Annotated in this window: 56 protein-coding genes and 1 pseudogene (2 of these 57 cut by a window edge); 21 read left to right on the plus strand and 36 right to left on the minus strand. The window is 63.2% G+C overall.

What is annotated here, in order from left to right:
• Both NL532_RS31535 and NL532_RS31540 read left to right on the plus strand, forming a co-directional pair.
• Positions 1 to 180 carry the 3' portion of a TadE/TadG family type IV pilus assembly protein gene (locus tag NL532_RS31535; RefSeq protein WP_050587454.1) on the plus strand. The gene continues 438 nt to the left of window position 1, outside the view, so the window shows 180 of its 618 coding nt (coding positions 439-618); its start codon lies beyond the left edge, outside the window; it ends in the stop codon at positions 178 to 180.
• A gap of 30 nt (positions 181 to 210) precedes the next feature.
• Positions 211 to 846: a TadE/TadG family type IV pilus assembly protein gene (locus NL532_RS31540; protein WP_023688725.1), complete on the plus strand. Its 636-nt coding sequence runs from the start codon at positions 211 to 213 to the stop codon at positions 844 to 846.
• A 28-nt stretch (positions 847 to 874) separates the two neighbouring features.
• On the opposite strand, the gene NL532_RS31545 is transcribed toward NL532_RS31540, so the two are convergent.
• Entirely contained in the window at positions 875 to 1828 is a 954-nt protein-coding gene (locus NL532_RS31545) for a phosphate/phosphite/phosphonate ABC transporter substrate-binding protein (RefSeq protein WP_023669581.1), read from the minus strand.
• Positions 1829 to 2003: 175 nt separating this feature from the next.
• Here NL532_RS31545 and NL532_RS31550 point away from each other — a divergent pair, with 175 nt between their 5' ends.
• The 4 genes from NL532_RS31550 (at position 2004) to rpsT (ending at position 5365) form a co-directional block, all read left to right on the plus strand.
• On the plus strand, positions 2004 to 3242 hold the full coding sequence (locus NL532_RS31550; protein ID WP_023828444.1) for a phosphopentomutase: 1239 nt from the start codon (positions 2004 to 2006) through the stop codon (positions 3240 to 3242).
• Positions 3235 to 4125 carry a bifunctional DNA-formamidopyrimidine glycosylase/DNA-(apurinic or apyrimidinic site) lyase gene (mutM, locus tag NL532_RS31555; RefSeq protein WP_023681993.1) on the plus strand — a complete coding sequence of 297 codons (891 nt, stop codon included), beginning with the start codon at positions 3235 to 3237 and terminating at the stop codon, positions 4123 to 4125. The genes NL532_RS31550 and mutM overlap by 8 nt, the downstream gene beginning before the upstream one ends.
• Before the next feature lie 40 nt (positions 4126 to 4165).
• Positions 4166 to 4939: an enoyl-CoA hydratase gene (locus tag NL532_RS31560; RefSeq protein ID WP_023681994.1), complete on the plus strand. Its 774-nt coding sequence runs from the start codon at positions 4166 to 4168 to the stop codon at positions 4937 to 4939.
• Between the two features lie 159 nt (positions 4940 to 5098).
• Positions 5099 to 5365, plus strand: a complete 267-nt coding sequence (rpsT, locus tag NL532_RS31565) for a 30S ribosomal protein S20 (protein WP_023681995.1) — start codon at positions 5099 to 5101, stop codon at positions 5363 to 5365.
• A gap of 26 nt (positions 5366 to 5391) precedes the next feature.
• Here the strand turns inward: rpsT and NL532_RS31570 are convergent, their stop codons facing one another.
• Positions 5392 to 5607: a hypothetical protein gene (locus NL532_RS31570; protein WP_155923752.1), complete on the minus strand. Its 216-nt coding sequence runs from the start codon at positions 5605 to 5607 to the stop codon at positions 5392 to 5394.
• 605 nt (positions 5608 to 6212) lie between these two features.
• On the opposite strand from NL532_RS31570, the gene dnaA reads away from it, so the two are divergent.
• From dnaA to NL532_RS31605, 7 genes are all read left to right on the plus strand, one after another.
• Positions 6213 to 7757, plus strand: coding sequence for a chromosomal replication initiator protein DnaA (dnaA, locus tag NL532_RS31575; protein ID WP_031195619.1), 1545 nt, complete (start codon positions 6213 to 6215; stop codon positions 7755 to 7757).
• Positions 7758 to 8034: 277 nt separating this feature from the next.
• Positions 8035 to 9153, plus strand: a complete 1119-nt coding sequence (dnaN, locus tag NL532_RS31580) for a DNA polymerase III subunit beta (RefSeq protein WP_023669575.1) — start codon at positions 8035 to 8037, stop codon at positions 9151 to 9153.
• A 58-nt stretch (positions 9154 to 9211) separates the two neighbouring features.
• Positions 9212 to 10357, plus strand: coding sequence for a DNA replication/repair protein RecF (recF, locus tag NL532_RS31585; RefSeq protein WP_023669574.1), 1146 nt, complete (start codon positions 9212 to 9214; stop codon positions 10355 to 10357).
• A 31-nt stretch (positions 10358 to 10388) separates the two neighbouring features.
• Complete coding sequence (locus tag NL532_RS31590; protein ID WP_023828445.1) at positions 10389 to 11144, plus strand: molybdopterin-synthase adenylyltransferase MoeB; 756 nt, start codon at positions 10389 to 10391, stop codon at positions 11142 to 11144.
• Positions 11145 to 11225: 81 nt separating this feature from the next.
• Complete coding sequence (locus tag NL532_RS31595) at positions 11226 to 11636, plus strand: GNAT family N-acetyltransferase (RefSeq protein ID WP_023828446.1); 411 nt, start codon at positions 11226 to 11228, stop codon at positions 11634 to 11636.
• Positions 11633 to 12886, plus strand: a complete 1254-nt coding sequence (locus NL532_RS31600; protein ID WP_023828447.1) for an aconitase X — start codon at positions 11633 to 11635, stop codon at positions 12884 to 12886. The genes NL532_RS31595 and NL532_RS31600 overlap by 4 nt, the downstream gene beginning before the upstream one ends.
• Positions 12883 to 13296 carry an aconitase X swivel domain-containing protein gene (locus tag NL532_RS31605; RefSeq protein ID WP_023828448.1) on the plus strand — a complete coding sequence of 138 codons (414 nt, stop codon included), beginning with the start codon at positions 12883 to 12885 and terminating at the stop codon, positions 13294 to 13296. Before NL532_RS31600 ends, NL532_RS31605 begins: the two co-directional genes overlap by 4 nt.
• Before the next feature lie 12 nt (positions 13297 to 13308).
• Here NL532_RS31605 and NL532_RS31610 read toward each other — a convergent pair whose 3' ends face one another.
• Entirely contained in the window at positions 13309 to 14310 is a 1002-nt protein-coding gene (locus NL532_RS31610; RefSeq protein ID WP_023738187.1) for a 2-hydroxyacid dehydrogenase, read from the minus strand.
• A gap of 157 nt (positions 14311 to 14467) precedes the next feature.
• Here NL532_RS31610 and NL532_RS31615 point away from each other — a divergent pair, with 157 nt between their 5' ends.
• Positions 14468 to 15025, plus strand: a complete 558-nt coding sequence (locus NL532_RS31615; RefSeq protein ID WP_023703477.1) for an SH3 domain-containing protein — start codon at positions 14468 to 14470, stop codon at positions 15023 to 15025.
• Positions 15026 to 15038: 13 nt separating this feature from the next.
• Here NL532_RS31615 and NL532_RS31620 read toward each other — a convergent pair whose 3' ends face one another.
• Entirely contained in the window at positions 15039 to 15398 is a 360-nt protein-coding gene (locus NL532_RS31620; protein WP_023669568.1) for a DUF4260 domain-containing protein, read from the minus strand.
• 10 nt (positions 15399 to 15408) lie between these two features.
• Entirely contained in the window at positions 15409 to 15840 is a 432-nt protein-coding gene (irrA, locus tag NL532_RS31625) for an iron response transcriptional regulator IrrA (RefSeq protein ID WP_023688734.1), read from the minus strand.
• Between the two features lie 344 nt (positions 15841 to 16184).
• On the opposite strand from irrA, the gene fabA reads away from it, so the two are divergent.
• The 4 genes from fabA (at position 16185) to NL532_RS31645 (ending at position 20627) form a co-directional block, all read left to right on the plus strand.
• Positions 16185 to 16700 carry a 3-hydroxyacyl-[acyl-carrier-protein] dehydratase FabA gene (fabA, locus tag NL532_RS31630; protein ID WP_023745272.1) on the plus strand — a complete coding sequence of 172 codons (516 nt, stop codon included), beginning with the start codon at positions 16185 to 16187 and terminating at the stop codon, positions 16698 to 16700.
• A 123-nt stretch (positions 16701 to 16823) separates the two neighbouring features.
• On the plus strand, positions 16824 to 18044 hold the full coding sequence (fabB, locus tag NL532_RS31635) for a beta-ketoacyl-ACP synthase I (RefSeq protein ID WP_023696728.1): 1221 nt from the start codon (positions 16824 to 16826) through the stop codon (positions 18042 to 18044).
• 33 nt (positions 18045 to 18077) lie between these two features.
• Positions 18078 to 18890 carry an enoyl-ACP reductase FabI gene (gene fabI, locus NL532_RS31640; RefSeq protein ID WP_023669564.1) on the plus strand — a complete coding sequence of 271 codons (813 nt, stop codon included), beginning with the start codon at positions 18078 to 18080 and terminating at the stop codon, positions 18888 to 18890.
• Positions 18891 to 19073: 183 nt separating this feature from the next.
• Positions 19074 to 20627: a putative bifunctional diguanylate cyclase/phosphodiesterase gene (locus NL532_RS31645; protein WP_023688736.1), complete on the plus strand. Its 1554-nt coding sequence runs from the start codon at positions 19074 to 19076 to the stop codon at positions 20625 to 20627.
• A gap of 16 nt (positions 20628 to 20643) precedes the next feature.
• Here the strand turns inward: NL532_RS31645 and NL532_RS31650 are convergent, their stop codons facing one another.
• The 10 genes from NL532_RS31650 to rimP form a co-directional block, all read right to left on the minus strand.
• Positions 20644 to 21657, minus strand: coding sequence for a class I SAM-dependent methyltransferase (locus tag NL532_RS31650; RefSeq protein WP_023828449.1), 1014 nt, complete (start codon positions 21655 to 21657; stop codon positions 20644 to 20646).
• Positions 21658 to 21742: 85 nt separating this feature from the next.
• Positions 21743 to 23890, minus strand: a complete 2148-nt coding sequence (gene pnp / locus NL532_RS31655; protein ID WP_023682005.1) for a polyribonucleotide nucleotidyltransferase — start codon at positions 23888 to 23890, stop codon at positions 21743 to 21745.
• A gap of 278 nt (positions 23891 to 24168) precedes the next feature.
• Positions 24169 to 24543, minus strand: a complete 375-nt coding sequence (gene rpsO, locus NL532_RS31660) for a 30S ribosomal protein S15 (protein ID WP_280790898.1) — start codon at positions 24541 to 24543, stop codon at positions 24169 to 24171.
• A gap of 95 nt (positions 24544 to 24638) precedes the next feature.
• A complete protein-coding gene (gene corA / locus NL532_RS31665; protein WP_023738181.1) occupies positions 24639 to 25733 on the minus strand; it encodes a magnesium/cobalt transporter CorA in 1095 nt (364 codons plus the stop codon).
• Between the two features lie 44 nt (positions 25734 to 25777).
• On the minus strand, positions 25778 to 26749 hold the full coding sequence (gene truB, locus NL532_RS31670) for a tRNA pseudouridine(55) synthase TruB (protein WP_023821531.1): 972 nt from the start codon (positions 26747 to 26749) through the stop codon (positions 25778 to 25780).
• The gene (rbfA, locus tag NL532_RS31675; RefSeq protein WP_023669558.1) at positions 26749 to 27168 is read right to left on the minus strand and encodes a 30S ribosome-binding factor RbfA; all 420 of its coding nucleotides are present in this window, start codon (positions 27166 to 27168) and stop codon (positions 26749 to 26751) included. The genes truB and rbfA overlap by 1 nt, the downstream gene beginning before the upstream one ends.
• Positions 27169 to 27329: 161 nt before the next feature.
• Complete coding sequence (gene infB, locus NL532_RS31680) at positions 27330 to 29894, minus strand: translation initiation factor IF-2 (protein ID WP_023669557.1); 2565 nt, start codon at positions 29892 to 29894, stop codon at positions 27330 to 27332.
• Positions 29891 to 30541 (minus strand): RNA-binding protein, encoded by a 651-nt coding sequence (locus NL532_RS31685; RefSeq protein WP_023726862.1) that lies wholly within the window; start codon positions 30539 to 30541, stop codon positions 29891 to 29893. The genes infB and NL532_RS31685 overlap by 4 nt, the downstream gene beginning before the upstream one ends.
• 38 nt (positions 30542 to 30579) lie before the next feature.
• The gene (nusA, locus tag NL532_RS31690; RefSeq protein WP_023669555.1) at positions 30580 to 32175 is read right to left on the minus strand and encodes a transcription termination factor NusA; all 1596 of its coding nucleotides are present in this window, start codon (positions 32173 to 32175) and stop codon (positions 30580 to 30582) included.
• 47 nt (positions 32176 to 32222) lie between these two features.
• The gene (gene rimP / locus NL532_RS31695) at positions 32223 to 32867 is read right to left on the minus strand and encodes a ribosome maturation factor RimP (RefSeq protein WP_023828450.1); all 645 of its coding nucleotides are present in this window, start codon (positions 32865 to 32867) and stop codon (positions 32223 to 32225) included.
• 335 nt (positions 32868 to 33202) lie between these two features.
• Here rimP and NL532_RS31700 point away from each other — a divergent pair, with 335 nt between their 5' ends.
• The gene (locus NL532_RS31700) at positions 33203 to 33367 is read left to right on the plus strand and encodes a hypothetical protein (protein WP_023669553.1); all 165 of its coding nucleotides are present in this window, start codon (positions 33203 to 33205) and stop codon (positions 33365 to 33367) included.
• A 42-nt stretch (positions 33368 to 33409) separates the two neighbouring features.
• On the opposite strand, the gene trmB is transcribed toward NL532_RS31700, so the two are convergent.
• From trmB to NL532_RS31790, 18 genes are all read right to left on the minus strand, one after another.
• On the minus strand, positions 33410 to 34111 hold the full coding sequence (gene trmB, locus NL532_RS31705) for a tRNA (guanine(46)-N(7))-methyltransferase TrmB (protein WP_023823757.1): 702 nt from the start codon (positions 34109 to 34111) through the stop codon (positions 33410 to 33412).
• A 139-nt stretch (positions 34112 to 34250) separates the two neighbouring features.
• Complete coding sequence (gene metK / locus NL532_RS31710) at positions 34251 to 35516, minus strand: methionine adenosyltransferase (RefSeq protein WP_023669551.1); 1266 nt, start codon at positions 35514 to 35516, stop codon at positions 34251 to 34253.
• A 221-nt stretch (positions 35517 to 35737) separates the two neighbouring features.
• Positions 35738 to 36157, minus strand: a complete 420-nt coding sequence (locus NL532_RS31715; RefSeq protein WP_023669550.1) for a helix-turn-helix domain-containing protein — start codon at positions 36155 to 36157, stop codon at positions 35738 to 35740.
• Between the two features lie 137 nt (positions 36158 to 36294).
• Positions 36295 to 37887, minus strand: a complete 1593-nt coding sequence (gene lnt / locus NL532_RS31720; RefSeq protein ID WP_023746680.1) for an apolipoprotein N-acyltransferase — start codon at positions 37885 to 37887, stop codon at positions 36295 to 36297.
• 77 nt (positions 37888 to 37964) lie between these two features.
• On the minus strand, positions 37965 to 38435 hold the full coding sequence (locus tag NL532_RS31725) for a VOC family protein (RefSeq protein ID WP_023746679.1): 471 nt from the start codon (positions 38433 to 38435) through the stop codon (positions 37965 to 37967).
• A 20-nt stretch (positions 38436 to 38455) separates the two neighbouring features.
• The gene (locus NL532_RS31730) at positions 38456 to 39550 is read right to left on the minus strand and encodes a hemolysin family protein (protein WP_023682011.1); all 1095 of its coding nucleotides are present in this window, start codon (positions 39548 to 39550) and stop codon (positions 38456 to 38458) included.
• Between the two features lie 28 nt (positions 39551 to 39578).
• Positions 39579 to 40085 carry an rRNA maturation RNase YbeY gene (gene ybeY, locus NL532_RS31735; protein WP_023828451.1) on the minus strand — a complete coding sequence of 169 codons (507 nt, stop codon included), beginning with the start codon at positions 40083 to 40085 and terminating at the stop codon, positions 39579 to 39581.
• Between the two features lie 17 nt (positions 40086 to 40102).
• A complete protein-coding gene (locus tag NL532_RS31740; protein ID WP_027049340.1) occupies positions 40103 to 41095 on the minus strand; it encodes a PhoH family protein in 993 nt (330 codons plus the stop codon).
• Between the two features lie 83 nt (positions 41096 to 41178).
• Positions 41179 to 42588 carry a tRNA (N6-isopentenyl adenosine(37)-C2)-methylthiotransferase MiaB gene (gene miaB / locus NL532_RS31745; protein WP_023688746.1) on the minus strand — a complete coding sequence of 470 codons (1410 nt, stop codon included), beginning with the start codon at positions 42586 to 42588 and terminating at the stop codon, positions 41179 to 41181.
• Positions 42589 to 42641: 53 nt separating this feature from the next.
• Positions 42642 to 43442 (minus strand): lyso-ornithine lipid O-acyltransferase, encoded by an 801-nt coding sequence (gene olsA / locus NL532_RS31750; protein ID WP_023696735.1) that lies wholly within the window; start codon positions 43440 to 43442, stop codon positions 42642 to 42644.
• 28 nt (positions 43443 to 43470) lie between these two features.
• A complete protein-coding gene (rimI, locus tag NL532_RS31755; RefSeq protein ID WP_023669542.1) occupies positions 43471 to 43965 on the minus strand; it encodes a ribosomal protein S18-alanine N-acetyltransferase in 495 nt (164 codons plus the stop codon).
• On the minus strand, positions 43965 to 44642 hold the full coding sequence (gene tsaB / locus NL532_RS31760; protein WP_023669541.1) for a tRNA (adenosine(37)-N6)-threonylcarbamoyltransferase complex dimerization subunit type 1 TsaB: 678 nt from the start codon (positions 44640 to 44642) through the stop codon (positions 43965 to 43967). The genes rimI and tsaB overlap by 1 nt, the downstream gene beginning before the upstream one ends.
• Positions 44643 to 44749: 107 nt before the next feature.
• The gene (locus NL532_RS31765) at positions 44750 to 45856 is read right to left on the minus strand and encodes a DUF1513 domain-containing protein (protein ID WP_023688748.1); all 1107 of its coding nucleotides are present in this window, start codon (positions 45854 to 45856) and stop codon (positions 44750 to 44752) included.
• A 2-nt stretch (positions 45857 to 45858) separates the two neighbouring features.
• Entirely contained in the window at positions 45859 to 46938 is a 1080-nt protein-coding gene (locus NL532_RS31770; protein ID WP_023730920.1) for an imelysin family protein, read from the minus strand.
• Positions 46938 to 48527, minus strand: coding sequence for a di-heme oxidoreductase family protein (locus tag NL532_RS31775; RefSeq protein ID WP_023755166.1), 1590 nt, complete (start codon positions 48525 to 48527; stop codon positions 46938 to 46940). Before NL532_RS31775 ends, NL532_RS31770 begins: the two co-directional genes overlap by 1 nt.
• A 12-nt stretch (positions 48528 to 48539) precedes the next feature.
• The gene (bfr, locus tag NL532_RS31780) at positions 48540 to 49025 is read right to left on the minus strand and encodes a bacterioferritin (protein ID WP_023669537.1); all 486 of its coding nucleotides are present in this window, start codon (positions 49023 to 49025) and stop codon (positions 48540 to 48542) included.
• Entirely contained in the window at positions 48991 to 49302 is a 312-nt protein-coding gene (locus tag NL532_RS31785; protein WP_023669536.1) for a (2Fe-2S)-binding protein, read from the minus strand. The genes bfr and NL532_RS31785 overlap by 35 nt, the downstream gene beginning before the upstream one ends.
• 59 nt (positions 49303 to 49361) lie before the next feature.
• Positions 49362 to 50654 carry an imelysin family protein gene (locus NL532_RS31790; RefSeq protein WP_023755167.1) on the minus strand — a complete coding sequence of 431 codons (1293 nt, stop codon included), beginning with the start codon at positions 50652 to 50654 and terminating at the stop codon, positions 49362 to 49364.
• A gap of 492 nt (positions 50655 to 51146) precedes the next feature.
• On the opposite strand from NL532_RS31790, the gene NL532_RS31795 reads away from it, so the two are divergent.
• The gene (locus NL532_RS31795) at positions 51147 to 52400 is read left to right on the plus strand and encodes an NAD(P)/FAD-dependent oxidoreductase (RefSeq protein WP_286487864.1); all 1254 of its coding nucleotides are present in this window, start codon (positions 51147 to 51149) and stop codon (positions 52398 to 52400) included.
• A 118-nt stretch (positions 52401 to 52518) separates the two neighbouring features.
• Here the strand turns inward: NL532_RS31795 and NL532_RS31800 are convergent, their stop codons facing one another.
• Positions 52519 to 53796 carry a 4-aminobutyrate--2-oxoglutarate transaminase gene (locus tag NL532_RS31800; protein ID WP_023755169.1) on the minus strand — a complete coding sequence of 426 codons (1278 nt, stop codon included), beginning with the start codon at positions 53794 to 53796 and terminating at the stop codon, positions 52519 to 52521.
• 210 nt (positions 53797 to 54006) lie between these two features.
• Here NL532_RS31800 and NL532_RS31805 point away from each other — a divergent pair.
• Positions 54007 to 54773: pseudogene (locus tag NL532_RS31805) on the plus strand (efflux RND transporter permease subunit); the annotation flags it as partial.
• Between the two features lie 10 nt (positions 54774 to 54783).
• Here the strand turns inward: NL532_RS31805 and NL532_RS31810 are convergent.
• Complete coding sequence (locus NL532_RS31810; RefSeq protein WP_023828453.1) at positions 54784 to 55122, minus strand: DUF2185 domain-containing protein; 339 nt, start codon at positions 55120 to 55122, stop codon at positions 54784 to 54786.
• A 14-nt stretch (positions 55123 to 55136) separates the two neighbouring features.
• Positions 55137 to 55595, minus strand: partial view of an ABC transporter ATP-binding protein gene (locus tag NL532_RS31815; protein WP_023688757.1) — the 3' portion only. It continues 291 nt past the right edge of the window; 459 of the gene's 750 nt are visible here — the last part of the coding sequence; its start codon lies beyond the right edge, outside the window; the stop codon is at positions 55137 to 55139.

Below are 55595 nucleotides of genomic sequence, written 5' to 3' on the forward strand. Positions count from 1 at the left end.
AAGGACCCGGCTTTCGGGACCCCTACAATAGGTCCGGCAGAATCAAAGAACATGCTGCGGGTCTTTTACCCTTGGCCGGTCATGACCGATTTCATGGCTCAATACATGTCGAATATGGATGGCGGCAAGACTCTGCATTACGCGACGACAACGTGGCAAAACGAGCCATTCGACAACTGAAATTGCACGTGTAAGCAAAAGGAAAAGTGCATGTTTCGTGCGGGGGCACATCCGGGGATGTCGGTTAGCTGGAAGAGAGCGGAGCGGTTTTTTTCCGATCGGCGCGGCATAGCGGCCGTCGAGTTTGCCCTCATCGTGCCTGTCTTGCTGATCATGTATTTCATTACGATGGAGGCCTCGCAAGCCATCGAGGCCAGCAAGAAGGTCAGCCGCATCAGCTCCATGGTTGCCGACCTCGTCACGCAGCAAACGTCGGTGGTCAACGCAGATCTCACCGACATCATGAAGATCGGCAACTCCAGCCTTCAGCCTTACAACCGCTCGGTCGCCAATATCTCCATTACGGCAATCGACATCAGAACCGACCCGAACAATCCGATACCGCAAGCAAAGGTGGCGTGGTCCTGGAGCGTGCTGGATGGGAAGACTGGCCGCGACTCCAACCCGACAACTTCCACCACCGTTCCGGCGACGCTCAATGTTGCGGGGACTTTCCTCATTCGTGTCAAAACCACTCTAGCATACCAACCGATCATCTCCTGGTCGGAAGGCTCCGAAAAGCCGCTCGGATTTATCTCGGCCTTCAACGAAGGCAAGATAACGATGAGCGAAACCTACTATCTCAGGCCGCGCCGGACCACGTCGATCCCCTGCAGCGATTGCTGAAGCAGCTCTGGCCCATCCGACCCCGGCTTTATTGCGCGCCGCTGTCGGTGCTGCCCGACACCAGGCGCACGATGGAATCGGCCATCGCATAGTCACTCGCAGCGGCGAGCGTGAACCCTCCCGAATGTTTCGATTCCACGAAATCGTAGACTTCCGGCGACTGCGATCTGAGATTGGTGAGGAAGACGGTCAGTCGGCGTTTGGCTTCGGGGTCGAGATCGCTGCGGACGGCGTGAGGGCCGTATCTGAGCACGCCGGAGGTCCAGATGATCTGGAGCGCGGCTTCTGGAATGCCCGCCGCCTCCAGTCGCGCCGCCGTGCCGTCCGGATCAGCCGGCTGATCGCCAGCAATCGCCGTCCGGTTTTCCGCCGTGGCCCGCTCCCAGCCGAACAAGGCATCGGCCTGGCCATCGACCAGCATCGCTTCTGCGGCGGCAGCCGAGCCGGCATGAGCGAGGAATGGCGCATCCTGGCTGATCTTGATGCCGTCGGCCGCCAGCCCGGCGAGCGGTAGAAGCGAACCGCCGACATTGTCGGAAGGCGCCATGGCGATGCGGTGCGTTTCCAGGGCCGCGAGATCGGAAAGCCTGCCGTCGCGCGTCAAAAGCACGGAGCGGATGCCCGTGGCACCGTCGGCATCGACCGGCGCCACAAGAGGTTCGACGCAGCCGCAGCGCTCCGAGGCGGTGGCGTAGGCGGTCGCCGAATAGACCGCGTACTGAATCCGGCCATTGGCCTGTGCCTCTATCAGCGCCGCATAGTCATGCGCGACGACGAATTCCACCTTCATGCCGAGCGCCCTGCCGTAGGCGTCAGTCAGCATGGCCAGACCCGGAACCGTGTTGCCGGCGCCCGGCTCGGCAACGATGCCGATCCGAAACGTGCCGATCTGGTCGCGCCAGTCGGCGTGCGCGGCGAGCTGCGAGGCCAGCAGCGCTACAGTGGTCGCCAGTGCACTCCAACCCAGGTCAGCCCGTCTCATCGATCCATGCCCCGCACGCCGTTCCTTGAAGCGCATCGCATGTCTCAAGGATGCGTACAGCGCGCCTGCCCGACTTCGCGACCATCGCGTCAGGCCGTTGCCGCCTGGTTTACGATTTGCCAATGCCGCGACGGGACCTTATGTCTGGTCAACCAGACTGGCAATGACGGCACCGATGGCACGCGCTTTCCTCTTCGTTCTCGATTCTTTCGGCATTGGCGGCGCCGCCGATGCCGAACCCTATGGCGACGCCGGCTCGAACACATTCGGACATATCGCGCTGGCCTGCGCGGAAGCCCGCGCCGATCGCGAGGGCCTGCGCGAGGGACCGCTGAAGGTGCCCACCATGGTTTCGCTCGGTCTCGGCCGCGCAGCAGAAACCGCAACCGGCTTCCAATTCGACAGCAAAGCCGCTGTTTCAGCCTCCGCTTTCCACGGCGCCGCGCAGGAGATTTCGAGCGGCAAGGATACGCCGTCGGGTCACTGGGAAATCGCCGGGCTGCCCGTGCGGTTCGACTGGGGCTATTTCCCCGATAAGGTGCCCACCTTCCCTGCCGAACTGACCGAAGCGATGATCCGCGAGGGTAAGGTGCCGGGCATTCTCGGCAACTGCCATGCGCCCGGCACGGAGATCATCGAGCGCTTCGGCGAGGAGCATATCCGCACTGGCCAGCCGATCTGCTACACCTCGGTCGATTCCGTCCTGCAGATAGCAGCGCACGAAGTTCATTTCGGCCTGGAGCGGCTCTACGAGTTCTGCAAGACGGTACGCCGGCTGGTCGATCCGCTGAAGATCGGACGGGTGATCGCACGGCCTTTCCTGGGCGAAACATCGGCCACCTTCGAGCGCACCTACAACCGCCATGACTACGCCGTGCCGCCGCCTGAGCCGACGCTGCTCGACCGCTTGACCGGGCGCGGCAGCCGGGTGATCGCGGTCGGCAAGATCGGCGACATCTTCGCCCATCGCGGTATCTCGGAAGTACGCAAGGCGCCCGGCAACATGGCAATGTTCGACAAGGCGCTGGGTGCGATGGACGATGCCGGCGACGGCGACCTGGTGTTCGCCAATTTCGTCGACTTCGACACCGAGTTCGGCCATCGCCGCGACGTCGCCGGCTATGCTGCAGCGCTCGAAGCCTTCGACCGCCGGCTGCCCGAGGCACTGGCAAAGCTGAAGCCGGGCGATCTGCTCATCCTCACCGCCGACCATGGCAACGATCCGACATGGCGAGGCACCGACCACACGCGCGAACGCGTCCCGGTCATCGGCACCGCACCGGGTCTCACGGGCGGCGACATCGGGCTCAGGACCACCTTCGCCGATATCGGCGAGACGGTCGCCGAACACCTCAAGCTGGCGCGCGGCCGCCACGGCGCTTCCTTCCATGCGGCGATAGGCGGCCATGCCTGAACTGCCCGAGGTCGAAACCGTCCGGCGCGGCCTGCAGCCGGTTCTGGAAAGCGCGCGGATCGTACGCGTCGAGGCGCGCCGGCCCGATCTCAGATTTCCGTTTCCGGCGAAATTTGCGCAGCGGCTGACCGGCAAGACGGTCATCGCGCTTGGCCGCCGCGCCAAATATCTCACCATACACCTGGACGATGGCCCGGTGATGATCTGCCATCTCGGCATGTCGGGCTCGTTCCGCATCGAGACCGCCGATGAGAAAGAGACGCCCGGCACGTTCCATCAAGAGCGCTCGAGGAATGCCAAGCACGACCATGTGGTGTTCCATGTCGTGTCGCCTGTCGGCGTCCAGTCTCGCGTGGTCTTCAACGACCCGCGTCGGTTCGGCTTCATGCTGTTTGCGGAAGGCCTGGCCGAGGCGCATCCGATGCTCGCGGGACTGGGCGTCGAGCCGACCGGCAATGCGCTGGAAGGCGCCCTGCTCGCCTCTCTGCTGAAGGGCCGCAGATCGCCGTTGAAGGCGGCGCTGCTCGACCAGAAGCTGATTGCCGGGCTCGGCAATATCTATGTGTCGGAAGCGCTGTGGCGCGCCGGCCTTTCGCCATTGCGCGAGGCAGGCACCATCGCCGGGACCAGCAAGAAGGCCAAGGAACAGAGCGAACGACTGGCCGAGGCAATCCGTTCGGTGATCGCCGATGCGATCGCCGCCGGCGGGTCTTCGCTGCGCGACTATGTGCACACAGACGGGTCGCTGGGCTATTTCCAGCATTCCTTCGCGGTCTACGATCGCGAAGGCGAGCCCTGTCCGACGCCCGGCTGTCGCGGCCACATCGAGCGCATCGTGCAAAGCGGCCGCTCGACCTTTTATTGCCGGACCTGCCAGCGGTAAGCTAGACGGTCCTTCAGTGCCGCAACCAGGAGGCCAGCCCATGAGCTATGAAACCATCATCGTCGAGACGCGCGGCAAGGTCGGCCTGATCACGTTGAACCGGCCTAAGGCGCTCAACGCGCTGAACGCGCAGGTGCTGGCGGATTTGCTGACGGCGGCAAAGGGGTTCGACGCCGATCCCGGCATCGGCGCCATGGTCATCACCGGTTCCGAGAAGGCTTTTGCGGCGGGCGCCGACATCAAGGAAATGCAGGCCGTCACCTACGCGGAGGCCTATGTGCAGGATTTCTTCGTCGGCTGGGAAGAGTTTACCCGTGCGCGCAAGCCGATGATCGCCGCTGTCGCGGGCTATGCGCTGGGCGGCGGCTGCGAACTGGCGATGATGTGCGATTTCATCATTGCCGCCGACACGGCCAAGTTCGGCCAACCCGAAATCACGCTTGGCGTCATTCCCGGCATGGGCGGCTCGCAACGGCTGACCCGCTTTGTCGGCAAGTCGAAGGCCATGGACATGTGCCTGACCGGTCGGATGATGGATGCCGCCGAAGCCGAGCGCAGCGGCCTGGCCTCGCGCGTCGTGCCGGCCGGCGAGTTGATCGAGGAGGCGATGAAGGCCGCGGCCAGGATATCAGAGTTTTCACTGCCATCGGTGATGATGGCCAAGGAGGCAGTCAACCGCGCCTACGAGACGACGCTGGCGGAGGGACTGCGCTTCGAACGCCGGCTGTTCCACTCGCTGTTTGCGCTCGACGACCAGAAGGAAGGGATGGCAGCCTTTGCCGAGAAGCGGAAGCCGAATTTCACCAATCGCTAGAGTGGCGGCGGCGAGGACCAAAAAGAAGCCAAAGCGGCGTTGACGCGCCGGAAAAGCTGAACTATAAGCCGCTCCAACCGAGGCGGCCGTTGGCTGCCCGTTTGTTTTTTGCGCCCTGCGGCATCCCGCATGCGCCCACCAGATCAGAAGAGAGGCATCATGGCCAATACCTCCTCGGCCAAAAAGGCAACGCGCAAGATCGCCCGCCGCGCAGCGATCAACAAGAACCGCCGCTCGCGCGTGCGTACATATGTCCGCCAGGTCGAAGAGGCACTGGCTGCCGGCGACAAGGCAGCCGCGCTGGAAGCCTTCAAGACCGCAGAGCCGGAATTGATGCGCGCCGCGACCAAGGGCGTGATCCATAAGAATACGGCATCGCGCAAGGTGTCGCGTCTGGCTCACCGCCTCAAGGTGCTGTCGGCCTGATTGACCGTTCCTGAACTGTCGTTCTTTCAAACCCGGCCAATCGTGCCGGGTTTTTTCGTTTGCCGGCAAGCACTTAAAAAGAACGGCCGCAAAGCACGCCCGAGCCGCATTCCAGAGTCTGGAATGCTTTGCCGGCACATACACTCCCACTGATATTCCAATCCGCCGAAACGGCCCACGCCAATAAATTTGGCTGTCACAAATTGCTGATATTTTTCAACGACTTGCTGGAAGTGATCCACAGCTTGTTCACATCGCCTGTGGGCGATAGGCAGCAAGTTGGTGTCAAGCGAATTATTTCAGAAAATTTCAAACCGCACAGCCATTTTCATATTCGCGGCAAAAGGGTTTGAATCCCAATGGCTTTGTCAAAATATGCGCTTCCAGCACGGAGCCCGAACCGTTGTTCACTAACCAGATTCCTTAAAAATCCGTTAGAGGTGGCCTTGCCCTATCCACAGCGATTTCGGTAATGTCGGTCTATCGAAAGGGACGGGCCATTAGCCCTTAACCCAGCCTGAATCGGCCAGCTAACAGTGGCAGAATTCATGACGTGGATCAATTCCGCGAACGGGTATGGCTTGCCTTTTCGATACGATAGGGGACTGGCGTAATTGTACATGGCAGCTTGATGGCGCACCGGCGTTTTCGCCGGGTAGCACCGCTTTGCCCGAACATGTCAGACGGACTGGCTTTAAGCAGCCGGGACCCATCCCATTCTGACGAGGCAACGTCATCCGCCGGCGGCGGCGGTGGTGTTGTAGCGAAGATACGGTCGCCGGAAACATGGGTGCAGGAGGCGCACTCCCGGCGGAAAAAAGGTACAAAGGAAAAGGGACGCACAATCATGCAGAGCGGCATCGAGCGGGAGCTTACGGGCGACCTGCCATTTCCCGGAACATTGGTCGGAGCGCACGATATGGCGGCTTCCAGCGACGCGGAACAGAAGTTCGACCGGGTCAAGGCCCAGTTGAAGGCGCGCCTGGGAACCGAGGTCTATTCGAGCTGGTTCGGCCGTATGAAGGTGGCTGAGGCTTCCCGGGGCATTGTACGCATCTCGGTGCCCACGGCCTTCCTGCGCTCGTGGATCAATGGCCATTATCTCGATCTCATCGCCGATCTGTGGAAGCACGAGGATCCCGAAATCCTCAAGATCGAGATGGTCGTGCGCACCGCGACCCGTCCTGCCCGCAATGGCGTCGAACCCGAGGCCGTGCCGGCGCGCAAGATGACCAAGCATACGCAGACCGCATTGGCGGCCGGCACGGTCGGCCCCGGCAGGGTGGAGCGGGCGCCCGCCCCTCGTCCCGGCACGCCGATCGAGAGCGAATTCCGGCACAATGTGCTGGGGTCGCCGCTCGACCCGCGCTACACGTTCGGCTCCTTCATCGAAGGCCCGTCGAACCGGGTGGCTTTCGCCGCAGCCAAAGCCGTGGCGGAATCGCAGTCGAGCGCGGTGCGCTTCAACCCGCTGTTCCTTCATGCGACCGTCGGGCTCGGCAAGACGCACCTTTTGCAGGCGATTGCGGCCGAATCCCTGAAACAGAACCCGAAATCGCGCGTCGTCTATCTGACGGCCGAATATTTCATGTGGCGCTTCGCCACCGCGATCCGCGACAACAATGCGCTGACGCTGAAGGAACAGCTGCGCGACATCGACCTCTTGATCATCGACGACATGCAGTTCCTGCAGGGCAAGTCGATCCAGCACGAATTCTGCCATCTCATCAACATGCTGCTCGACAGCGCCAAGCAAGTGGTGGTTGCCGCTGACAGGCCGCCGTCGGAACTGGAATCGCTGGAACCGCGGGTGCGCTCGCGCCTCAATGGCGGTGTCGCGCTGGAAATGTCGGCGCCGGACTTCGCCATGCGCATAGGCATGCTCAAACTTCGGCTTGCCACCGCCAAGGTTGACGATGCATCGCTCAATATTTCGGAGGAGATCCTCAACCATGTCGCCCGCACGGTGACCGGCAGCGGTCGTGAGCTGGAGGGCGCGTTCAACCAACTGCTGTTTCGTCAGTCGTTCGAGCCGGCGATCACCATCGACCGCATCGACGAGATCCTGGGGCACATCTATCGCTCTGGCGAGCCGAAGCGGGTGCGCATCGAGGACATCCAGCGCATCGTGGCGCGCCACTACAATGTGTCGAAGACCGAGTTGCTGTCCAACCGGCGCACGCGCACCATCGTGAAGCCCAGGCAGGTCGCCATGTACCTGTCGAAGGTATTGACGCCGCGCTCGCTGCCGGAGATCGGCCGGCGGTTCGGCGGGCGCGACCACACCACGGTGCTGCATGCGGTGCGCAAGATCGAGGACCTTTCCGGCGTCGACAACACGCTGGCGCAGGAACTGGAACTGTTGCGCAGGCTGATCAACGACCAAGCCTGATCGGCGCGGCAAACGGTCGTCGCGCTTTAAATTTTCTTGTTTTGATGCATGTCGTTGTCCCAAAACCGCTGCGCAGTTTTCGGCGACATGCATCGGTTGCCGGCCAACGTCCGCTTTATCCCCAGAAAGCCCGCTTAACCGGCGCGAACCGGTGGCCCGGACTTGCGTTTGCTGGCTTTTTCCTGTCAGTTTGCATAGATTCTGAGCCTGTTCAGACCTTTCGCGGGGCGCCGCCCACTGGTGACCCGTCCATTCATTCAAGCGAGCCTGTTTCGTCATGCGTGTTATCCTGGAACGGTCCAATCTCCTGAAGTCGCTCAACCACGTTCATCGCGTGGTCGAGCGGCGCAATACCATACCGATCCTGTCGAACGTGCTGCTCAGCGCCGAGGGCGCCAGCCTTGAAATGAAAGCCACCGACCTCGACCTCGAAGTGACCGAAGCGACGCCGGCAAAGGTCGAGCGCGGCGGGGCGACGACGGTTCCGGCGCACCTGCTCTACGACATCGTGCGCAAGCTGGCCGACGGCGCCGAAGTGATGCTGAAGACCGACGAGGACGGCAACGCCATGACGGTAACGTCGGGCCGCTCGAGCTTTCGCCTGCAATGCCTGCCGCAGTCCGATTTCCCGGAGCTTTCGGCGGGATCCTTCTCACACATCTTCCGGCTCGATTCCGTCGCCCTGAGAGGCCTTATCGAAAAGACCCAGTTCGCCATCTCCACCGAAGAGACGCGCTACTATCTCAACGGCATCTACCTGCACACGCATGAAACTGGCGGCAAGCTGAAGCTGCGTTCGGTGGCGACCGACGGCCACCGCCTGGCGCGCGCCGAGATCGACGCTCCGGCCGGGTCCGAAGGCATGCCGGGCATCATCATTCCGCGCAAGACGGTCAGCGAATTGCAGAAGCTGGTCGACGATCCCGATGTCGCGGTGACCACCGAATTGTCCGACACCAAGATCCGCTTCACCATCGGCAGCGTGGTTCTGACCTCGAAGCTGATCGACGGCACTTTCCCGGACTACCAGCGCGTCATTCCGACCGGCAACGACAAGAAGCTGATCATCGACCGCCAGAGCTTCGCCGCCGCCGTCGATCGCGTCTCGACCATTTCCTCCGAGCGCGGCCGCGCGGTGAAGCTTTCGATCACCGAAGGCCAGGTGACGCTTGCCGTCAACAATCCGGATTCGGGCAGCGCCACCGAGGAACTGGCGGCCGACTATTCGTCCGACCCGATCGAGATTGGCTTCAACGCCAAATATCTGCTCGACGTCGCTGCTCAACTCACCGGCACGGAAGCCAAGTTCATGCTGGCCGATGCCGGCTCGCCGACGCTGATCCACGACATGGCCGATGAGACCGCGCTCTACGTGCTGATGCCGATGCGGGTGTAGCCGCACTGCGGCACACTGCAGCATAGTGATTGCGGCGACTTCTATAGGCGGATAGCGGTTGCCGGAACAAAATCACATAAGTAAGCTCACACTTACGAATTTCCGCAATTATGCGGCGTTGTCGATCGGCTTTTCACCCGGCGCGGTGGTGTTTTCCGGCGACAATGGCGCCGGCAAGACCAATCTCCTGGAAGCCATCTCGCTGCTGACGCCTGGCCGCGGCCTGCGCCGGGCGCCCTATGTCGACGTGGCCCGCGAAGGCGGCGATGGCGGCTTTGCGCTGCACGCAAGGCTCGACGGGCCGGAGGGGCAGGTCGAGATCGGCACCGGCATCACCGGGGGTGAAGCGGCCGGCGAGGGCGGTCGCAAGGTGCGCATCAATGGCGCGCCGGCACGGTCGGCCGACGCCATGCTGGAATGGCTGCGCGTGGTCTGGCTGACGCCGGCCATGGACGGCCTGTTCCCGGGGCCTGCCGCGGACCGGCGGCGCTTTCTCGACAGGCTGGTGCTTGCGATCGATCCCGGCCACGGCCAGCGCGCGCTCGACTATGAGAAGGCGATGCGCGGACGTAACCGATTGCTTACGGAAGGTTCGCGAGACGGCGCATGGTTCGACGCCATCGAGATGCAAATGGTCGAAACCGGCGTGGCGATTGCCGCGGCGCGCGCCGAGCTGGTGCGCCTGCTGGCCGCCATGATCGACAGGTTGCCGTCCAGCGGGCCGTTTCCGCAAGCCGACATCAGCCTCTTCGGCGACCTTGAAAGCCATGTCGCCTCAGCACCCGCTGTGGATGTCGAGCAACGCTATCGCGACGCCCTTGCCGACGGCCGCGAGCGCGACCGCGCCGCCGGACGCACGCTCGACGGCCCGCACCGTTCGGATCTACTGGTGCGCCACCGCCCCAAGGCGATGCCGGCCGAACTCTGCTCGACCGGAGAGCAGAAGGCGCTGCTGGTCGGCATCGTGTTGTCGCACGCAAGGCTGACCGGCGAGATGTCGGCGATGACGCCGATCCTGTTGCTCGACGAGATTGCCGCGCATCTCGATGCCGGCCGGCGCGCCGCGCTGTTCTCGATCCTGGAGGAGCTGAACTGCCAGGCCTTCATGACCGGAACCGACGCCGCGCTGTTTTCCAGCCTGAGGGGACGCGCGCAGTTCCTCACCGTCGACCACGGCACGGTTGGGCCAACCGAAGAGACCTGACAAGGTTTTTGCTCCGCTATATGGTCGGGCAATGACCCCTGCCGCCCTCACCGACGAAGAACTCGAACGCTATGCCCGCCACATCGTGCTGCCCGAGATCGGCGGCGCCGGCCAGCAGCGGCTGAAGCGCGCACGGGTGCTGGTGATCGGCGCCGGCGGCCTCGGCGCACCGGTGCTGGAATATCTCGCTGCCGCGGGCGTCGGCACACTTGGCATCGTTGATGACGACATTGTCTCGCTGTCCAATCTGCAGCGGCAAGTGATCCACGCCACCGATACTGTCGGCGCGGCGAAGACCGAGAGCGCCAAAGCAGCGATCGCCCGGATCAATCCCCATGTCGCGGTGGAATTGCACGATTTCAGGCTGACGGCCGACAATGCTGCCGTTCTCGTCGCGCGCTACGACGTGGTCGTCGACGGCTCCGACAATTTCGAGACGCGCTATGTGGTGGCGGATGCCTGCGCGGCGGAAAAGCGGCCGCTCGTGCATGCCGCCGTCGGCCGCTTCGACGGCTCGGTGACGGTGTTGATGCCGTTCGGGACCGGCGCCGACGGCAGACCGAACCCTGGATATCGCGACCTCTTTCCTGAAGCGCCGCCGGAAGGACTGGTGCCGTCCTGCGCGGTGGCCGGGGTCGTCGGTGCGCTGACCGGCGTCATCGGCACCTTGCAGGCAATGGAAGCCATCAAGCTGATCACCGGTATCGGCGAACCACTGGTCGGCCGGCTGCTGCTCTACGATGCACTGTCGGCGCGCTTCGACACGATCCGCTACAAGAGAAGCTGACCGCATGGATCAGCCTGCCAGTGTTTTGGTCACGCAGCTCGCCCCGGCTTCGACCGCTGGGACGAACTGCTCAGCCTGATCATGCGCGCCTTTGCACCGATGGACGGCGTCATCGACCCGCCCTCCTCGGCACATCTGCTGAACGCCGGAAACCTCAGGGACAAGGCTGGCCGAGAGACCGTGTTGCTGGCCCTGCAGGATGACAGGATCGCCGGCTGCGTTTTCGCGCTGGAGAGAGCCGATGATTTCTACATCGGCAAGCTCGCCGTCGAACCTGAGCTTCAAGGGCAAGGCATCGGCAGGCGGCTGATGCAGGCTGTCGAATTTCTCGCCCGCAGCCGGAACAAACCGGCCATCGAACTGCAGACGCGAATCGAACTGACCGTAAATCATGCAACCTTTGCCGGTCTCGGCTTTCGCGAGACTGAACGCACCGCGCATGACGGCTATGACCGGCCGACCTCGATCACCTTGCGCAAGGAGTTGGCGTGAGCCTTGCACTCAGCTCACAGGAGCAGACAGTCGCCTCCGGCCATGACGGGGCGGCGATGGCGATGCGCATCGTTGCCGAAAGCGCTGCGCTGCTCGGCGCGCCGCGACTTATCCCGATCGCCTCGACGCATATAGACGGCGCGCTCTATCACGGCGATTCCGGCACGCTGTTTGCCGAAAGGCTGGTCGATAGCGGCGCCAGGGTCGCGGTGCGCTCGACGCTCAATGTCGGCGCGCTCGACCTGATGGGCTGCTCGCGCGTGCGCCTCGAAGAGCCGGCGCGCGGCATGGCGCGACGAATGATGGAGGCCTACCGCAAACTGGGCTGCGAGCAGAGCTGGACCTGCGCGCCCTATCAGGCCGGCCACAGGCCGGCGCTTGGCAGCGATGTCGCCTGGGGTGAATCCAACGCGGTGGTGTTCTGCAATTCGGTTCTGGGGGCACGCACCAACCGCTATGGCGACTTCCTCGACATCGCCTGCGCCATATCGGGCCGCGCGCCGGATTACGGCCTGCATCGCCCCGAGAACCGGCAGGCACGGCTGTTGTTCGATGTGTCCGGCCTATCCGCCTCGTTCCTTGGCTCCGAGATCGCCTGGCCGGTGCTGGGCAACCTCTACGGCCGTGAGGTCGGCAATGCGATCGGCGTCGTCACCGGCATATTCAGCCATCCCGGCGAGGATGCGCTGAAGGCCTTCGGCGCGGCTGCGGCATCGTCGGGCGCCGTCGGCCTGTTCCACATTGCCGGCGTGACGCCCGAGGCGCCCGACGCCGAGACCATCCTGGTGGGCGGCAGGCCGGAAACGATGATCCGCGTAACGCCGGAGATGGCCATGAAGGCCCGCGCCGGCCTGTCCACCGCAGCCACGCAGACCGCCATCGATGCCGTGGCGATCGGCAGTCCGCATCTGTCTTTGGCCGAATTCGATGCACTTGAGCGGCTGATTGGCGGGCGGCGGCTCAGCGTGCCGATTTACGCCTGCACCGGCCGCCACGTGCTCACCAGGCTGGAGCAGAACGGCAAGCGCAAGATGCTCGAAGCCAGCGGCGTCATCATCGTCGCCGACACCTGCGTGGTGGTGACGCCGATCCTGCCGGATCTGGCCGGCGGCGTGCTGATGACCAATTCGGGAAAATTCGCGCAATATGCCCCGGGCAATACCGGCTACGCCGTGCTTTACGGTTCGCTGGCCGACTGCGTCGAAAGCGCCGTCACGGGTAAGCCGCGATTTACGGATATCGCCGCATGAGCGCCGCAGCCGAAATTCTGGTGCCTGGCAGTGGCGGCGAAGGCGCAGCCCTGGTGTTGACCGCGCCGATCAGCTTCTGGGGCGGCGTCGATCCGAAGAGCGGCCGCATCGCCGATGTCCGTCACCCGCAGCATGGCGAAACCATTTCCGGGCGCGTGCTGTTCCTGCCCGGCACGATCGGCTCGTCCTCAGCGTCAGCCGTGCTGATGGAACTCGTCCACAATGGCCATGCGCCGACGGCACTCGTGCTGCACGAGCCGGACGCGATCCTGCTGCTTGGCTTGATTGTGGCCAGGGAAATGGGCTGGCCGACGCCGGTAGCGCTCAGGCTCAGGCGCGACGCTTTTGAGGCCTATCGCGGCAAGCGTGTGAGTGTCGCGGCGGATGGCGCCCTCACAACCGCATCCTGAACGCGGCCCGCTTCAAGTCCGTAGCGGCAGCACGCGGTCCGGCGGCCGGTGGCCGTCGAAGAAGGCGCGGATGTTGATGATCACCTTCTCGCCCATGTCGATGCGGCCCTCGATCGTCGCGGAACCCATATGCGGCAAAAGCACGACTTTGTTCTTGGCGGCAAGCTTCAGCAGTTTCGAGTTCAGCGCCGGTTCGTGCTCGTAGACGTCGAGCCCGGCCCCGGCGATCTTGCCGTCCTGGATAAGCTTGACCAGCGCTTCCTCGTCGATGATGTCGCCGCGCGCGGTGTTGACCACATAGGCGGTGGGCTGAAGCAGAGCCAGGCGCCGCGCCGAAAGCAGATGAAAGGTCGCCGGCGTCGACGGGCAATTGACCGAGATGATGTCCATGCGGGCAAGCATCTGGTCGAGGCTTTCCCAATAGGTCGCCTCCAGCCCTTCCTCGACCGCCGGCAGCACGCGATGGCGGTTATGGTAGTGGATGGACAGGCCGAAAGCCTTTGCGCGCCTAGCAACAGCGGTGCCGATGCGGCCCATGCCGACAATGCCGAGGCGCTTGCCCCAGATGCGCCGGCCGAGCATCCAGGTCGGCGACCAACCGGCCCATTTCTTGTCGCTGGTGAGCACATTGGCGCCTTCGGCCAGCCGCCGCGGGCCGGCCAGCATCAGCGCCATGGTCATGTCGGCCGTATCTTCGGTCAGCACGTTCGGCGTGTTGGTGACGGTAATGCCTTTTTTGGCCGCCGCAGCGACATCGATCTTGTCGACGCCATTGCCGAAATTGGCGATCAGCTTGAGATTGTCGCCGGCCTGGGCAATCAGCGCCGCATCGATCTGGTCGGTGATGGTCGGCACCAGCACATCGGCTTCCTTGATCGCCGCGACCAGCTCCGGCTGCGTCATCGGGCGGTCCTCGACATTCAGCCTGGCGTCGAAGAGTTCGCGCATGCGGGTCTCGACCGGATCGGGCAGCTTGCGCGTGATGACGACGAGAGGCCGTTTTTTGCCTGCCATTGTTTCCTCGAACCCGATCTCGTTGAGACCTCTTTAACCAAGACAGGCGAAACTGAATACCGGTCGCGGTGCCTGCCACTCCTGTAACAAGCGGTGCCGCCGAAGACAAAGAAAAAGGGGCGCCCGGACCAAAGGGCACGCGCCGAAAGGAATGAAAGTGTCTGGTTTCGCGTCGCTTCGCCTGATCCTCAGCGCAGCGCTTCTCGGCGCTCTCCTGCATTTCCCGCAAGCCGCGGCGCAAGGTGCCGCCGCACCTGTGCAGACGGTCACGCTCGGGCCGAGCGGCCTGCCACTGCCGCGTTTCGTCAGCCTGAAATCGGCTCGCGTCAACTCGCGCGTTGGGCCCGGCGCCAACTATTCCGTCGACTGGATGTACACAAAGGCCGGCCTGCCGATGGAGATCATCCAGGAATTCGATACCTGGCGGCGCGTGCGCGATGCCGATGGCTCGGAGGGTTGGATCAACCAGTCGCTGCTGTCGGGCCGCCGGACCGCGATCGTCGCCCCCTGGCAGCGCACCAAGGGGGGCCGAATCAATCTGCTCGACGATGCCGACAAGGACGCCAGCGTCATCGCCATCATCGAGCCGGGCGTTACGGGCACGATCAAAACCTGCGATGGCCAGTGGTGCGAAATGACCTTCGACGGCCACACCGGCTGGATCGCCCAGTCGCAGGTGTGGGGCGCCTATCCCGGCGAGCACGTCAAGAATTGAGATTGCTGGAGGCCTAACGGCCGATACGGCCGAGATGGGTGTCCTGAAAACCGGTCGACAGTTTGAGACCGTAGCCGAGCGCGCGGTCGACGGCGATGTGGATGATCCAGATCAGACCAATCGCGGTCGCCGTCGAATTGGCCAGAACATATCCGGCGAGCGCCAGCAACAGCGGGACGATCAATATGTGCAAGGCATTGTAAGCGACAGCGCCGATCCGTGCCCCGGCGAGATAGCCCAGCATCGACAGGTCTGGCGCCAGGATAAGCAGGGCGAACAGCCACCAGGAAACGCCTGACGCGGCATAGGCGACTATAGCCACGACCGCGACCGCAACCCATTCGAGCCGGATTGCAAAATCGACAGGTTTCACGGGTTGGGGCTTAAACGCTGCGTTTCGGGCGCAGCCTCACCACGATGTCGACATTGGCGATCTCCATACCTGCGGGTGGCTCCGGCAGGTTGGAGACGGTCACCGGACCGCTTTCTATATCGAAGATCCTGTTTTCGCCTTCGATGTAAAAATGATGGTGATCGGAGGTGTTGGTGTCGAAATAGGTCTTGGACCCCTCGACCGCCAGGATGCGCAGCAGGCCGGCCTGGGTGAACTGGTGAAGCGCGTTGTAGACGGTGGCGAGCGAGACCGGCACGCCGGCGGCGACCGCCTCTTCATGCAGTTCCTCGGCCGAAAGGTGGCGGTCGCCCTTGGCAAACAGCAGATCGGCCAGCGCAATGCGTTGGCGTGTCGGCCTGAGGCCGGCTTCGCGAACCCGCTTGTCCACAGCGACATTTTCCTTCCGGCAGCCCAGATCCATCTATCCGTCCAAGCCCACAGTTCTGCCTCAAGACACGCCCAGAGTGGCGAAAAAACGTCATCAACCGAAACTGGATACCTCCCGACATATATTCTGTTGGCGGAATACGATCAATAGAGCGACGTGCGTCCAGTTGGACGCACTAAGTGCGCTCTATTGCTTTTTTGGCGTCACATCGTGCTTTCCGGAATCGAAATCGATTTCGGGCCGATGCGAGAGCGCGCATTGACCCGGGCAGACGGGCGGGTTAAGCGCAAACGCCGGTTTCCGGCCCGAAAGGGATTGTGTTAGGAAACCAACGACAAGGGCGCCCCACCGCCCGGGACATTATGGGGACGAGACATATGGCGGGTTCGAAATCCAACTACGGTTATGAGGAATTGCTTGCCTGCGCCCGCGGCGAACTGTTCGGGCCCGGCAACGCCCAGCTACCCTACCCGCCCATGCTGATGTTCGACCGCATCACCGAGATCAGCGAGACCGGCGGCGCCCACGACAAGGGCTTCATCCGCGCCGAATTCGACATCAAGCCGGACCTGTGGTTCTTCGCCTGCCATTTCATCGGCAATCCGATCATGCCTGGGTGCCTGGGCCTCGATGCCATGTGGCAATTGACGGGGTTCTACCTCGGCTGGCTCGGCGAGCCGGGCAAGGGCATGGCGCTGTCGACCGGCGAAGTGAAGTTCAAGGGCATGGTGACGCCTTCGGTCAAGAAGGTGGAATACGGCATCGATTTCAAGCGCGTCATGCGTGGACGCCTGGTGCTCGGTATCGCCGATGGCTGGCTTAAGGCCGACGGCGAACCCATATACGCTGCGACAGACCTCAAGGTGGGGCTGTCCAAGCAATCGGCCGCCTGACCGGCGCCACTGCAGCGGCGCGTTCTTCCGAGACGCAACGCCGCTGCGGCATTTTGATTTTGCGTATGATCGCCGGCGAAAACCGACTAGGGTTTCGGGATCATCCGCTGGAAGGAGTTGCGAATGAGAAGGGTCGTCGTCACAGGCCTCGGCATCGTATCGTCGATCGGCAACAACGCCAACGAGGTGCAATCCTCGCTCCATGATGCCAAATCAGGTATCAGCTTCTCCGATTCCTTCGCCGAACACGGCTTCCGCTGCCAGGTCTGGGGTGCGCCGACGCTCGACCCGACCCCTATGATCGACCGGCGTGCCATGCGCTTCCTGAGCCAGGGCGCGGCCTGGAACCATGTCGCGATGGACCAGGCGATCGCCGACGCCGGGCTTGGCGAAAGCGACATCACCAATGAGCGCACCGGCATCGTCATGGGCTCGGGCGGCCCCTCGACCCGCACCATCGTCGAGGCGGCCGAGACCACGCTCAAGAACAACAGCCCCAAGCGCATCGGTCCGTTCGCGGTGCCGAAGGCGATGTCGTCGACCGCATCTGCGACGCTCGCCACCTGGTTCAAGATCCACGGCGTCAACTATTCGATCTCGTCGGCCTGCTCGACCTCGGCGCATTGCATCGGCAACGCCTACGAACTGATCCAGTGGGGCAAGCAGGATGTGATGTTTGCCGGCGGCCATGAAGACCTCGACTGGACGATGTCGGACCTGTTCGATGCCATGGGCGCGATGTCGTCGAAGTATAACGATCGTGCGCCGACAGCTTCCCGCGCGTATGACGCCAATCGCGATGGCTTCGTCATCGCGGGCGGCGCGGGCGTCCTCATCCTGGAGGAGCTCGAACACGCCAAGGCGCGCGGCGCCAAGATCTACGCTGAGATCGTCGGCTATGGCGCAACGTCGGACGGTTACGACATGGTGGCGCCGTCGGGCGAAGGCGCGGTGCGCTGCATGCGCCAGGCTCTGGCGACGGTGTCCACGCCGGTCGACTACATCAACACCCACGGCACCTCGACGCCGGTCGGCGATTCCCGGGAAATGGGCGCCATCCGAGAGGTGTTCGGCGACACGATGCCGTTCATCACCTCGACCAAGTCGCTGACCGGCCATTCGCTGGGTGCCGCCGGCGTACAGGAATCGATCTACTCGATCCTGATGATGCAAGGCGGCTTCATCGGCGAGAGCGCCCATATCGAAAACCTCGATCCCGAATTCGAGGGCATGCCGATCGTGCGCAAGCGCATCGACGACGCCAGGATCGACACGGTTTTGTCCAACTCGTTCGGCTTCGGTGGCACCAACGCAACGCTGATTTTCCAGCGCTATTCCGCATAAGGCCAGCGTTTTTTTTGTAGGGGATTGCCGGCCATGGACGGACTGATGAAGGGCAAGCGCGGGCTTGTCATGGGCGTCGCCAACGATCATTCGATCGCCTGGGGCATCGCCAGGAAATTGTCCGAACACGGAGCGGAGCTTGCCTTCACCTATCAGGGCGACGCATTCGGGCGCCGCGTCAAGCCGCTTGCCGAGAAGCTTGGCGCGTCTTTGGTGGTGCCCTGTGACGTCGAGGACAGCGCATCGGTCGCCGCCACCTTCGAGACGCTCGGCAAGGAATGGGGCGGGCTCGACTTCGTCGTCCACGCCATCGGCTTTTCCGACAAGAACGAGCTCAAAGGGCTCTACGCCGACACCAGCCGCGACAATTTCGTCCGCACCATGGTCATCTCCTGCTACTCCTTCACCGAGGTCGCCCGCCATGCCGCCCCGCTGATGAGCGAAGGCGGCGCGATGATCACGCTGACCTATGCCGGCTCTGTCCGCGTCATGCCGAACTACAACGTCATGGGCGTCGCCAAGGCCGGGCTGGAAGCCAGCGTGCGCTATCTCGCCAACGATTATGGCCCGCGCGGCATCCGGGTGAACGGCATATCGGCGGGACCGGTGCGTACTTTGGCCGGCGCCGGAATCTCGGACGCCCGCCACATGTACTCCTACCAGCAGCGCAACTCGCCGCTGCGCCGCACGGTGACCATCGACGAGGTCGGCGGCTCGGCGCTCTATCTTTTGTCCGACCTCTCGTCAGGCGTCACCGGCGAAATCCATTATGTGGATTCCGGCTATCACATCGTGTCGATGCCAACCCTGGATGAGTTGAAGCAGACCGACAGCGTACGCGATTAACTCACCAGTAAAATTAGATGCATCGGCGGAAACTCATTTTAAGGAGATATCCGCTAGAAGTCCTATGGGCTTGGGCTCTGCGCGTTCTTGCTGGGCGCAAAGGATGCTTTAGCCTTTATGAATTTGCGCTTGATATTTCCCGAAGTCGAGTTGATTTCGGGATCATGCGACAGGGACTGAGCAATGCCTGCTGTCAGCAACCCGAAGCGAACACCTGTGTTCCGGCTGCTCACCGTCGCCAGTTCGGGCCTTGGCAGTTTCATCCTTGGGCTTTGGGGCCTCCGGCATGGTTTCGGGGACGGCTTTGCCGGCATGCAGGCGGAAACCATGATCGGCATCGCGTCGGCGCTATGCGCGCTGGCCGCCGCCGGTGCTGCCTTGTCCTTCTTCGCCGGCGTCGATGAATCGGTGGACTACGTTTTCAACGAAACCCATTTCGACAAGCTGACCGGGCTTTTTGCGCGGCCGGCGATGGTCGGCAGGATTGCCGACGCGGCGTCCGCGACGATCAGGACCGGTGAGCCGGTGTTCCTCATCGACATCGACATCGACCGCTTCAAGCAGATCAACGACGCCATCGGCTACAGCCATGGCGACGAACTGATCCGCGGCTTCACCAAGCGGTTGAAGGCCTGCATGCCCGAAGGTGCGGTCATGGGGCGCATCGGCGCCGGCGAGTTCGCTATCCTTGTCTGGGAACACCAACTCCAAAGGTCCATGGAAAGCACCGTCGAAACCATGATCGAGGAGATGCTGAAGCCGTACCAGCTCGATTCCCACCTGCAGTCGGTCGGCCTGTCGGTCGGCATCGTGGCGATGCCAAAGGATGGCGTCGATCCGGTCCTCATCCTGCGCCGCTCCAACCTGGCGCTGCAGAATGCCCGCGCCGGCGGCGTGGGCAACTGGTCGGTCTTCCATTCCGACATGGGCCAGGTCGCCGACTACCGCCACTGGATCGAATCCGAACTGCACATCGCCTTCGACCGTGGCGATTTCGACCTTCATTACCAGCCGCAGCTCGACCTGCCGACCGGCCGTGTCGTCGGCTACGAGGCGCTGATCCGCTGGAAGCACCCGGAACGCGGCATGATCCCGCCGATGGAATTCATTCCTATCGCCGAAGAGACCGGCATGATCCACCCGATCGGCAATTGGGTGCTGAACAAGGCCTGCAGCGATGCCCGTCATTTGCCCGAGGACTGCTTCGTTGCCGTCAACATCTCGCCGGTCCAGTTCAGGACCAAGGATTTCGTCGGTATCGTGCGCGACACGATGGCCAGCACCGGCATCAAGCCGTCGCGGCTGGAGCTCGAAGTGACCGAGACGGCGATGATGCAGGACCGCGACCGCGCCGCCATCATCCTGCAGCAGCTTGCCGACATGGGCATTTCGGTGGCCGTCGACGATTTCGGCACCGGCTATTCCAATCTCAGCTACCTGATCGACTTCGCCTTCGGCAAGCTGAAGATCGACCGCTCGTTCGTCAGCCGCATCGACACCGATTCGAATTCGGGCGCCGTCGTCTCTACCATCGTCGGCCTGTCGCGGGCGCTCGGCGTCGGCATCATCGCCGAAGGCGTCGAGACCGAGAACCAGGCGACGCTTTTGCGAGCAGCTGGTTGCGAGATGGTGCAAGGCTATCTGTTCGGCAGGCCGGCGCCGCTCAAGATCAAGCCTGGCGATATCAGACCGACCATTCCCGTCCACGAGCCGGCGCGCATCGTCAGCATGCATTGAGGCGACCGGCACCGTCCTATCGGCGCGCGGAGAAAACCTTGAACATGCCGTCGCGGGCGAGCTCGGCATGGCTGGAGAAGACGGCCTTCAGAACCGGTTCGTAAGGCAGCTGACGGTTCGCCACCATGAACAGCCGCCCGCCCGGCTTCAGCGCCTTGCCCGCCGCCTGGATCATGCCGGCGCCGATTTCCGGCTCGGCCGCCCGGCTGCGATGGAAGGGCGGGTTCATGACGATGGCATCATAGCGCCGCTCGACCGGCTCGCTCAGCAGATCGGTCCAAAAGAAGCCGGGCTCGAAGCCTGTCTGGCCGATATTGCCCTTGGCCGCCTCAAGCGCGTCGAAATCCGCTTCGTAAAGGTCGAGCCCCGTTATACCGGATGAACGTGCCGCGACCTCGGCGGCGACATAACCCCAGCCGGCGCAGAAATCCGCAATGTTGCCGCGCAGGTCTTTGGGCAGGTTGTCGACCAGAAGTTTCGAGCCGGCGTCGATCCGGTCGAAGGAGAACATGCCGGGCGCGGTGCGGAAGCGGTCCTCTACGACCAAGGCGGGATTGGCGACGCGCAGTTTTTCCGCAGCCGCCAGATCGACCGGACGGCGAAGCCAGAAGGCGATGCCGTGATATTTCGGCAGATGCCCTTCGATCGGAACAAGCTCGTCGATGCGCTTGCGCAGGCTGGCGATGCCTTCGTCCTTGCCGCCGGCGACAATGATCAGACCGCCCGGCGTGACGCGTTCGATCGCCTCGGCAATACGCATCTCGTTTAGCCCACGATGGCGGCCGGCAAGCACGAGCGCTGCATCGAATGCATCGCCTTCCGCGCGCGGCGTTACCTTGTGGCCGGCACGCTCCAGCGCTCGGAGATACGGCCGGAAACCCTGTGCAAGATGGAGCTCTGCCTCGAAGCCTTCCGGCAAGCGGAAGCCGGGCTCCGCACCCAGGAACAACACACGCTCGCCCTTTTGCGGCAGAGGGAGCCCCTCGGCCTCGAAGGGATGGAACAGTGTCTTCAGCGGCTCAGCGGCCATTCTTCGATTCTCATGTCGTAGACGGGTCTTAAACGAAAACGGGCGCGACATAAGCCGCGCCCGTTCAACTCTATTGTCAGACCACTCAGGCGGCGTTTTCTTCGCCTTCGGCCTTCTTGTCGCGGGCGATTTCCTTGCCGGTGGCCTGGTCGACGACCTTCATCGACAGGCGGACCTTGCCGCGCTCGTCGAAGCCCATCAGCTTGACCCAGACCTTGTCGCCTTCCTTGACGACGTCCGAGGTCTTGGCGACCCGGTCGTTGGCAAGCTGCGAGATGTGGACGAGGCCGTCACGCGGACCGAAGAAGTTGACGAAAGCGCCGAAGTCGGCGGTCTTGACGACCGTGCCTTCGTAGATTTCGCCGACTTCCGGCTCGGCGACGATGGTATGGATCCACTTCTTGGCCGCCTCGATCTCCTTGGCGTTCGACGAAGCGATCTTGACCGTGCCGTCGTCCTCGATGTTGATCTTGGCGCCGGTCTTCTCGACGATCTCGCGGATAACCTTGCCGCCGGAGCCGATCACGTCGCGGATCTTGTCGGTCGGGATGTGCATGACCTCGATGCGCGGTGCGAACTCACCGAGTTCGGGGCGGGCGCCGGTCAGAGCATGCGCCATCTCGCTGAGGATATGCTGGCGGCCATCCTTGGCCTGGTCCAGCGCGATCTTCATGATCTCCTCGGTGATGCCCTCGATCTTGATGTCCATCTGCAGCGAGGTGATGCCGCCTTCGGTACCGGCGACCTTGAAGTCCATGTCGCCGAGGTGATCTTCGTCACCCAGGATGTCGGACAGAACCGCGAAGCGCTCGCCTTCCTTGATCAGGCCCATCGCGATACCAGCAACCGGCTTGGCCAGCGGAACGCCGGCATCCATCAGCGCCAGCGATGTGCCGCAGACGGTGGCCATCGACGACGAACCGTTGGACTCGGTGATCTCCGAGACGACGCGCAGCGTGTAGGGGAACTGGTCCGCGCTCGGCAGCATCGGACGGATGGCGCGCCAGGCGAGCTTGCCGTGGCCGATTTCGCGGCGGCCCGGCGAACCCATGCGGCCGGTCTCGCCGACGGAGTAGGGAGGGAAGTTGTAGTGAAGGAGGAACTTCTCCTTGTACATGCCGGTCAGCGAATCGACATACTGCTCGTCCTCGCCGGTGCCCAGCGTGGCAACGACCAGCGCCTGGGTCTCGCCGCGGGTGAACAGCGCCGAACCGTGCGTGCGCGGCAGGACGCCGACTTCCGAGACGATCTTGCGGACAGTCTTGAGGTCACGGCCATCGATGCGCGAACCGGTGTCGAGAATGTTCCAGCGCACGACCTTGGCCTGGAGTTCCTTGAACACCGAACCGATCTGCTCGGAGGTGTACTTGGCGTCTTCGCCTTCGGCCGGAGCGAACGCTGCCTTGACCTTCGCCTTGACGGCGTCGACGGCGGCGTAACGCTTCTGCTTATCGACGTTCTTGTAGGCATTGCTGAGCTCGTCGCCGACGATCTTCAGCATTTCGGCTTCAAGCGCGGAGTAGTCCGGCGCTGTGAAATCGCGCGGCTCCTTGGCGGCAACTTCGGCCAGCTTGATGATGGCGTCGATCACCGGCTGGAAGCCCCTGTGGCCGAACATGACGGCGCCGAGCATCAGCTCTTCGCCGAGTTCCTTGGCTTCGGACTCGACCATCAGCACGGCGTCGGCGGTGCCGGCGACAATGAGGTCGAGCCTGGATTCCTGCATCTCGTCGACATGCGGGTTGAGCACGTATTCGCCGTTGATGTAGCCGACGCGAGCGCCGCCGATCGGGCCCATGAAGGGAACGCCCGACAGCGTCAAAGCGGCCGAGGTGGCGACGATCGACAGGATATCGGGATCGTTCTCGAGGTCATGCTGGACGACGGTGACGACGATCTGGGTGTCGTTCTTGTAGCCGTCGGCGAAGAGCGGGCGGATCGGGCGGTCGATCAGGCGGGAAACCAGCGTTTCCTTTTCGCTCGGACGTCCCTCGCGCTTGAAGTAGCCGCCCGGGATCTTGCCGGCGGCGTAGGTCTTTTCCTGGTAGTTGACGGTCAGCGGGAAGAAATCGAGGCCTGGCTTCGGCTCCTTCATCGAAACGACGGTGGCGAGAACCTTGGTTTCGCCATAGGTCGCAAGCACCGCGCCGTCAGCCTGACGTGCGATCTTGCCGGTTTCCAGGATGAGCGGACGGCCGCCCCATTCGATTTCCACTTTGTGGTAGTTGAACATATCTTGTCCTTAATAAGCGGAAAGGGCCGCGCCGTTTCACGGTGCGCGGATGCCCTTTCCCTGGCTTCCTTTCTCGGGCAGCCACGGGCAAGACAACGGGAAGCTCGGGTAGATTTCGGCGCTGGTTAGCGCACGAGCGTCCTGCAATCCTGCCCCATGACCGTCCATGGGCGGTTTCGAGTGGCCTCTGCGCGCTCGAAACCGGGTCTAGCCAATCGATGCGACTGGCAGAATGCGCGACCGGCGGGCTCTCCTTCGAAAGCCCGCCGGTCAATTCGTCAACGGCGCAGACCGAGCTTCTCGATCAACGTCTGATAGCGCGCGTCATCCTTGCGCTTGAGATAATCAAGCAGGCTGCGGCGCTGGGAGACGAGAGCGAGCAGACCACGGCGGGAATGGTTATCCTTCTTGTGGTCCTTGAAGTGGTCGGTCAGGTTCTTGATGCGCTCGGAAAGGATGGCCACCTGGACTTCCGGAGACCCGGTATCGCCCTTGGCGGTTGCGAATTCACCCATCAATTCCTGTTTGCGCTCGGCAGTAATCGACATCGTGTTTTTCCTTATCTGTTTGAGGAAACGGGTCGCCCTCAGCCGGGATGTCGTCCAGCAGGGGCCGGTGCAAGCAAAGCGACATGGCGCGATGCTGCGGCGCATATAGGGCAATTCCCCGGAAAACACCAGCCCATTCATAAAGCCGGCTTGTCGCAGCCCTTTGCTCGGGAATCCAGGATTCCCCTGACACCGAAACCTTACAGCCACTTCTTGCTTTTGAAGAAGACGATCAGCCCGACAGCAACGGCCAGCATGAACAGCAGCGAAGCCGGGTAGCCATAGTAGGCTTTCAGTTCCGGCATGTTCCACGGCGAGATCTCGGGATCGAAATTCATCCCCCAGATACCGACCAGGAAGGTTAGCGGCATGAAGATCACCGAGACGATGGTGAGATAAGAGATGACGTCGTTGGTACGCGCCTGGCTCAGCGACAAATGCATTTCGATCAAGCCGGTCAGCATATCACGCTGGTTCTCGACCAGCTCGATCAGCCGCAATGCGTGGTCGAGCGTGTCGTTGAAGAAGATTTTCGTCTCCGGCTTCACATAGGGCACGTCGTTGCGGATCAGCGTCGCCAGCGCGTCGCGCATCGGCCACAGCACGCCCTTGAGCACATTGGCGTCGCGCCGCAATTCGTGCAGCTGGCGCATCTGATGCTTGTGAGGCGTGTTGAGCATCTCGTCCTCGATGCCATCGACCTCCTCGCTAGCGGCCTCAATCGGCGGGAAATAGCTGTCGACGATGGAGTCGATGAGCGCATAGGCCAGATAGTCGGCGCCGCGCATCCGCAAGCGGTTGGGCAACGCTGCGGCGATGCGCTTGCGCACGGGGTCGAACGGATCGCCTTCGCGCTCCTGGAAGGTGACGACGAATTTCTTGCCGAAGAACACCGCGATCTGCTCATAGCGATGCACCTTGACGTCGTCGATCATGCGCATGACGACGAAGGCGTGGTCCTCGAAGAAGTCGACCTTCGGCCGCTGGCCGGTGTTGACGACATCTTCCAGAGCCAGTGGATGCAGGTTGAAGATCCGGCCGATCTCCTCGATCAGCTGGATGTTGGCGAGACCGGTGCAGTCCAGCCAGACGACCGGCCAATTGTCGCAATGGGTGTTGAGATCGTCGATGCTGGCATCGTTGATGGTCTTGAATTTTTCAGGCGAAATCAGCGTCAGCCGCAGCTCGGACCGTCGCGCCGCCGGATCGGCGATCAGCGTGCCGGGCGAGGCGCCAACCGGCGGCCGGCGCGTTGTCACCGGCGCCCGCTTCTTCACCGCCTCAGCCTTTGCCATGTGCCCCTCGGATGTGACGTCGACGTAAGACTAGACGAGAGTGGTCAGCCGGCAAAGACCCGCTTCGGCTTGAACATGCCTTGCTCGATGGCGCCGATGGCGACAAGCTTGCCGCGCGCGGTGGCGCAGGCTTCCTCGGCTTCCACGGGCGCGTCGCGGCCGCGGATGATGACGGGATTGCCAAGGCGGATCTTGGTCGCCGCTTCGTCGCTGATGGCGATCTGGGGCAGGCAGTCGAGCGCGGCGGCCGTGTCGACAAGCAGCGCATCGATGGCGCCAAAGTCGATCGGCGCATCGGCAACATCGGCGTCGCCCTCTCCGTCAGCTTCGCGCTGTTCGCCGAAACGGGCGACTTCCAGTTCGGCGAGGGTGACGAAATCCTCCTGGGTGAACGGCTCGACCTCGACCCGGCGCAATTCGGCGATATGACCGAAGCAGCCGAGGTCGCGGCCCATGTCGCGGGCCAGCGAGCGCACATAGGTGCCCTTGCCGCATTCGACCTCGAACAAAGTGTGGTCGGCAGCGTGCTCGACGATGTCCAGACGGCCGATCTCGATCTCGCGCGCGGGGATGTCGACCGCCTCGCCCCCACGGGCGAGATCGTAGGCGCGTTCGCCTGATATCTTGATGGCCGAGAATTGCGGCGGTGTCTGCATGATGACGCCGGTGTAGTTCGGCAGCAGCGCCCTGACGTCGTTTTCCGCCGGACGGCGGTCGGAACTTTGCGTCACCGGGCCTTCGAGATCGTCGGTCGAACGCTCCTCGCCCCAAGCGACGGTGAACCGGTAGATCTTGGCGCCGTCCTGCACATAAGGCACGGTCTTGGTTGCCTCGCCGAGCGCGATCGGCAGCATGCCAGAGGCCAGCGGGTCGAGTGTGCCGGCATGGCCGGCCTTTTCGGCCTGGAAAAGCCATTTGATCTTGGAGACGGCTTCGGTCGAACCCATGCCAACCGGCTTGTCCAGCACCACCCAGCCGGAGATCGGCCGGCCCTTCTTCTTGCCGCGGCGCCCCACTATTTCTCGTCCTTGTCGTTGTCTTCGCCATCGGCACCCAAGTCTCGCGCGACTTCGGGCGATTTCAGCAAATCGTTGATCCTGGCGAAATTGTCGAAGGACGTATCGAGCTTGAAGCGGAACTCCGGCATGAATTTCATCTGGCGGAGCGCGCCGGAGACGCGGCCACGGACGAACTTCGCATGCTTGTTGAGCGCGTCGATGACCGCACCCGTGTCCTTGGCGCCGAGCGGCGAAACGAAGGCCGTTGCGACCCTCAGATCAGTCGACATGCGCACTTCCGAGACCGAAACCACGGTGTTCTCGATCAGCGGGTCGATAATCTCGCCGCGCTGCAAGGTTTCCGACAGCGCATGGCGCACCTGTTCGGCGACGCGAAGCATGCGCTGGGATGGGCTGGAGGCGGTTGGACGGGGCATTTTTCTCAATCCGGAAAGCGTGAGGCGCGGGATGGGACCGTGCCGCATGTCTCATACTTGTTTCTATGCATGTCGTTTATCCCGCACTTTTGGGCGACAGGCATTAAAGTTAGGGCGGCGGTCTTTCGACCACCGCCCGGTCGTATCGACAGTATACGAACTCAGAGCGTCCGGGTCACCATCTCGACGCGGAAGCACTCGATGATGTCGCCAACGCGCATGTCCTCGTAGTTCTGGAAGGCCATGCCGCACTCCTGGCCGCCCGGAACTTCCGCGACTTCGTCCTTGAAGCGCTTGAGGGTCTTCAGCGTGCCTTCATGGATGACGACGTTGTCGCGGATCAGGCGCACGCCCGCTCCACGCTCGACCTTGCCTTCGGTGACACGGCAGCCGGCGATCTTGCCGACCTTGGTGATGTCGAAGATCTCGAGGATCTCGGCATTGCCGATGAAGGTCTCGCGGCGTTCCGGCGACAGCAAGCCGGAAAGTGCTGCCTTCACATCGTCGACGAGGTTGTAGATGATCGAGTAGTAGCGGATTTCGATGCCCGCGGCCGCCGCGGCCGCACGTGCCTGCACGTTGGCACGGACGTTGAAGCCGATGATCGCGGCCCCCGAGGTCTCCGCCAGCGACACGTCGCTTTCGGTGATGGCGCCGGCGCCGGCATGAACGATGCGCGCACGCACCTCGTCGGTGCCAAGCTTGTCGAGAGCGGCGTTGATCGCCTCGATCGAACCCTGCACGTCGCCCTTGATGACCAGCGGGAATTCCTTCAACCCGCTCGTCTGCAGCTGCGACATCATCTGTTCGAGCGAGCCGCGCTGGCCGGCATGGCGAGCCACTGCCTTCTCGCGCGCCAGACGCTGGCGATATTCGGTGATCTCGCGGGCGCGGGCCTCGTTGTTGACGACAGCGAAGCGGTCGCCGGCTTGCGGCGTGCCCTGCAGGCCGAGCACCTCGACCGGCATAGCCGGCGGCGCCTCCTTGATCTGCTCGCCACGGTCGTTGACCAGAGCGCGCACCCGGCCCCACTCATTGCCGGCGACGAGGATGTCTCCCGGCATCAAAGTGCCGGTCTGCACCAGCACGGTGGCGACGGGACCACGGCCCTTGTCGAGCTGGGCTTCAATGACGACGCCCTCGGCGGTACGGTCCGGATTGGCCTTGAGGTCGAGGATTTCGGCCTGCAGCAGGATCGCTTCCAACAGCTTGTCGAGGTTGGTGCCCTTGGTCGCCGACACTTCGACGTCCAGCACTTCACCGCCCATCGATTCAACGAACACCTCATGGCGCAGCAGTTCCGACCGCACCTTCTGCGGATCGGCATCATGCTTGTCGATCTTGTTGATCGCCACGATGATCGGAACGCCGGCCGCCTTGGCATGGCTGATCGATTCGATGGTCTGCGGCATGACGCTGTCGTCGGCCGCCACCACCAGGATGGCGATGTCGGTCGCCTGAGCGCCGCGGGCGCGCATCGCCGTGAAGGCGGCGTGACCGGGCGTGTCGATGAAGGTGATCTTCTGACCGTTCTTCTCGACCTGGTAGGCGCCGATATGCTGGGTGATGCCGCCGGCTTCGCCGGAGACGACATTGGCATTGCGGATGGCGTCGAGCAGCGAGGTCTTGCCGTGGTCGACATGGCCCATGATGGTCACGACAGGCGGCCGCGACACCAGGTCCTCGGCATTGTCGGCAATGTTGAACAGGCCTTCCTCGATGTCGGACTCGGCGACGCGGCGGACCGTGTGGCCGAATTCGGTGGCGACCAGCTCGGCCGTGTCGGCGTCGATGATGTCGCCCGGCTTCAGGATCTGGCCCTGCTTCATGAAGTACTTGACCACATCGACAGCGCGCTCGGACATGCGCTGCGCCAGTTCCTGGATGGTGATGGTTTCAGGCAGGATCACTTCGCGCATAACCTTCTCGCGCGGCTCATTATGCATCGCGCGCTTGAATTTTTCCTGGCGGCGACGCATCGACGACAGCGAGCGGGCGCGCGCGTCCTCGTCGGAAAGCGCCGTGTTGAGGGTCAGCTTGCCGCGACGACGGTCTTCCTCGGCCTTGGTCGGCTTGGCCGGGCGCGCCACTTCGGGCGTAACCGGACGGCGTACCGGGGCGCCGGCGGCGGTGCGCTTCGGCTTGACCTCTTCCTCGTCGTCCGATGCCACAAGCTCGGCAGCCTGCGGCGCGCGGCGGCGCGCTTCTTCCTCGGCGCGGCGGCGGGACTCGGCCTCGGTCTGCAGGCGGGCTTCTTCCTCGGCCTGACGGCGCGCGGATTCCTCGCGCTCGCGCTTGCGGCGTTCCTCATCCTCGTTGCGGCGCTTGGCCTCTTCGATGGCGCGTTGGCGGTCCTCGACGTCGCGAACCTTGGAGCCTTCGAGCGCCCTGCGGCGCGCTTCCATTTCATTGCGCGACAGTTCGTTCAGCACCATGCCGCCGCGTTCGGCCGGCGGCGGCGGAGGCGGCGCCTTGGGCGCTTCCTGCACGACGGGGGCTGCCACTACCGCGGGCTTGGGCGTAAATACGGGTGCAGCCACCGGCTCCGGCTTGTCGCCGGGCATGGAGAATTTGCGCTTCTTGATCTCGACCTGGACCTGCTTGGTGCGGCCATGCGAGAAATTCTGTCGCACGACGCTCTGCTCGGTACCGGGGCGCTTCAGCGTCAAGGTCTTCTTCGGTGTAACACTCAACGTCTTATCGTCGCCCGATTTCGTATCGCTCATTCCATATCCTCTGCAGCATCATCTTCGTCAGCAACGGCCGCAAGCATTGCCAGATCGTCGGGGGTTCCGCCCCGATATCGGTCGAGCGCAACCATGCGCCTCTCAACCGCCTTGCCCGCGTCTCCCGCGAGAACGGCAGCATGTATCACATTTGTACCCCCCAATGCCAAGCTCAACTCGGCCTCGGAGAAAAGTTTGTAGGCAAGGACTGCCGGCCCGCCGAGGTGGACAGTTGCCCGCCGCGCCTGACTGATCTTGCGCACGCCATCGTCGGATGCCTCGGTCGCGTGGAGCACGAAAAGCGCCGACCCCGAGCGCACCGCGCTCTCGACCTTGGTTGCGCCGAGTGCGATCGAGCCAGCCTTGCGGGCAAGGCCAAGCATACCCAAAGCGGATCGTGCAAGCAGTCCGTCGACCATGCCGCCGAGATCGGGCGGCACGACGACCTGCGCCTTGAAGGCGCGGGCAAACAGGTTCTTCGCCGCCGCCTTGTCGATATGTAGGCGGTCGGCGCTCACCCAACAACCACGGCCGGGCAGATTTCTCTTCAGGTCAGGAACGACGGCCGAATCCGGGCCGACGACGAAACGGATCAGCTCATCCGGCTCGGCTTGCTTGCGCGTGACGATGCAGGTGCGATCGTTCATCTCGTCCTGGGGCGGGTTGTGTGCGATGCGGTTTCACCTCACGCACCAACGGCTTCGTCAGCCGGGACCTGTTCGGCTGCAAGCTCGTCTTCGGTGATCCAGCCGGCCTTGAGGCGGGCTGCCAGAACCATCTGCTCGGCGTCGGCGCGCGACACGCCGTGATTGGCGAGCACACCCGGGAATACCTTGGTCTCGCCGTCCTTGCGTTCCTTCCAGCCGGTCAGGTCGTCGGCGGCATAGCCGGCGAAATCCTCGATCGTCTTCACGCCATCCTCGCCGAGCGTCACCATCATGGCGGTGGTGACGCCAGGGATCTCGCGCAGTTCGTCGGTGACGCCCAGCGCCTTGCGCTTGTCGTCATGCTCGGCTTCGATCTTCTCCAGATATTCGCGGGCGCGGGTCTGGATCTCCGAAGCGGTGTCTTCGTCGAAACCGTCGATAGAGGCGATCTCGCCCGAATCGACGTAGGCAACTTCCTCGACGCTGGTGAAGCCTTCGGAGGCCAACACCTGGCCGACCATCTCGTCGACATCAAGGGCTTCCATGAACAGCGACGAGCGTTCGACGAATTCCTTCTGGCGGCGCTCAGACTCCTCGGCCTCGGTCAGGATGTCGATGTCCCAGCCGGTGAGCTGCGAGGCAAGACGCACGTTCTGGCCGCGACGGCCGATGGCCAGCGACAGCTGGTCGTCGGGAACCACCACTTCGATGCGCTCGGCATCCTCGTCGAGCACCACCTTGGCGACTTCCGCCGGCTGCAGCGCGTTGACGATGAAGGAGGCGGCCGAAGGCGACCACGGAATGATGTCGATCTTTTCGCCCTGCAATTCGCCGACCACGGCCTGGACGCGGCTGCCGCGCATACCGACGCAGGCGCCGACCGGATCGATCGACGAGTCACGCGAAATGACGGCGATCTTAGCGCGCGAGCCTGGGTCGCGGGCGACCGACTTGATCTCGATGATGCCGTCATAGATTTCCGGCACTTCCATGGTGAAGAGCTTGGCCATGAACTGCGGATGGGTGCGCGACAGGAATATCTGCGGGCCGCGCTGTTCGCGGCGCACGTCGTAGACATAGGCGCGGACGCGGTCGCCGTACTTGTAGTTTTCACGCGGGATCAGCTCGTCGCGGCGGATAATCGCCTCGCCACGGCCGAGATCGACGATGACGTTGCCATATTCGACGCGCTTGACGGTGCCGTTGACGATCTCGCCGATGCGGTCCTTGTATTCGTCATACTGGCGGTCGCGCTCGGCCTCGCGCACTTTCTGCACGATGACCTGCTTGGCTGACTGGGCGGCGATGCGGCCGAAATCCATTGGCGGCAGCTGTTCGGCGATGAAGTCGCCAAGCTGGGCGTCCGGATTGCGCTCGCGGGCCGAGGAAATGGCGATCTGGGTGGCGTAGTCGTCGACCTTCTCGACCACTTCCATCAGCCGCTGCAGCTTCATCTCGCCGGTGTTGGCGTTGATGTCGGCGCGGATGTTGGTTTCCTGGCCGTAGCGCGAGCGCGCGGCCTTCTGGATCGCATCAGCCATGGCGGCAATGACGATCGACTTGTCGATCGACTTTTCACGCGCCACCGCGTCGGCGATCTGCAGCAGTTCAAGTCTGTTGGCGCTTACAACCATCTTATTTCTCCCGAGCTTGTTGCCGAGCTTTTAGGCCCGGCCGCTCATCATAGTTCCTGTTCGATTTCGTCTTCCGCGCCGCCTTCAGCACCTTCGGGTGCATCATCAGCTTCGCCGCGGCGTTTCTTGGCTTCCTTGCGTTCCCGGTTGTCCTTCGAAAGGGCATCGCGAATAAGGTCGTCGGTGAGGATCAGCCGCACATCGGCGATCGCGTCATAAGGAATGCGAACCGTCGGCTCTTCCCCGTAGGCGGCCTTGTCGCGCTCGAGCAGCATGTCGTCTTCGCCGGCTTCGGCGATCTTGCCCTTGAAGCGCTTGCGGTCGGCGACCCGCACCGAGGTTTCCATCTTCACCAGATGGCCGGTCCAGGTGACGAAATCCGACTTGCGTACCAGCGGCCGGTCGATGCCCGGCGACGACACTTCGAGATGATAGGCCTTTTCGATCGGGTCATCGACGTCGAGCGCCGGCGACACAGCGCGGCTGACCTCTTCGCAATCCTCGACGGTCATGGTGCCGTCTTCGCGTTCGGCCATGATCTGCAGCGTCAGGCCGTTCTGGCCCGACAGATGCACCCGCACGAGACGGAAGCCAATGCCTCGCAACACCGGCTGAACGATCAGCGCGATGCGCGCATCGATACCGCTTTCGCGGATGATGCGGTCGTCGGCTTCGCTTGCCGTTGCAGTCATGCGGTTCCTGTCGTTCTCTGGATCAGGATGATCGTCGTCCCGAACCATCTCTTTGCTGATGGCTGACCGGCAGGTAATAAAAAAGAGCGGGACCGGGTGGACCCACTCTTCGTCATACCGACCAAGAATTTGAGGCTGATATAGACGATCCCGGCCGGTGTTTCAAGTCTGTTGACGGGCCGGGCAGAGTGCAGCCGGGGACGGCTGGCAGGATTGCGCGCGGCGCATGCCGGCTATGCGGTAACGGCCCTGTGATCCCGGATTTCACATCCCTATCTATGTTGCACGGCACAAATCAAAGATGAGCGCGCGGTGGCGCGCGAAAGGTCAAGACAATGAGCAACCGTACCGTGTTTTCCGCCATAGGCGACGCCTTTGCCCTGTTCGGCAGCGCCGTTGCCGCCTCGCGGGCCGTCGAAGCCGGCCGCAAGCCGCGCGCCAACGATCTGCGCCGGCTCGGCATGGACCCGACCGCTTTCGGCAAGATCGGCCGTTTCTGAAGCCAGACCGGCTGTCGATGCGGGACACTTTCCCGCATCGAACTATTTTCTGATGAAGGTGAGATAGGCCGGCCGTCGGCCCTCGCGAATGGCTTTCGCCTCGTAGCGTGTGCCCGGCCAGCCTTCATAGGGCCGATGCCAGTCGGCCCCATCTTGCGCCTGCCAGAGGAGCGCGCCATGCGCCCGGCAGTGCAACAAGGTCCAGTTCACATAGGTGTCGATGTCGGATGCGAAGCGGAATTTTCCGCCCGGCTTCAGCACGCGCGCGAACCGATCGAGGTTAAGCGGGCTGACAAAACGCCGCTTCCAGTGCTTTTTCTTCGGCCAGGGATCGGGGTAGAGCAGGTCGATGCCGTCGAGCGACGCCTGCGGCAACCAATCGAGCAGGCGCGTGGCGTCGTCGTCATAAACGCGAAGATTGGCAAGCGGCTTTTCCCGCACCGCCATCATCAGCTTGGCCATGCCGTTGACGAACGGCTCGACACCGATGAAGCCGGTCGCCGGTGCCTCCGTGGCACGGTGCAGCAGATGCTCACCGCCGCCGAAGCCGATTTCCAGCCGAACCGTTGAAACATCCGCTGAGAATAGCGCGCGCAATTCTGCCGGTGCCTGGACGGAGAGGTCGAGGCCATAGGCCCCAAGACCGCTTTCCAGCGCCGCCGCCTGCTGCGGGCGAATGGTCTTGCCGTGCCGGCGGCCGAAGAACCCTTCGGTCGCCCGGCTCCGCCTGTCCTGTGGATCCATGGCCTGGTCGCGCGCCGCGCTTAGATTGAGATGAGATTTGGGATTGAGATGAGATTTGGCTGAAATCTCATCTCAATCTAATCCTTTGTTGGAGCATGATCTTTTCCAAAAAACCGGTACCCACTTTTTGGAATCATGCCTAAGCAGCGATCGCGTCCTTGAGCGCCTTGGCCAGATCGGTCTTTTCCCAGGAGAAGGACCCGTCTCGGCCGGCCTTGCGGCCGAAATGGCCGTAGGACGAGGTCTTTGCGTAGATCGGCTTGTTGAGGTCGAGATGCCTGCGGATGCCGGATGGCGACAAATCCATCACCGTGCGCAGCGCTTCCTCGAGCTTGGCCTCGTCGACCTTGCCGGTGCCGTGCAGGTCGACATAGACCGACAGCGGCTGAGCAACGCCGATGGCGTAGGACAGCTGGATGGTGCAGCGGTCGGCGAGCTTGGCCGCCACCACATTTTTGGCGAGATAGCGCGCCGCGTAGGCGGCGGAGCGGTCGACCTTGGTGGTGTCCTTGCCGGAGAAGGCGCCGCCGCCGTGCGGGGCAGCACCACCGTAGGTGTCGACGATGATCTTGCGGCCGGTCAGGCCGGCGTCGCCGTCCGGCCCACCGATGACGAACTTGCCGGTCGGGTTGATGTACCACATGCAATCGTCGGCGATCTTGAGGTCGCCGAGCGCCTCACGGATGTAAGGCTCAACGACCTTGCGGACCTTCTTGGAATCCCAGGTCGCGTCGAGATGCTGCGTCGATAGCACGATCTGAGTCGCTTCGGCGGCCTTGCCATCGACATAGCGAACGGTGACCTGGCTCTTGGCGTCAGGCCCGAGCTTGCCGGCTTCGCCGTTGTTTTCGTGACGGGCAGCGGCGAGCAGTTCGAGAATCTTGTGGCTGTAATAGATCGGCGCCGGCATCAGGTCCGGGGTCTCGCGGCATGCATAGCCGAACATGATGCCCTGGTCGCCGGCACCCTCTTCGCCCTGGCGGTCGGCGGCGTTGTCGACGCCCTGGCCGATGTCGGGCGACTGGCCGTGCAGCAGAACCTCGATCTTTGCCGTCTTCCAGTGGAAGCCGGCCTGCTCGTAGCCGATTTCGCGGATCGCCTTGCGGGCGACCGACTTGAACTTGGCCGGGTTGACGACCGAATGCCCGGCGGCGTCCTTGAGGATGTTGCCGGCTTTGTCCCGCTTCAGCAGAGTATCGGGAACCCTTACTTCGCCGGCGATGACGACGCGGTTGGTGGTTGCGAGCGTCTCGCAGGCGACGCGGACTTTCCATGGGTCCATGCCGGTCTTCTTGGCCTCGCGATAGACCAGATCGACGATCTCGTCCGAGATGCGGTCACAGACTTTATCGGGATGACCCTCGGCCACGGATTCCGAGGTGAAGAAGTAGTTCTGCCGCGTCACGGGTGTCCCCTCTTGAAAAAACGATCGGCAGGGCTGCCGATTTTGGCGCGCCACGTGTTAACGGTGCCGGGCGCCGCTCGTCAAGCGGTGCCGCGGTTCTGGCATGAGTGCCGCAGCAATATATCTTGTACCACCGGCGGCTTGGCGCCGCCGGCAGTCGAGCCTCTGGGCTACTCGGGCCCGGGGATTACTGGGGCCAATGGGTCAATCGACCCACCGAATCACTCGGCATCTTCGGCAGAAAGGGACTTCACAAGGTCGATAATCCGGCGACGCACCTTCACATCCGCGATCTTGACGAACGCGCGGTTGAGCTGAAGCCCTTCCGGACTGCCGCAGAATTCGACGGCGAAAGCCATCGAAGTGTCCTCGGCAAATCCTCTATTACCCACCGGCTCCTGCCCTGGCGCATCCTCGAAAAAGAAGGCGACAGGCACGCTGAGTATCGAGGCTATTGCCTGCAGACGGCTGGCGCCGACGCGGTTCGTTCCTTTTTCATATTTTTGGATCTGCTGAAACGTAATACCGAGATTTTCACCAAGCTTTTCCTGGCTCATTCCAAGCATATTGCGCCGAAGGCGGACGCGACTTCCGACATGGATGTCGATCGGATTCGGTTTCTTCTTGTTTTCTTCTGTCATTTTTTCCTCGCCGAATTTTTCCGGCCTTTTCTATTTTTCTCGCCCAAACGAAGCCGGAGCCAACTGCCCCAACAGAAACACCAACCGACTTCGAGAAAATTAGGCGGTAACAGTATGAGTTTCTAATGTGTCGACTGTCAATTCACCCGTAGCCGTTGCCTTACGTTCAAGCTGAGGGCGATTGCGGCAAACACCAACATGATCAGCATTCCGTTAATGCGCCGCCCCGCGGCGGAGATGAAGGCTTGGCCGGAGATCGGCACCCGCACGTCGATGGCGCCACGTGCATCGACCGCCAATGCGTCGACGATGCGTCCCCGCGTATCGACAACGGCGGAAATGCCGTTGTTGGCGGCGCGCAACAGCGGCAATCCGTTTTCCACCGCGCGAATCTGAGCCTGCCTGAAATGCTGGTACGGCCCGGGCGTGTCGCCGAACCATGCGTCGTTGGTGACGTTCACAATAAGCTGGGATGACGTTGCGTCAACAGCCACAAGATCAGGAAAGATCACCTCGTAGCAAATAAACGGCAAGGCGCTGATGCCGCCGGGCAAAGCGATCGGATGGCGCTCGTTGCCGGCGGCGAAATTCATCGGCCCGGCGACGAGCTGTCCGATGCCGAAGCGGCTGAGCAGACCGGAAAACGGCAGATACTCGCCGAACGGCACCAGATGGACCTTGTCGACGGCATCAGCGATTTCGCCCTTGTCATCGATCGCCACCACCGAATTGTAGTAGCGGCTGTCGGCATCCGCCCCCGATCCGCGCTCCTCGCGCACGACGCCGGCAATCAGCATCTGACCAGGCTGCAGCATGTCGCCGAGCGCGGTCAGCGCGTCCGGACGCTCGGTGAACAGGAACGGTACCGAGGTCTCCGGCCACAGGATCAACTGCGGTTTGTCATGACCGGGGTCGGGCGCTGCGGCCGACAGGCCCATCATCGTGGCGAAGATGCGGTCGCGCACCGAGGCGTCCCATTTTTCGCTGAGGTCGACATCCGGTTGCACGATACGGACATCGAGAGTGCGGGTTGCCGGCTTGTCGGGGGTCGCGAGCCTGACATAGCCGAAGCCGGCATGGGCGGCGACGAGAATGGCAAGCAGGACCACACCGAGACGGACATGCCGGCGTGCTGCAAGCAAGGCCGGCATGGCGAAGACAAAGACCGCCAGCGCGTTCATGCCGACCATGCCGGTCACCGACACGCTTTGCATCAACAGCGGCACGGGCATCGCCGCATAACCGACGGCATTCCAGGGAAAGCCGGTGAACAGGAAGCCGCGCAGCCATTCCGTCAGGCCAAAAGCAAAGGCAAGGGCGGCAATGCGGCCAATGTCGTTGGTCCATAACAGCCGCGCGACGACGGTGGCGAAGCCGTAGAAAAATGCCAGCGCCAAAGGAATGCCGACGACCGCGAAGGGTAAGGCCCAGGCGAAACTGTCGGCCTCGACCAGAAGCGCCTCACCGATCCACCACAGGCCGGCGAGGAAATAGCCGAAGCCGAACCACCAGCCGATGGCAAAAGTCGGCCGCAGGCGCCTGAGCCAGCCGTCGGAAGCCTGGCCGGTGGCGCCGTCGAGCAGCCAGACCAGCAGTGGAAACGAGACGAAACAGACGGCGAAGAAATCGTAAGGCGCCTGGGCGAGCACCGCCAGCGCCCCGGCAAGAAACGCCACCAGCGCGCGCCGCCAGCCCCAAAGCAGAATTATCCGGCCGGCAAGGCGCTCCATACAGACTTCCCAGGTCGCGCGAATCAGGAGCCAAGATTTATCAGATTTATTGAAACGCGAACCGGCCGATCGCTGCGCTATCGGTGCCATCCCTCGATGGTGAGCCCGCTCAGGTGCTCGGCCTCCTCGCGCGGCACGGTGCGCAAGGTCTGGGTGAAGGTCCAGACATGGCCTTCGGGGTCGCGCGCCCGATACTGCCGTTCGCCGTAGAAATGGTCGGCAGGCTCCTCGACGATTTGGGCTCCAGCCGCCATTGCCCGCTCACAATGCACGTCCAGGCCGTCTTTCAGACGCACACAGACCGACTGAGTGTTCTTGCCGCCGACGCTTACCGGACTGGCAATATGATCGGCCCATTCGGAATCGACGATGATGTAGCCGTCGCCAAAGCGCATTTCGGCATGGACCAGCCGTCCGTCGGCGTCGCTGACCACCATGCTCGGCTCGAAGCCGAAGGCCGTTTCGAGCCATTTCAATGCGGCTGGCGGGTCCTTGTAGAAGACACCCGAGCCAAAGGTTGAGTGCTTGAAGGGATCGTCGATCGTCATCGGCCGGGCAACGTTCTGTCCTAGGCCTGCTCGGTGCGGGGGGCGGTCACGCGGCGGCGACGCTCGCCCTTCTGGTTCTGGACGATGCGCACCCGCTTGACGCGGCGCGGATCGGCGTCGAGCACGTGGAATTCGAAGCCGGGGATGGCTTGCACAACCTCACCACGCGCGGGCACGCGGCCCAGCGTGTTGAAGATCATGCCGCCGATCGTGTCGACATACTCGCCATGCTCGCCGGCGGTAAAGTCCTCGCCGATCATCTTGGCGACCTCGTCGATCTCGGCCTTGCCGTCGACGACGAATACGCCCTCGCCGGTCTGGGTGATCAGCGGCTCGTCCTCGTCATGCTCGTCCTCGATATCGCCGACGACCATCTCGACGATGTCTTCCAGCGAGGCGAGACCATCGGTGCCGCCATATTCGTCGATGACCAGCGCCATCTGGGTTCGCGTCGTCTGCATATGGCCCATCAGGTCGGAGGCAAGCATCGATGGCGGCACGAAAAGCACCGGGCGGATCAGATTGAGGTCGCCGATGGTGCGGCCGAGATCGACCTGGGCGAGGTCGAGAAGCGTCGTTGCCGGCGTCTTCCTGGATGTTCTGCCCTTCTTGACGCGGGCAACCTTGGTGATGTGGGCCAGCACGTCGCGGATGTGAACCATGCCGCGCGGATCGTCGAGCGTCTCGGAATAGACCGGCATGCGGGAATGGCCGGACTGCTCGAACAGACCGAGCAGATCGCCCAACGTCGTGGTGATCTCGACGGCCTCAATGTCGGCGCGCGGCACCATGACGTCCTCGACGCGTACCTCGCGCAGGCGCAATATGTTGTTGAGCATGGCGCGTTCGCCAGGCGAGAAAGACCCGGCATCGCTGGTCGTTTCGGCAAGCGCGCCGGCGATTTCCTCGCGCAGGCTGGTGCCGTTCCGCTGCCTGAAAAGGCCCAAGACGCGGTCGAACAGGGACGGACCGGCAGGCGATGGCTCGCTGGCAATGCTACCAGAAGCAGGGCTGCCGGAACTGGGACTCGGACTCGATCCCTCTTCCGTCGTATCGGAAGGCTTTGTCGCACTGCCAGCCTCGGGGCGGGCGGCAGTTTCTGGTTTGTCGTTCATCGTCGTCCGGTCAATTGGTCTTTTGTCATTACGTGTAGGGATCGGGAATGGCAAGCCTTGCGAGCGCCGAGCGCTCGATGGCTTCCATCTCCTCGGCCTCTGCATCGGTCTCGTGATCGTAGCCCAGCAAATGCAGCAGGCCGTGGACGACGAGATGGGTGATATGGTTCTCGAAGGGCTTGTCTTCCAGGGCGGCTTCGCGCGCCACCGTCTCGGCGGCCAGCACGATGTCACCCAGCATGGGCGGCAGCTTGCCACCCCTGGGGAACGGAAAAACCGGGAAAGACAAGACGTTGGTCGCCTTGTCCTTGCCGCGCCAGCCGGCATTGAGGGTACGGATATGGGCATCGTTGGAAAAGACGATGCTGAGTTCGGAAGGACCGGCAGCAGCGGTTTCGGCAAAGGCAGCCGACACGGCGCGATCGACCAGACGCGTCAGCGCCGCCTCATCGGGCCAGTCGCCGGCCTCGACCGACATATCGATCTCGACGGGAACCGAACTGTCCCCGCCGCCAGGTCTTATGTCTTCAGGCATGAGCCCGCATCGTCACATCAGCTCTCGGCGCCGAGGCCGCGTGCCAGCTTGGCGTCGCGGTCATAGGCCCTGACGATTTCGGCCACCAGCGGGTGGCGCACAACGTCGACATCGTTGAAGCGCACGGTTACCGCGCCGGCCACGCCGTCAAGGACACGCAAGGCTTCGACGAGGCCCGACTTGGTGCTTGGAGGCAGATCGATCTGCGTCGGATCGCCGGTGACGATCATGCGCGAATTCTCGCCGAGGCGGGTCAAAAACATCTTCATCTGCATCGGCGTGGTGTTCTGCGCCTCGTCGAGGATGACGGCGGCATGCGCCAGCGTGCGGCCGCGCATGAAGGCCAGCGGCGCGATTTCGATGACCTCGGCAGCGATAGCACGTTCGACCTTGTCGGCCGGCATCATGTCGTAGAGCGCGTCATAGAGGGGCCGCAGGTACGGATCGACCTTTTCCTTCATATCGCCGGGCAGAAAACCCAGCCGCTCGCCGGCCTCGACCGCTGGGCGTGACAGGATGATGCGCTCGACCATGCCGCGTTCGAGCAGCATCGCCGCATGCGCCACCGCCAGATAGGTCTTGCCGGTGCCGGCGGGGCCAATGCCGAAGACAAGTTCCGAACGCTCCAGCGCCCGCATATAGGCGTCCTGGTTGAGCGAACGGGCATAGATCGTCTTCTTGCGGGTGGAGATCTGGGCGGCCGAAACCTTGCCCTTGCGTTCCAGCGTCGGCAGCGTCAGCTGGTCGTCGGCGGCAATCGCCATGCGCACGGCGCCATCGACGTCGGACTGGCCAATATCGGTGCCCTTCTGGAGAATGCCGTAGAGATTGTCGAGCGCGCGGCGCGCCTGCTCGGCCGCCGAGGCCGAGCCCTTGATGGTGAGCTGGTTGCCGCGCGAGCGGATGTCGACGCCGAGCTTCTGCTCGAGCCGGGCCAGGTTCTCGTCGAACTGGCCGTACAGGGCGCTGGCAAGCTTGTTGTTGTCGAAAGTCAGAACGATGTGCGCCATGTCAGAGGCCCCGGACGTCTGGTTCTGGGGCAGAGTCTTCACTTCAGCAGCGCTCAACCGTCTCTCCTCATCTGCCGAGGCCATCAAGCCAACTCGGCGAACAGGCTATTGTAGCCCGTCTTCGTGATTCGCACCCGGATAATGTCACCGATTTCGCCGGCCTTTTCATCAACAATAACCGGCTGCAGCCAGGGCGAGCGGCCGACCTTCTGGCCGGCCTGACGGCCGGGCTTCTCGATCAGCGTGTCGATGGTGCTGCCGACCAGGCCCAGGCCGAAATCCTGCTGCTGCTTGAGCAACAATGCCTGCAGCTGTTGCAAACGTTCATCCTTGACCGCTTCCGGCACGTGATCGGGCATATCGGCGCCCGGCGTGCCGGGACGCGGCGAATATTTGAACGAGAAGGCCGAGGCGTAGTTCACCTGGCGCACCAGACCCATCGTCGCCTCGAAATCCGCCTCGGTTTCGCCGGGGAAGCCGACGATGAAGTCACCGGACAGCGCGATGTCGCCGCGGGCCGCGCGGATGCGCTCGAGCAGCGCCAGATAGTCCTTGGCCGTGTGCCTGCGGTTCATCGCCTTGAGGATGCGGTCTGACCCGGATTGCACCGGCAGGTGCAGATAAGGCATCAAAGCCGGGAGATCGCGATGGGCAGCGATCAATTCGTCGTCCATGTCGCGCGGATGGCTGGTGGTGTAGCGCAGCCGCGCCAGGCCAGGAATTTCGGCCAGCCGGAACAGCAGGCGACCAAGCCCCCATTCCATGCCATCCTCACCCTTGCCGTGCCATGCATTGACGTTCTGCCCCAGCAGCGTCACCTCGCGCACACCGGCATCGGCCAGCCGCTCGGCTTCGGCGACGATCTGCGCCACCGGCCGCGACACTTCCGAGCCCCTGGTATAGGGCACGACGCAGAAGGTGCAGAATTTGTCGCAGCCTTCCTGCACCGTGAGGAAGGCGGTGACGCCGCGCTTGATCATTTCGGCACGCTTCGGCTGCGGCAGATGCTCGAACTTGTCCTCGATGGCGTATTCGGTCTCGACGATCTTCTCGCCGCCACGCACCCGGGCCAGCACATCGGGCAGCCGGTGATAGGTCTGCGGGCCGATGACCAGATCGACAGCAGGCGAACGGCGGATGATTTCCGCGCCTTCGGCCTGCGCGACGCAACCGGCGACGCCGATCAGCATTTCGCGCCCAACTGCTGCGCGTTCAGCCTTCATGTCGCGGATGCGGCCGAGCTCAGAATAGACCTTTTCCGCCGCCTTCTCCCTGATATGGCAGGTGTTGAGCAGCACCAGGTCGGCGTCGGCGATGACATCGGTCGCGGTGTAGCCGTCGGCTGCCAGCGCATCGGTCATGCGCTGTGAGTCATAGACATTCATCTGGCAGCCATAGGTCTTGACGAAGACCTTTTTGGCCGAGGCGGACGCCACAGCAGCGCTTTGCAAGGCGCTGTCGGTTTCGTTCCGCTCTATCGTGTTCAAATCCATCCGGCGGCTTCTAACGCCTTTCCGTGACAAAAAACAGACGATTCTAGGTTGCGCTACCGACTCTGGCGCGGGTCGGCGAGCGCGGCCTGCATCATGGCGCGCACCTGGCTTTCCATCAGCCTCGACGTTTCCTTGCGGTTCGAGCCCTTGGAAAAGGCGATGGGCTCGCCGAAATGCACCTCGACGTCAATGGCGCCTTCGGCCATCAGCACCTTGAGATGCGGCATCAGGTCCTGATCGCCGATCCAGGCAGCGAGCGGCCGGTGGCGACGGCCGAGAGGCACGCCGTGCACCCGCGTGTAGGCAATCGCCAGCGGCTGGATGAAGACCTGCTCGGCCGCGCCTTCCGAAATCGCCATCGAGGCGGCGCCGAACAAGGTGCTCTTGAACGGCAGGATGGTGTTGCCGTCGCCGGTAGAGCCCTCGGCAAACAGCACCATGGCGTCGCCCTTGGCCATGCGGCTGGCGATCTCGCTGGCCTGGTCGCCAGCTGTCCGCTTGCGCTCGCGTTCGATGAAGACCGTACGCTGCAGTTTCGACAGCCAGCCGATCAGCGGCCATCCCTCCATGTCCGCCCGAGCGATGAAGGTCACATCGGCAAAGGAGCCCAGCACCATGATGTCGGTCCAGGAGATATGGTTCGAGGCGACCAGCAGCGGGCGCTGGCTGGACAGCGCACCTTTGACATGGATGCGCAGGCCGAGCGTCCGGACGATGAGGCTGTGCCAGGCCTTCAGAATGACCGTCTCACGCCAGATTCCAGTCTTCATCGACAGCAGCTGCAAAGGCACAAGGACCAGCGAACCGATGACAACGAGGCTCAGCGCCAGGAAAATCCTGATTTTTCCGATCATGCAGCTTGGCCCTGCCCCAAAACTTTGGCTAGCGAAGATCGCGGCGCATGACAAGCGCGCCGGTAGGACCATGTTCGGTCGAGCGGTAATAATTGGCGCGGTGGCCGACCTGGCGGAAGCCCAGCCGCCGGTAGAGGGCGATGGCAGCGACATTGGTCTCGTCGACCTCAAGGAACAGCGCCTCGGCGCGCTGCGCATGCAATTCGCGCAGTACGGCGTCCATCAATTGCCAGCCGAGCCCCTGGCGGCGATGCGAGCGCGCCACCGCCACGGTCAGAATCTCGCCCTCGCCGGCTGCAAGCCTGGCCAGCACGAAGCCGACCGGCGGCTTGGCGCCCTGGCCGATTTCGCGCGCGGCATAGCCGAACACGGTTTCCTGTTCGAGCAACGCGGCGAACTCGCCATCGGTCCAGGGCCGGACGAAATCCTCGCGGTGCAGCACCGACGCTGCCGGGCTGTCGGCGATGGTCAGCGGCTCGAGCGCATAGTCCCTGCGGCGCGGCTGGAGGAAAGGGATGCGCATCACTTTTCCTGCCTCAACAGGATGAACCCGGCCTGCGCCTTGGCATCGGCGCCGCGCAGATAGAGTGGCTTCGGCTTGTCGCCCTCGCCTTTTGCAGCGGCGAGCCGGGCGTAGACGGCAATGTCGGCGGTGGCAGCCGTCGGGCCGATATCGAAATCGCGACCGGCCGCGGCTGCGATCTGCACGGCGGCCGTGCCGGCAAGCACCGGACGATTGTCCGCCGCCATTCCCGCGGCTTGCGCAAGTGTGGTCACCGCCGGACCATAGCGCAAAATCGCTTCCGCATCGTAAAGCGCGGCATGGATTTCCTCGCGGCCGGCATCGAGAGCGGCCAGGACCGGGCGGCCGGGAAATGCCGCCCTCGCCTCGGCCGCCAGCGCCTCCAGTGTCGTTACCCCGATCGCCGGGATCTTCAGCGCCAGCGCCAGGCCGCGCGCCGCCGAGACGCCCACCCGCAGGCCGGTGAAGGAACCCGGACCGATGGAAACCGCAACGGCGCCAAGGCCGGCATAATCGGTGCCGTCCGCTTTCAGCGCTTCGTCAATGACAGCCATCAGGTGTTCGGCATGGCCTTTGCCGAGATCGAGTACCGAGCGGCCAAGTTCTCTGCCGCCCGATGCGTCATAGACACAAGCGGCGCAGAGATTGGCGGCACAGTCGATGGCGAGCAGTTTCATGGGCGACCGGTTCGAAAAACAGTCTCCCTCTGCCCGCCACGGCGCGCCGCCGCAAGAGCCAGCGCGTAAATTGTTAAGCGGCTTCGCTTCGGTGCAGGCCGGACGGCTTACGCCGCCGGCGCGATGCGCAGCATGTGGTTGTCCCAGACATAGTCGGGCTCGGAGCGCGTCGCGCCGCTGCCTTCGATGATTTCGCCGGCACCCGTGGTTGCCATGAAGCCCGGGCCGTCGGGCGCCAGGCCGCAGACCTCGACCAGCGCCTTGGTGGCGACGATCTTGCCGCTGGCGGCGTCGATGACGGCCAGCGAATTGCCTTCCGGCGAAGACACCGCGACCGTGCCGGCAATCGGGTTGGCGGCGACCGAGCCGATGTAATTCCGGAAGCCGGATAGCACGTCCTGCGGCATGTCGAGCAGCTGCAGCCCCTTGCCGCGCGTGGCGCGGCCGACCAGCGGTGGCCGCTCGGTGCCCGGCCCGCGGTACTGGCAGCCGAACCAGATGGTGCCTGTGGGGTCGGCATCCATGTGGCGAATCGACAGCTGGTGCAGAGCCGGCGGCAGTTCGTGCTTTTCGATGAGATCGCCGGTTGTGCGATCGACCAGCACATAGGACGGCTTCATGGTGGCGATGTTGAGCTCGGCGCGGCCATAGTCGGGATGGGTCTCGATGCCGCCATTGGCGATGGCGATCGTCCGGCCGTCTCCGAGCAGCAAGAGCTCATGCGGCCCCATGCCATAGGTCGGAAACTCGCCGATGCGGCTGAACTTGGCCCGTGCGTCGTAGATCCCGACCACGCCGGCGGCATTGTCGAAATTGTTTTCGGTGGCGTAAAGCAGCGCGCCGTCGGTGGAAAACACACCGTGGCCGAAGAAATGCCGACCGGTGATGCTGGCGATGGTCAGCGGCGGCTCGCGGCCGGCATGGTCGAAGACCACGGCGAAGGTGCCGGGTTGCCGGGCGAAGACCACGGAGCGCTTCGAGACCGGATCGAAGGTGACGTCGTGGCCACGGTCGGGCAGGTCGATCGCATGCAATACTTTTCCGGCTTCCGACAACACAGCGGCGCCAAAGCTGCCGTCGCGCTTGACGAAGGCGGTGGCAAAGACGGCATCGGCGGCAAGCGTGTCCGCCCAGGCCCGCGGCGCCATTGACGCGACCAAGCCGGCGCCGGCAGCCCTGAGAAAATTGCGGCGGTCGATCAGTGGCGTCCTCATGATCAGTCTCCGTCGAGCGAGGAGAAGCCGGCGGTCAGGCCGAACTCGGCGGTCAGCCTGGTGCCGATCAGGCCCGACAGGCTGGAGGTGATCAGCGCGAAATGCTCGAGTTTTCCGCGCTCCGCGGGATCGGCCAGCGTCTTGTCGATCGGACCCTGGATGGATTTGGCAGTGGCAACGCCATTGATGAGCTGGATATGGATGGATTCCGCCATCCATCTGCTATCCTCGGGCAGCGCGTCGCCGAGCTTCGAGGCCTGGAACAGCGCATCAATGCCGGAGAGGTTGCCGGCTAATGACAGGCCGGTGTTTTGCGACCGCCAGTAGATCGCCTGCCTTGGCTTGTCAGCCTCCGGCTTGGCGCCGAAAAAACCTTTGAGGCGCACGTCGCGGACCATTTCCAGCTCGTTGATGAAGACGCCGACCAGTTCGGTCACCGCTTCGGTGCCGTCGCGGTAAAGCGCATTGTCGGGTCCGGGATTAGCCCACAAGGCTGCAAAACCGTCCGGTTTTTTCCAGGCCGCGTCGACATCGGCCGCCATGGTCTCGATGTTCTTGGCGACTGCCGCGCCATAGGCGCAGCGATAGGGCTCGTCCTTGCCGACGAGCGTCTCGGCGCCGTCGCCGTAAAGCACGAACTCCAGCGCCCCTAATCCCTGCATCGCGACACTCTTGCCCGCCAGCTGCGCCGGATCGGTGGCGGTCGGATCCTTGCCGGCCAGCGCCGCCTGCACCTGCTTCAGGCCGATGCTCTTTCGGTCCGGCCAGTAGAGCATGCGCTCCAGCCGGTTGTTCTCCTTGATTGGCCCGAAGCCGATGATTTCAGCCGACGACCAGGCTGCGACCGTGGCCGAGAATCCGGCATGCGCGGCATCGAGGTTGCCCTGCGACGGCGCCTGGCAGAGCGCGTCCATGGCCTTCGCCAAGGTGCCGGCATGGCCATGCAGGCTGGCATAGGCGGGGCGGACAAATCCGTCGATCGCTCTTTGAATGACATCGGAGGCTTTCACCGAGGCCGATGCCGGGGACGCACCGAACAGAGCCAATGGGAGGAGTAGAACAGGCAAAACCCGCTTGAGCATCAGAATGACTCCAGGAATTTGATGAGAGCATCGCGGTCGGCCGTATTGGCGGCGGCAAAGCGATCGCGCGCCTTCTGCCCCTCGCCGCCATGCCACAGGATCGCTTCGGTAAGCGTGCGCGCACGCCCGTCATGCAGGAAGAAAGCGTTGCCGTTGACGGTCTTTGTCAGGCCGATGCCCCATAGCGGCGGGGTGCGCCATTCACTGCCCGTGGCATCGCCCACCGCCTGGCCGTCGGCAAGGCCAGGCCCCATGTCGTGCAGCAGAAAGTCGGAATAGGGCCAGATCAGTTGGAACGCCTGCGCCTTGTTCCCGCGCATGGTGACGAATTTCGGCGTATGACAGGCAATGCAGCCCATCTCGTAGAACAGCTTCTTGCCGGCGAGCACGGCGGGTGCGCCGACATCGCGCCGCGCCGGCACGGCCAGGTTCTGCGAATAGAAGGTGACGAGGTCCATCACCGGTGGTGGCGCCTCGACCGGGCCGAGCCGCTTCTGCACGCCATTGGGCATGTCGAGGCAGGCCTTTTCTGCGGCGGTGCAATCGCCCCAGTGACTGGGCTCTTCCGGCGTCGAAATGCCGATGTCGCCGGCAAAGGCGTCCGCCGCCTGCTGGGGGATCGATGCGGTCTGCGCCTTCCAACCGAAGCGGCCAAGCGTCAGTTGCCCGCTGCTGAGGTCACGCACCATGTTGGGCTTGCCGGAAATGCCGTCGCGGTCGTCGGGATCGGCATGGGCAAGGATGTCGGCCGGCGCGATCTGTTCGATCAGGCCAAGGCCGATCATGGGCGGGGTCAGACGTGGCGACAGCGTGGTGCGCGGGTCAAGCGGGCCGTAGCCAAGCCCGTCGACCGAATAGCTCGGCTTGCGCAGCGAAACGATGCTACCGTCGCCGAGCGTGACCTTTTCCTCGCGATAATCGACATACATGCGGCCTTCGCCCTTGAGGCCGGGCACCGCCAGTTCCTGCAACTGCGCGCCGTAGACCGGATCGGGGAAGTTCAGCACCTTGTGCGCGGCGATCTCGGTCTTTTCCTCGGCCGTGCTCGCATCGCGCGCCAGCCGCAGGAACATCGACGTGGTGCGGCTGTCGGCGGCCGGCGGGCGGCCGCGGCCATCCTTCAAATGGCAATTCTGGCAGGCGCGCTCGTTGAACAGGGGTCCGAGACCGTCCGAGGCCTGGGTCGAGGATGGCGACGACACCCAGTTCTTGCGGAAAAGCGCATTGCCGAGCTTGAAATTGCCCTGTTCCTCGAAGGTGATGTTTTCAGACGGTTGCGAGAAGGCGTCGCGGTCGACCTGCTTGCGCGACGTGCCGGCGCCGCCTTGCATCGTTTCGAAGGATTCGGGCTTGGAGAAATCATGGGTTGGCCTGGTAACGGCAAGGACGCGGGACCGGTCCTTCGGCGTCAGGTCGGTGCGGCTCGTGGCGAGGCCGACCGGTTCCGACGATCCGGCCAGGGCCGGGGCCAAAATTGCCGCCAGGATTACAACCGAAAGCCCACGAAACGCCTGGCATCGCGGGTTTTTGAGGAGCAGCGGGCCGTTAGCCCGCCCCAAGCGGCGCAGAATATCTAGGGGGCGCCGCATTCCTGCATGGTCCTATTCCGCCTCGTCCGCCGATGCGGCGTTGAGCTGGCCGTATTTTTCCTCGCCGATCGAGGCAAGGAGGTCGAGCTGCGTCTCGAGGAAGTCGATGTGACCTTCCTCATCCGCCAGCAATTCCTCGAACAGCTTCATCGTCACGTAGTCGCCGGCTTCGTTGCAGATCTCGCGCGAACGCTTGTAGGCGGTGCGTGCGTCATATTCGCCGGCGAGATCGGATTCGAGCACTTCCTTGACGTTCTGGCCGATGCGCAACGGCGCCACGGACTGCAAATTGGGATGCCCTTCGAGGAAGATGATACGGGCCACCAGCCGGTCGGCATGGTGCATCTCCTCGATCGATTCGGCGCGTTCCTTCTTTGCCAGCTTGGCATATCCCCAATCTTCGAGCAGGCGGAAATGCACCCAGTATTGATTGACGGCGCCAAGCTCCAGGAACAGAGCCTCGTTAAGCCGCTCGATGATCTGCGGTTCGCCTTTCATGGATTCTGCTCCCATATTGGACGCGCAGGCCTCTGACGCGATCCAGGTGTGAAACGATGTCCACGCCGCTCGCCTCCGAACGGGTGTGGTAATTTTCGGTGACCCGAATGATCGTTTCGACCACATTTGGGAAGCAGCCGCAACAGCGACCGCGCTTTTGCATCGTGTGATAGACCTTCGCCGGCACGATCAGTTGCCAGGGGTCCTGATCCAGCAGATCGACGATCGTCTGCTCAATCTCCTTTTCGGTGATGATGTTGCAATGGCAGATCAGCATGGATTGGCTCTGGCTGACGGCGCCCCTCCGCGCCGTTTGGCTGGTGGTTGGTTGGGGTGCTACTTGAACACCTTGTCCGGTGCGTCGAGGCTGTCGGACCCCTCGAAGGCTATGTTGTTCAGCTTCAGCGCGCCGACGGCGCGTTCGATCGACTTGGTCTGGTCGACCAGCGCGTCGATTGCCGCCTGCACGGTAGCATTGCCTTCGGTGTTGCCCTCGGCGATCTGCTGGTCGTAGGCCTCGCCGGCCACTCCCCGCGCCTTGATCGCCTCCATCTTGGCGACCGAGACATCGAGCTTGTCGGACAGTTCCTTGTCGATCGCCGGATCGGCCGCCTTGACCATATCGTGCACCGACGGGCCTGAAACGACGGTGCCGTCGATGCGCGTGTAGCTGGCGAGATAGGCGGCGCGGATGCCGATAGCGTCATAGAGATGCGAGTTGTAGGTATTATCCGAGAAGCAGTCGTGCTCCTCTTCGGGATCGTGCAGCAGCAGGCCGAGTTTCATGCGCTCCCCGGCCAGTTCGCCGTAGGACAGCGAGCCCATGCCGGTGAAGATCACCGAGATAGCGGTGTTCGGCTGGCCATCGACGAGGTTCTTGCGGGCGGCGCCGTCTTCCTTCCAGTTGCCGACCATCTCCTGCAGGTCGGAGACCAGAAGATCGCTGGCCGACTTCAGATACTCGGCCCGGCGATCGCAATTGCCGCCGGTGCAGTTCTTGAGGTCGTAGTCGGTGTACGGACGCTCGCCGGCGCCCGGGCCGGTGCCGTGCAAATCCTGGCCCCAGAGCAGGAATTCGATGGCGTGATAACCGGTGGCGACATTGGCCTCGATGCCGCCGGCCTCCTGCAGCGTGCCGGAGAGGAATTCCGGCGTCAGCCTGGAGGCGTCGACCTTCTTGCCGTTGATGTCGATTTCCTTGTTGGCGATGACATTGGCGGTGTAGAGCGCGTTGGCGTCGGACTCGGTGCCGTAGCTCTTGGCGACGTAGTCGATCAGCCCTTCGTCCAGCGGCCAGGAGTTCACCTTGCCTTCCCAGTCGTCGACGATCTTGTTGCCGAAGCGGTAGACCTCGGTCTGCTGGTAGGGCACGCGCGACGCCTTCCAGGCATCGCGGGCGGCATTCAGCGTGTCCGCCGACGGGTTGGCAAGCAGCGCGTCGACAGCCTTGTCGAGCGCCTGCGCCGTGGTCAGCGAATCCTCGTACTTGGCCAGCGCGATGTCGGAATAGGTCTTGATGACCGCCTTGGCATCGATCTCCGCCGCCTTGGCCGGCAGAATGAAAACCGCCGCCGTCAACATTGCCGTGGCACCGATCGCAGCCAGCCTGCCGCCATATCGCGCTGTCATCATCATTCTCCAGTTCAAAGGGGATTCGGTAAAAGGCGCACGTGCCAAACGGTGCCGGGACATAGGCATGCCGTAGGACACCACAGATGCCGCGCCATTGCGCGGCTCACGGAAGAAAGACACCAAATGCCTCCAATCGAACGGGTTCAAGGCCCAAACATCAAAGGGGTGCGCTGACGCGCGAGCCTCCATAAAACGATGGCGAGGCCGGAAGTCAACTGGTCAACCCTAGAAAATTCAATTGAAACAACAGTTTAGAATTATTCTAAACTGGGACTGTCAACTTTCAATCGTATAGCCAGCAGCCAAGGTGAGAGACGCCGCGATTGACAAGCGACCGTTCCGGGTGCGACCCGGACCGGGGCTCTTGCGACGGCGGCAGACAATCGCCATCTGGCGGAACGGCTCACAATCAAAACATGATGTCGTCCGAAAACCGCTTCACACTTTTCGGCATCATGCTCCAGATTTGAAACAGGAATTCGGGTTGCGATGAAGAACGGGGTCGTCATTGTCGGTGCGGGTCATGCGGGCGTGCAAGCGGCCGCCAGCCTGCGCGAGGAAGGCTATGACGGGCCTGTCATACTGATCGGCGACGAAACCGATCTGCCCTATCACAAGCCACCGCTGTCGAAGACCTTCATCAAGGACGCCGATGCCAAGCCGCAACCCTTGCGCGGCGAGGCCTTTTACACCGGCAGCGCCATCGACTTCAGGCCGGGCGTCCGAATCGACAGCATCGATACGGCAGGCCGCAAGCTGGACATAGCAGGCGGCGGCGTGCTGCCGTTCGACCGGCTCATCCTGGCCACCGGTTCGCGGCCGCGGCTCCTGCCGCTGCCGGGCGCCGACCTCTCGGGCGTGCTGTCGCTGCGCTCGATCGCCGATGCGCGGCTGATCCGCCAGCTCAGCGCCCAAAGCGAAGACGTGGTCATCCTCGGCGGCGGCTTCATCGGGCTGGAGATCGCGGCTACGCTGAGGGCCGCCGGCCGCAACGTCACCCTGGTCGAGGCTGTCGACCGGCTGCTTGGCCGCGCCGTGGCGCCGGTGGTGGCGAGCCATGTCCGCCAACGGCTGGAGGCGATCGGCGTGCGTATCCTCATCGGCACCACCATTGCCAGGCTGGAAGGGGAAAACGGCCATGTCTGCGCTGCCATCACCTCCACCGGCGAAAGGCTGCCCGCGCGCATGGTCATCGTCGGCATCGGCGCCGTGCCGAATGTCGAACTTGCTCAGGCTGCCGGACTGACTGTCGCCAATGGCATCCGCGTCGACCAACAGATGCGCACCTCAGTGCCTGATATTCTGGCCATCGGCGACGCCGCTTCCTACCGCCACTGGTCGACCGGCGGCGACGTGCGGCTGGAATCGGTGCAGAACGCCACCGACCAGGCGCGGCTTGCCGCACGCACGATCACCGGCCATACGGACGCCTATGCGGCGGTGCCGTGGTTCTGGTCTGACATCGGCGACATGAAACTGCAGATGGTCGGGCTGACCTCGGGCGGCGACAGCCATGTCGTGCTGGGCGACCTCGCTGAGAACAAGTTCTCGATCTACCACTATGCTGGAAGCCGGCTGCTCGGCATCGAATCCGTCAACAGGCCGGGCGACCATATGCTGGGCCGCAAGATGCTCGGGGCCGGGTTTTCGCCGATGGCGCAGACTGTTGCGGAAGGGCCTGATGGGCTGAAGGCGGCGCTGGCCGCGTTCCAGCAGGATGAGCCGGCACGGGCTGCGGGCTAGACGCACTTACCCTCCCCCTTGTGGGGAGGGTCGCTGCGAAGCGGGGTTGGGGTCGGCGCGAGGCCCCCCACCCGGACCTGCGGTCCGACCTCCCCACAAGGGGGAGGTAGGGTTTGCGCTAGGCAGCGCAGACTTCGCGGATCGAGCTTTCCAGAATGTCCAGCGCCTCGTTCATGACATTGTCCTGGATGGTGATCGGGGCGAGGAAACGGATGACGTTGCCGTAGACGCCGCAGGTCAGCAGGATCAGTCCCTTGTCGAGCGCCTTCAGCCGGATCGCATTGGCGATCTCGGCCGACGGCAGGCCCTTCTTGACGTCGTTGAACTCGACCGCGTTCATGAAGCCGAGACCCCTGATGTCGACAATCTCGGGCACATCGTCGCGGATCGACTGCAGCCGCTGTTTCAGCCGGGCGCCCAGCGTATTGGCGCGGTCGCACAGCTTTTCTTCCTCGATTACGTCGAGCACGGCGTGTGCTGCGGCGACACCGATCGGGCTGCCGCCATAGGTGCCGCCGAGCCCGCCAGGACCGGGCGCATCCATGATCTCGGCGCGGCCGGTGACCGCCGCCAGCGGGAAGCCGCCGGCCAGGCTTTTCGCCATGGTGGTAATGTCGGCCGCGACCTCATGATGATCCATGGCGAACATCTTGCCGGTGCGGGCAAAGCCGGTCTGCACCTCATCGGCGATCAGCAGCATGCCGTGCTGGTCGCAGAGCTTGCGCAGCGCCGTCAGGAATTCGCGCGGCGCGTCGTAGAAGCCGCCCTCGCCCTGGACCGGCTCGATGATGATGGCGGCAACGCGAGCCGGATCGACATCGGCCTTGAACAGTTTGTCGAGTGCGGCCAGCGAATCGGCTGTAGACACGCCGTGCAGCGGCACCGGAAACGGCGCGTGGTAGACGTCGCCCGGCATGGCGCCGAAGCCGACCTTGTAGGGCACGACCTTGCCGGTCAGCGCCATGCCCATGAAGGTGCGGCCGTGGAAGCCGCCGGCAAAGGCGATGACGGCTTGGCGGCCAGTGGCGTTGCGGGCGATCTTGATGGCGTTCTCGACGGCTTCAGCGCCCGTGGTGACGAAGATGGTCTTCTTCTCGAACTTGCCGGGCAGCATGCCGTTCAGCCGTTCGGCCAGCCGCACATAGCTCTCATAGGGCACGACCTGGTGGCAGGTATGGGTGAAGCGGTCGAGCTGTGCCTTGACCGCCTCGATCACCCTGGGATGGCGGTGGCCGGTGTTGACGACGGCGATGCCCGAGGAGAAATCGATGTATCGGCGGCCTTCTACATCCCAGATCTCCGAATTCTCGGCGCGGTCGGCATAGATCTGCGTTGTCATGCCGACGCCGCGCGAGATCGACTGGTTCTTGCGCTCGGAAATGGCTGCGTTCTTCATTTCGTCCCTCATTGGGCCGACGCCCGTTCTCGTTAGATGAATGCCAAGGCCTCTTCTGACCTTATTTCACGTTTTCCTCAAGTTGGCACCGCCGCCGGGCGATTGGGCCTGTCGTCGATGCGGGCCACTTCGACAGACCGGTCTTAACCAGCCGACCGATACACGTACGGGGCAGTCCGTGACAGCTCACCCGTCACCGGGAACGGCGAAGCGATCCCGCTCGCGGCAGCGGCGACTTCCGCTACGACCTCGAACAGCCGACGGTGTGGTGGCGCAACCGCATCCCGACGATCACCGTTCGCGCGGGCCTCGTTGGCGACGTGCTGCCGGCCACCGTCGTCAACGAATTGATGAAGCCGTCGGTCGACGCCTTCATCGCCAAACTGCCGCCCGCTATTCCGTTGCAACCGCCGGCTCGGTCGAAGAAAGCGCAAAAAGCCAGGGACAGATCGCAGCGGTGGTGCCGCTGATGCTGTTCGTGATGGCGACCATCCTGATGATCCAGTTGCAAAGTTTTCAGCGCCTGTTCCTGGTGGTGGCGGTGGCGCCGCTCGGCCTGATCGGCGTGGTCGCGGCCCTGGTGCCGAGCGGCGCACCGCTCGGCTTCGTCGCCATTCTGGGCGTCCTGGCGCTGATCGGCATCCTGATCCGCAACTCGGTGATCCTGATCGTGCAGATCAAGGATCTGGTGGCCGAGGGCCAAGACCGCTGGGAAGCCGTATCGAAGCGACCGAGCACCGCATGCGGCCGATCGCGCTGACGGCCGCGGCCGCCAGCCTGGCGCTGATCCCGATCGCGCGCGAAGTGTTCTGGGGCCCGATGGCCTACGCCATGATGGCGGCATCATCGCCGGCACGGCGATCACGCTGCTATTCCTGCCGGCGCTTTATGTGACGTGGTTCAGGATCAAGGAGCCTAAGCAGGGGGACGAACCATCTGTTCCGGAGAACGGCGAACTGGCGCAAAGCTCGACTTAGCCCTGCTGCATCACTCGTTGTCGTTGGAGGGTACAGGGAGTGATTTAGCGCGCTGCCAGGGGGACAATTTTGAATCGCGCCAAGCATGCCAGCCTTTTGGCAAATCGGCCAATTCCAGGATGCTCTCATCCCGCTGAACCACATTCTGGAGGCTGACGAGCATTATCTCGGGTTCATCTCGATTTTTCTTGTCGCTGCTTTGAAATTGCCAACTGCCACCCTCATCGTTGTGGTTATCGTCGTCATCAGCTTCGTGCACAACGTATGCGATCCAGTCACCACGTTTAAATATGCTTGTGTCCGACAACACCGCGACGTTGGGTGGGTCTTCGAACTTCCATTCCGCCATAGGAAACCCCAGATTCAAGCGGTCCGCACAAACCCCTCGCTCGCCCTCAACAGATTGCGCGTATAATCCTTCTCCACCCGATGCCCGATCAGCTGGCCCGCGGTGAGATTTTCCACCGCTTCGCCATTCTGCATCACCATCAGGCGCTCGCACATATGGGTGATGATGGCGAGGTCGTGGCTGACCATCAGGAAGGTCAGCTTGCGCCGCCGGCGAATTTCTTCGAGCAGGTTGAGCACTTCGGCCTGCACCGAAGCGTCGAGCGCCGATGTCGGTTCGTCGAGCAGCAGTATCGACGGTTCGAGGATGAGCGCCCGCGCGATCGCCACGCGCTGACGCTGACCTCCGGAGAGCTGGTGCGCGTAGCGGAAACGGAAACCGTTGCCTAATCCGACCTCGTCAAGGGCGCGCTGGATGCGTTGCTCGCCATCGGCAAAGCCGTGAATGGCGAGCGGTTCCTGTAGCAGGCGGTC

Origin of the sequence: Mesorhizobium sp. C120A, from assembly GCF_030323105.1 — a bacterium.
In the GTDB taxonomy this organism is placed as follows: Bacteria; Pseudomonadota; Alphaproteobacteria; order Rhizobiales; family Rhizobiaceae; genus Mesorhizobium.

What these genes read in the sequence shown, in the direction of transcription:
- NL532_RS31590 (WP_023828445.1), top strand. Translation starts at nt 10,389, where the DNA reads ATGACCCCTGCCGCCCTCACCGACGAAGAACTCGAACGCTATGCCCGC.
- rpsO (WP_280790898.1), bottom strand. Translation starts at nt 24,543, where the DNA reads ATGCGCCGCAGCATCGCGCCATGTCGCTTTGCTTGCACCGGCCCCTGC.
- NL532_RS31540 (WP_023688725.1), top strand. Translation starts at nt 211, where the DNA reads ATGTTTCGTGCGGGGGCACATCCGGGGATGTCGGTTAGCTGGAAGAGA.
- NL532_RS31770 (WP_023730920.1), bottom strand. Translation starts at nt 46,938, where the DNA reads ATGCTCAAGCGGGTTTTGCCTGTTCTACTCCTCCCATTGGCTCTGTTC.
- rimP (WP_023828450.1), bottom strand. Translation starts at nt 32,867, where the DNA reads ATGACTGCAACGGCAAGCGAAGCCGACGACCGCATCATCCGCGAAAGC.
- NL532_RS31730 (WP_023682011.1), bottom strand. Translation starts at nt 39,550, where the DNA reads ATGAACGACAAACCAGAAACTGCCGCCCGCCCCGAGGCTGGCAGTGCG.
- olsA (WP_023696735.1), bottom strand. Translation starts at nt 43,442, where the DNA reads ATGATCGGAAAAATCAGGATTTTCCTGGCGCTGAGCCTCGTTGTCATC.
- pnp (WP_023682005.1), bottom strand. Translation starts at nt 23,890, where the DNA reads ATGTTCAACTACCACAAAGTGGAAATCGAATGGGGCGGCCGTCCGCTC.
- NL532_RS31550 (WP_023828444.1), top strand. Translation starts at nt 2,004, where the DNA reads ATGGCACGCGCTTTCCTCTTCGTTCTCGATTCTTTCGGCATTGGCGGC.
- corA (WP_023738181.1), bottom strand. Translation starts at nt 25,733, where the DNA reads ATGGCAAAGGCTGAGGCGGTGAAGAAGCGGGCGCCGGTGACAACGCGC.
- NL532_RS31800 (WP_023755169.1), bottom strand. Translation starts at nt 53,796, where the DNA reads ATGAAGAACGCAGCCATTTCCGAGCGCAAGAACCAGTCGATCTCGCGC.
- mutM (WP_023681993.1), top strand. Translation starts at nt 3,235, where the DNA reads ATGCCTGAACTGCCCGAGGTCGAAACCGTCCGGCGCGGCCTGCAGCCG.
- bfr (WP_023669537.1), bottom strand. Translation starts at nt 49,025, where the DNA reads ATGAAAGGCGAACCGCAGATCATCGAGCGGCTTAACGAGGCTCTGTTC.
- dnaA (WP_031195619.1), top strand. Translation starts at nt 6,213, where the DNA reads ATGCAGAGCGGCATCGAGCGGGAGCTTACGGGCGACCTGCCATTTCCC.
- miaB (WP_023688746.1), bottom strand. Translation starts at nt 42,588, where the DNA reads ATGGATTTGAACACGATAGAGCGGAACGAAACCGACAGCGCCTTGCAA.
- NL532_RS31560 (WP_023681994.1), top strand. Translation starts at nt 4,166, where the DNA reads ATGAGCTATGAAACCATCATCGTCGAGACGCGCGGCAAGGTCGGCCTG.
- NL532_RS31595 (WP_023828446.1), top strand. Translation starts at nt 11,226, where the DNA reads ATGCGCGCCTTTGCACCGATGGACGGCGTCATCGACCCGCCCTCCTCG.
- NL532_RS31810 (WP_023828453.1), bottom strand. Translation starts at nt 55,122, where the DNA reads ATGGCGGAATGGAAGTTCGAAGACCCACCCAACGTCGCGGTGTTGTCG.
- rimI (WP_023669542.1), bottom strand. Translation starts at nt 43,965, where the DNA reads ATGCGCATCCCTTTCCTCCAGCCGCGCCGCAGGGACTATGCGCTCGAG.
- tsaB (WP_023669541.1), bottom strand. Translation starts at nt 44,642, where the DNA reads ATGAAACTGCTCGCCATCGACTGTGCCGCCAATCTCTGCGCCGCTTGT.
- fabB (WP_023696728.1), top strand. Translation starts at nt 16,824, where the DNA reads ATGAGAAGGGTCGTCGTCACAGGCCTCGGCATCGTATCGTCGATCGGC.
- lnt (WP_023746680.1), bottom strand. Translation starts at nt 37,887, where the DNA reads ATGGAGCGCCTTGCCGGCCGGATAATTCTGCTTTGGGGCTGGCGGCGC.
- NL532_RS31545 (WP_023669581.1), bottom strand. Translation starts at nt 1,828, where the DNA reads ATGAGACGGGCTGACCTGGGTTGGAGTGCACTGGCGACCACTGTAGCG.
- NL532_RS31795 (WP_286487864.1), top strand. Translation starts at nt 51,147, where the DNA reads ATGAAGAACGGGGTCGTCATTGTCGGTGCGGGTCATGCGGGCGTGCAA.
- NL532_RS31645 (WP_023688736.1), top strand. Translation starts at nt 19,074, where the DNA reads ATGCCTGCTGTCAGCAACCCGAAGCGAACACCTGTGTTCCGGCTGCTC.
- dnaN (WP_023669575.1), top strand. Translation starts at nt 8,035, where the DNA reads ATGCGTGTTATCCTGGAACGGTCCAATCTCCTGAAGTCGCTCAACCAC.
- rbfA (WP_023669558.1), bottom strand. Translation starts at nt 27,168, where the DNA reads ATGCCCCGTCCAACCGCCTCCAGCCCATCCCAGCGCATGCTTCGCGTC.
- infB (WP_023669557.1), bottom strand. Translation starts at nt 29,894, where the DNA reads ATGAGCGATACGAAATCGGGCGACGATAAGACGTTGAGTGTTACACCG.
- NL532_RS31790 (WP_023755167.1), bottom strand. Translation starts at nt 50,654, where the DNA reads ATGACAGCGCGATATGGCGGCAGGCTGGCTGCGATCGGTGCCACGGCA.
- fabI (WP_023669564.1), top strand. Translation starts at nt 18,078, where the DNA reads ATGGACGGACTGATGAAGGGCAAGCGCGGGCTTGTCATGGGCGTCGCC.
- NL532_RS31765 (WP_023688748.1), bottom strand. Translation starts at nt 45,856, where the DNA reads ATGAGGACGCCACTGATCGACCGCCGCAATTTTCTCAGGGCTGCCGGC.
- NL532_RS31775 (WP_023755166.1), bottom strand. Translation starts at nt 48,527, where the DNA reads ATGCGGCGCCCCCTAGATATTCTGCGCCGCTTGGGGCGGGCTAACGGC.
- irrA (WP_023688734.1), bottom strand. Translation starts at nt 15,840, where the DNA reads ATGGATCTGGGCTGCCGGAAGGAAAATGTCGCTGTGGACAAGCGGGTT.
- fabA (WP_023745272.1), top strand. Translation starts at nt 16,185, where the DNA reads ATGGCGGGTTCGAAATCCAACTACGGTTATGAGGAATTGCTTGCCTGC.
- NL532_RS31725 (WP_023746679.1), bottom strand. Translation starts at nt 38,435, where the DNA reads ATGACGATCGACGATCCCTTCAAGCACTCAACCTTTGGCTCGGGTGTC.
- NL532_RS31685 (WP_023726862.1), bottom strand. Translation starts at nt 30,541, where the DNA reads ATGAACGATCGCACCTGCATCGTCACGCGCAAGCAAGCCGAGCCGGAT.
- NL532_RS31650 (WP_023828449.1), bottom strand. Translation starts at nt 21,657, where the DNA reads ATGGCCGCTGAGCCGCTGAAGACACTGTTCCATCCCTTCGAGGCCGAG.
- ybeY (WP_023828451.1), bottom strand. Translation starts at nt 40,085, where the DNA reads ATGCCTGAAGACATAAGACCTGGCGGCGGGGACAGTTCGGTTCCCGTC.
- rpsT (WP_023681995.1), top strand. Translation starts at nt 5,099, where the DNA reads ATGGCCAATACCTCCTCGGCCAAAAAGGCAACGCGCAAGATCGCCCGC.
- NL532_RS31715 (WP_023669550.1), bottom strand. Translation starts at nt 36,157, where the DNA reads ATGACAGAAGAAAACAAGAAGAAACCGAATCCGATCGACATCCATGTC.
- trmB (WP_023823757.1), bottom strand. Translation starts at nt 34,111, where the DNA reads ATGGATCCACAGGACAGGCGGAGCCGGGCGACCGAAGGGTTCTTCGGC.
- NL532_RS31605 (WP_023828448.1), top strand. Translation starts at nt 12,883, where the DNA reads ATGAGCGCCGCAGCCGAAATTCTGGTGCCTGGCAGTGGCGGCGAAGGC.
- nusA (WP_023669555.1), bottom strand. Translation starts at nt 32,175, where the DNA reads ATGGTTGTAAGCGCCAACAGACTTGAACTGCTGCAGATCGCCGACGCG.
- NL532_RS31610 (WP_023738187.1), bottom strand. Translation starts at nt 14,310, where the DNA reads ATGGCAGGCAAAAAACGGCCTCTCGTCGTCATCACGCGCAAGCTGCCC.
- NL532_RS31785 (WP_023669536.1), bottom strand. Translation starts at nt 49,302, where the DNA reads ATGCTGATCTGCCATTGCAACATCATCACCGAAAAGGAGATTGAGCAG.
- NL532_RS31700 (WP_023669553.1), top strand. Translation starts at nt 33,203, where the DNA reads ATGAGCAACCGTACCGTGTTTTCCGCCATAGGCGACGCCTTTGCCCTG.
- NL532_RS31740 (WP_027049340.1), bottom strand. Translation starts at nt 41,095, where the DNA reads ATGGCGCACATCGTTCTGACTTTCGACAACAACAAGCTTGCCAGCGCC.